General features: G+C 55.1%; 54 protein-coding genes and 1 pseudogene (1 of these 55 only partly in view). 39 read left to right on the top strand and 16 right to left on the bottom strand.

Annotated features, from left to right (window positions below):
- The 3 genes from C4S74_RS07770 to C4S74_RS26455 form a co-directional block, all read right to left on the bottom strand.
- A protein-coding gene (locus tag C4S74_RS07770; RefSeq protein ID WP_103994764.1) for a hypothetical protein crosses the window boundary here: on the bottom strand, positions 1–490 show its 5' portion. 341 nt of this gene lie to the left of the window's left edge; only the first 490 of its 831 coding nucleotides appear in the window; the start codon lies at positions 488–490; its stop codon lies beyond the left edge, outside the window.
- 11 nt (positions 491–501) lie between these two features.
- Positions 502–2,898 (bottom strand): hypothetical protein, encoded by a 2,397-nt coding sequence (locus tag C4S74_RS07775; RefSeq protein WP_181024340.1) that lies wholly within the window; start codon positions 2,896–2,898, stop codon positions 502–504.
- A 127-nt stretch (positions 2,899–3,025) separates the two neighbouring features.
- On the bottom strand, positions 3,026–3,193 hold the full coding sequence (locus C4S74_RS26455; RefSeq protein ID WP_181024341.1) for a hypothetical protein: 168 nt from the start codon (positions 3,191–3,193) through the stop codon (positions 3,026–3,028).
- A gap of 236 nt (positions 3,194–3,429) precedes the next feature.
- Here C4S74_RS26455 and C4S74_RS07780 point away from each other — a divergent pair, with 236 nt between their 5' ends.
- The 5 genes and pseudogenes from C4S74_RS07780 (at position 3,430) to C4S74_RS07800 (ending at position 7,236) form a co-directional block, all read left to right on the top strand.
- Entirely contained in the window at positions 3,430–4,542 is a 1,113-nt protein-coding gene (locus C4S74_RS07780) for a tyrosine-type recombinase/integrase (RefSeq protein WP_103994766.1), read from the top strand.
- A 59-nt stretch (positions 4,543–4,601) separates the two neighbouring features.
- Positions 4,602–4,808, top strand: a pseudogene (locus tag C4S74_RS07785) (YunC family protein); the annotation flags it as partial.
- 373 nt (positions 4,809–5,181) lie between these two features.
- The gene (locus tag C4S74_RS07790) at positions 5,182–6,483 is read left to right on the top strand and encodes a transcriptional regulator (protein WP_103994833.1); all 1,302 of its coding nucleotides are present in this window, start codon (positions 5,182–5,184) and stop codon (positions 6,481–6,483) included.
- Between the two features lie 336 nt (positions 6,484–6,819).
- Positions 6,820–7,044: an aspartyl-phosphate phosphatase Spo0E family protein gene (locus C4S74_RS07795; protein WP_103994768.1), complete on the top strand. Its 225-nt coding sequence runs from the start codon at positions 6,820–6,822 to the stop codon at positions 7,042–7,044.
- A gap of 12 nt (positions 7,045–7,056) precedes the next feature.
- Positions 7,057–7,236 carry a hypothetical protein gene (locus C4S74_RS07800; RefSeq protein ID WP_103994769.1) on the top strand — a complete coding sequence of 60 codons (180 nt, stop codon included), beginning with the start codon at positions 7,057–7,059 and terminating at the stop codon, positions 7,234–7,236.
- A 186-nt stretch (positions 7,237–7,422) separates the two neighbouring features.
- On the opposite strand, the gene C4S74_RS07805 is transcribed toward C4S74_RS07800, so the two are convergent.
- Positions 7,423–9,102 carry a fibronectin type III domain-containing protein gene (locus C4S74_RS07805; protein ID WP_103994770.1) on the bottom strand — a complete coding sequence of 560 codons (1,680 nt, stop codon included), beginning with the start codon at positions 9,100–9,102 and terminating at the stop codon, positions 7,423–7,425.
- Positions 9,103–9,441: 339 nt separating this feature from the next.
- Here C4S74_RS07805 and C4S74_RS07810 point away from each other — a divergent pair, with 339 nt between their 5' ends.
- Entirely contained in the window at positions 9,442–9,672 is a 231-nt protein-coding gene (locus C4S74_RS07810; protein WP_258042425.1) for a hypothetical protein, read from the top strand.
- Positions 9,673–9,797: 125 nt separating this feature from the next.
- Here the strand turns inward: C4S74_RS07810 and C4S74_RS07815 are convergent, their stop codons facing one another.
- Positions 9,798–10,775 carry an aldo/keto reductase family oxidoreductase gene (locus C4S74_RS07815; RefSeq protein WP_103994771.1) on the bottom strand — a complete coding sequence of 326 codons (978 nt, stop codon included), beginning with the start codon at positions 10,773–10,775 and terminating at the stop codon, positions 9,798–9,800.
- Positions 10,776–11,011: 236 nt separating this feature from the next.
- On the opposite strand from C4S74_RS07815, the gene C4S74_RS07820 reads away from it, so the two are divergent.
- From C4S74_RS07820 to ptsP, 15 genes are all read left to right on the top strand, one after another.
- Positions 11,012–11,500, top strand: a complete 489-nt coding sequence (locus tag C4S74_RS07820) for a DinB family protein (RefSeq protein WP_103994772.1) — start codon at positions 11,012–11,014, stop codon at positions 11,498–11,500.
- A 224-nt stretch (positions 11,501–11,724) separates the two neighbouring features.
- On the top strand, positions 11,725–12,030 hold the full coding sequence (locus C4S74_RS07825; RefSeq protein ID WP_103994773.1) for a hypothetical protein: 306 nt from the start codon (positions 11,725–11,727) through the stop codon (positions 12,028–12,030).
- A 394-nt stretch (positions 12,031–12,424) separates the two neighbouring features.
- Positions 12,425–12,739 (top strand): hypothetical protein, encoded by a 315-nt coding sequence (locus C4S74_RS07830; RefSeq protein ID WP_181024342.1) that lies wholly within the window; start codon positions 12,425–12,427, stop codon positions 12,737–12,739.
- Positions 12,740–12,745: 6 nt separating this feature from the next.
- Positions 12,746–13,282: a GNAT family N-acetyltransferase gene (locus tag C4S74_RS07835; protein ID WP_103994774.1), complete on the top strand. Its 537-nt coding sequence runs from the start codon at positions 12,746–12,748 to the stop codon at positions 13,280–13,282.
- 60 nt (positions 13,283–13,342) lie between these two features.
- Positions 13,343–14,140, top strand: coding sequence for an inositol monophosphatase (locus C4S74_RS07840; RefSeq protein WP_103994775.1), 798 nt, complete (start codon positions 13,343–13,345; stop codon positions 14,138–14,140).
- Positions 14,141–14,214: 74 nt separating this feature from the next.
- Positions 14,215–15,072 (top strand): SDR family oxidoreductase, encoded by an 858-nt coding sequence (locus tag C4S74_RS07845; RefSeq protein ID WP_103994776.1) that lies wholly within the window; start codon positions 14,215–14,217, stop codon positions 15,070–15,072.
- Positions 15,073–15,763: 691 nt separating this feature from the next.
- Positions 15,764–17,884, top strand: coding sequence for a BglG family transcription antiterminator (locus tag C4S74_RS07850; protein ID WP_258042433.1), 2,121 nt, complete (start codon positions 15,764–15,766; stop codon positions 17,882–17,884).
- Between the two features lie 26 nt (positions 17,885–17,910).
- The gene (locus tag C4S74_RS07855; protein ID WP_103994778.1) at positions 17,911–18,354 is read left to right on the top strand and encodes a PTS sugar transporter subunit IIA; all 444 of its coding nucleotides are present in this window, start codon (positions 17,911–17,913) and stop codon (positions 18,352–18,354) included.
- A complete protein-coding gene (locus C4S74_RS07860; protein WP_076321610.1) occupies positions 18,351–18,614 on the top strand; it encodes a PTS sugar transporter subunit IIB in 264 nt (87 codons plus the stop codon). The genes C4S74_RS07855 and C4S74_RS07860 overlap by 4 nt, the downstream gene beginning before the upstream one ends.
- A gap of 20 nt (positions 18,615–18,634) precedes the next feature.
- Positions 18,635–19,930 carry a PTS ascorbate transporter subunit IIC gene (locus tag C4S74_RS07865; protein WP_103994779.1) on the top strand — a complete coding sequence of 432 codons (1,296 nt, stop codon included), beginning with the start codon at positions 18,635–18,637 and terminating at the stop codon, positions 19,928–19,930.
- A gap of 99 nt (positions 19,931–20,029) precedes the next feature.
- Positions 20,030–21,022 (top strand): phosphotriesterase, encoded by a 993-nt coding sequence (locus tag C4S74_RS07870; protein WP_103994780.1) that lies wholly within the window; start codon positions 20,030–20,032, stop codon positions 21,020–21,022.
- Between the two features lie 13 nt (positions 21,023–21,035).
- On the top strand, positions 21,036–21,794 hold the full coding sequence (locus C4S74_RS07875; protein ID WP_103994781.1) for a creatininase family protein: 759 nt from the start codon (positions 21,036–21,038) through the stop codon (positions 21,792–21,794).
- A gap of 19 nt (positions 21,795–21,813) precedes the next feature.
- Positions 21,814–22,548 (top strand): SIS domain-containing protein, encoded by a 735-nt coding sequence (locus C4S74_RS07880; RefSeq protein WP_103994834.1) that lies wholly within the window; start codon positions 21,814–21,816, stop codon positions 22,546–22,548.
- A gap of 258 nt (positions 22,549–22,806) precedes the next feature.
- Complete coding sequence (locus tag C4S74_RS07885) at positions 22,807–23,076, top strand: HPr family phosphocarrier protein (protein WP_103994782.1); 270 nt, start codon at positions 22,807–22,809, stop codon at positions 23,074–23,076.
- Complete coding sequence (ptsP, locus tag C4S74_RS07890) at positions 23,076–24,833, top strand: phosphoenolpyruvate--protein phosphotransferase (RefSeq protein WP_103994783.1); 1,758 nt, start codon at positions 23,076–23,078, stop codon at positions 24,831–24,833. The genes C4S74_RS07885 and ptsP overlap by 1 nt, the downstream gene beginning before the upstream one ends.
- Positions 24,834–25,525: 692 nt before the next feature.
- Here ptsP and C4S74_RS07895 read toward each other — a convergent pair.
- Positions 25,526–26,146, bottom strand: a complete 621-nt coding sequence (locus C4S74_RS07895; protein WP_103994784.1) for a pyridoxamine 5'-phosphate oxidase family protein — start codon at positions 26,144–26,146, stop codon at positions 25,526–25,528.
- 274 nt (positions 26,147–26,420) lie between these two features.
- Between C4S74_RS07895 and C4S74_RS07900 the strand changes: the two genes are divergently transcribed.
- On the top strand, positions 26,421–27,416 hold the full coding sequence (locus C4S74_RS07900; RefSeq protein ID WP_103994785.1) for a Gfo/Idh/MocA family protein: 996 nt from the start codon (positions 26,421–26,423) through the stop codon (positions 27,414–27,416).
- 435 nt (positions 27,417–27,851) lie between these two features.
- Here the strand turns inward: C4S74_RS07900 and C4S74_RS07905 are convergent, their stop codons facing one another.
- Together C4S74_RS07905 and C4S74_RS07910 are read right to left on the bottom strand one after the other, a co-directional pair.
- Positions 27,852–28,322, bottom strand: coding sequence for an ester cyclase (locus tag C4S74_RS07905; protein WP_103994835.1), 471 nt, complete (start codon positions 28,320–28,322; stop codon positions 27,852–27,854).
- A gap of 81 nt (positions 28,323–28,403) precedes the next feature.
- A complete protein-coding gene (locus C4S74_RS07910; protein WP_181024344.1) occupies positions 28,404–28,769 on the bottom strand; it encodes a helix-turn-helix domain-containing protein in 366 nt (121 codons plus the stop codon).
- Between the two features lie 198 nt (positions 28,770–28,967).
- On the opposite strand from C4S74_RS07910, the gene C4S74_RS07915 reads away from it, so the two are divergent.
- Positions 28,968–29,927 carry an aldo/keto reductase family protein gene (locus C4S74_RS07915; RefSeq protein WP_103994786.1) on the top strand — a complete coding sequence of 320 codons (960 nt, stop codon included), beginning with the start codon at positions 28,968–28,970 and terminating at the stop codon, positions 29,925–29,927.
- Between the two features lie 104 nt (positions 29,928–30,031).
- Here the strand turns inward: C4S74_RS07915 and C4S74_RS07920 are convergent, their stop codons facing one another.
- On the bottom strand, positions 30,032–31,732 hold the full coding sequence (locus C4S74_RS07920) for an MFS transporter (protein ID WP_103994787.1): 1,701 nt from the start codon (positions 31,730–31,732) through the stop codon (positions 30,032–30,034).
- 179 nt (positions 31,733–31,911) lie between these two features.
- Here C4S74_RS07920 and C4S74_RS07925 point away from each other — a divergent pair, with 179 nt between their 5' ends.
- Positions 31,912–32,601 carry a TetR/AcrR family transcriptional regulator gene (locus tag C4S74_RS07925; protein ID WP_258042434.1) on the top strand — a complete coding sequence of 230 codons (690 nt, stop codon included), beginning with the start codon at positions 31,912–31,914 and terminating at the stop codon, positions 32,599–32,601.
- 110 nt (positions 32,602–32,711) lie between these two features.
- Here C4S74_RS07925 and mtnA read toward each other — a convergent pair whose 3' ends face one another.
- Entirely contained in the window at positions 32,712–33,821 is a 1,110-nt protein-coding gene (mtnA, locus tag C4S74_RS07930) for an S-methyl-5-thioribose-1-phosphate isomerase (RefSeq protein WP_103994789.1), read from the bottom strand.
- Positions 33,821–35,047 (bottom strand): S-methyl-5-thioribose kinase, encoded by a 1,227-nt coding sequence (mtnK, locus tag C4S74_RS07935; RefSeq protein ID WP_103994790.1) that lies wholly within the window; start codon positions 35,045–35,047, stop codon positions 33,821–33,823. Before mtnK ends, mtnA begins: the two co-directional genes overlap by 1 nt.
- Before the next feature lie 200 nt (positions 35,048–35,247).
- On the opposite strand from mtnK, the gene C4S74_RS07940 reads away from it, so the two are divergent.
- From C4S74_RS07940 to C4S74_RS07975, 8 genes are all read left to right on the top strand, one after another.
- Positions 35,248–35,697, top strand: coding sequence for a DNA starvation/stationary phase protection protein (locus C4S74_RS07940; RefSeq protein WP_103994791.1), 450 nt, complete (start codon positions 35,248–35,250; stop codon positions 35,695–35,697).
- Positions 35,698–35,940: 243 nt separating this feature from the next.
- On the top strand, positions 35,941–36,534 hold the full coding sequence (locus C4S74_RS07945) for a DUF1802 family protein (protein WP_103994792.1): 594 nt from the start codon (positions 35,941–35,943) through the stop codon (positions 36,532–36,534).
- Between the two features lie 337 nt (positions 36,535–36,871).
- Positions 36,872–37,708, top strand: coding sequence for a Fe-S cluster assembly ATPase SufC (gene sufC / locus C4S74_RS07950; protein ID WP_009671509.1), 837 nt, complete (start codon positions 36,872–36,874; stop codon positions 37,706–37,708).
- Positions 37,709–37,740: 32 nt separating this feature from the next.
- On the top strand, positions 37,741–39,036 hold the full coding sequence (gene sufD, locus C4S74_RS07955) for a Fe-S cluster assembly protein SufD (RefSeq protein ID WP_103994793.1): 1,296 nt from the start codon (positions 37,741–37,743) through the stop codon (positions 39,034–39,036).
- Positions 39,033–40,259, top strand: coding sequence for a cysteine desulfurase (locus C4S74_RS07960; protein ID WP_103994794.1), 1,227 nt, complete (start codon positions 39,033–39,035; stop codon positions 40,257–40,259). The genes sufD and C4S74_RS07960 overlap by 4 nt, the downstream gene beginning before the upstream one ends.
- Entirely contained in the window at positions 40,246–40,674 is a 429-nt protein-coding gene (gene sufU / locus C4S74_RS07965) for a Fe-S cluster assembly sulfur transfer protein SufU (RefSeq protein ID WP_103994795.1), read from the top strand. The genes C4S74_RS07960 and sufU overlap by 14 nt, the downstream gene beginning before the upstream one ends.
- A 26-nt stretch (positions 40,675–40,700) precedes the next feature.
- A complete protein-coding gene (gene sufB / locus C4S74_RS07970) occupies positions 40,701–42,098 on the top strand; it encodes a Fe-S cluster assembly protein SufB (RefSeq protein ID WP_103994796.1) in 1,398 nt (465 codons plus the stop codon).
- 188 nt (positions 42,099–42,286) lie between these two features.
- Positions 42,287–42,622, top strand: a complete 336-nt coding sequence (locus tag C4S74_RS07975; protein ID WP_103994797.1) for a DUF2512 family protein — start codon at positions 42,287–42,289, stop codon at positions 42,620–42,622.
- Between the two features lie 174 nt (positions 42,623–42,796).
- Here C4S74_RS07975 and C4S74_RS07980 read toward each other — a convergent pair whose 3' ends face one another.
- The 4 genes from C4S74_RS07980 to C4S74_RS07995 form a co-directional block, all read right to left on the bottom strand.
- Positions 42,797–43,222, bottom strand: a complete 426-nt coding sequence (locus C4S74_RS07980; RefSeq protein ID WP_103994798.1) for a DUF308 domain-containing protein — start codon at positions 43,220–43,222, stop codon at positions 42,797–42,799.
- A 196-nt stretch (positions 43,223–43,418) separates the two neighbouring features.
- Positions 43,419–44,477, bottom strand: coding sequence for an HD-GYP domain-containing protein (locus tag C4S74_RS07985; RefSeq protein ID WP_103994799.1), 1,059 nt, complete (start codon positions 44,475–44,477; stop codon positions 43,419–43,421).
- A gap of 365 nt (positions 44,478–44,842) precedes the next feature.
- Positions 44,843–45,871, bottom strand: a complete 1,029-nt coding sequence (locus C4S74_RS07990; RefSeq protein WP_181024359.1) for a ThiF family adenylyltransferase — start codon at positions 45,869–45,871, stop codon at positions 44,843–44,845.
- A gap of 533 nt (positions 45,872–46,404) precedes the next feature.
- Positions 46,405–47,172, bottom strand: a complete 768-nt coding sequence (locus C4S74_RS07995; RefSeq protein WP_103994801.1) for a molybdenum cofactor biosynthesis protein MoaE — start codon at positions 47,170–47,172, stop codon at positions 46,405–46,407.
- A 156-nt stretch (positions 47,173–47,328) separates the two neighbouring features.
- On the opposite strand from C4S74_RS07995, the gene C4S74_RS08000 reads away from it, so the two are divergent.
- The 7 genes from C4S74_RS08000 to ytvI all read left to right on the top strand — a co-directional run bounded on the left by C4S74_RS08000 (position 47,329) and on the right by ytvI (position 57,192).
- Entirely contained in the window at positions 47,329–48,780 is a 1,452-nt protein-coding gene (locus C4S74_RS08000; RefSeq protein WP_103994802.1) for a bifunctional UDP-sugar hydrolase/5'-nucleotidase, read from the top strand.
- 114 nt (positions 48,781–48,894) lie between these two features.
- Complete coding sequence (locus tag C4S74_RS08005) at positions 48,895–49,725, top strand: undecaprenyl-diphosphate phosphatase (RefSeq protein ID WP_103994803.1); 831 nt, start codon at positions 48,895–48,897, stop codon at positions 49,723–49,725.
- 190 nt (positions 49,726–49,915) lie between these two features.
- Positions 49,916–51,004 carry an HD-GYP domain-containing protein gene (locus C4S74_RS08010; RefSeq protein WP_181024345.1) on the top strand — a complete coding sequence of 363 codons (1,089 nt, stop codon included), beginning with the start codon at positions 49,916–49,918 and terminating at the stop codon, positions 51,002–51,004.
- A 222-nt stretch (positions 51,005–51,226) separates the two neighbouring features.
- Positions 51,227–53,497, top strand: a complete 2,271-nt coding sequence (locus C4S74_RS08015) for an MMPL family transporter (protein WP_258042426.1) — start codon at positions 51,227–51,229, stop codon at positions 53,495–53,497.
- Positions 53,498–53,620: 123 nt separating this feature from the next.
- Entirely contained in the window at positions 53,621–54,751 is a 1,131-nt protein-coding gene (gene yfkAB, locus C4S74_RS08020; RefSeq protein ID WP_258042427.1) for a radical SAM/CxCxxxxC motif protein YfkAB, read from the top strand.
- A gap of 63 nt (positions 54,752–54,814) precedes the next feature.
- Positions 54,815–56,128 (top strand): hemolysin family protein, encoded by a 1,314-nt coding sequence (locus C4S74_RS08025; protein WP_181024346.1) that lies wholly within the window; start codon positions 54,815–54,817, stop codon positions 56,126–56,128.
- Positions 56,129–56,145: 17 nt separating this feature from the next.
- A complete protein-coding gene (ytvI, locus tag C4S74_RS08030; RefSeq protein WP_103994806.1) occupies positions 56,146–57,192 on the top strand; it encodes a sporulation integral membrane protein YtvI in 1,047 nt (348 codons plus the stop codon).
- Between the two features lie 73 nt (positions 57,193–57,265).
- On the opposite strand, the gene C4S74_RS08035 is transcribed toward ytvI, so the two are convergent.
- A complete protein-coding gene (locus tag C4S74_RS08035) occupies positions 57,266–57,361 on the bottom strand; it encodes an IS3 family transposase (protein WP_374755398.1) in 96 nt (31 codons plus the stop codon).
- Positions 57,362–57,372: the final 11 nt, after the last annotated feature.

A 57,372-nucleotide genomic window follows, 5' to 3' on the forward strand; every position in this document is an offset into this window, starting at 1 on the left:
CCCAGGACAGCTCCAGTTTATTCTCCAGGCATTGCTTACGGATACGCTCAGCCGCCGCTAATTCCCTGCGTATATTATCCCGGATGGTTTCAGCGTCTACATTTTCATCGTCTTTCAGTTTCTGAACGGCTTTGTAATATTCTTTCTTGGGGGTCTGCAGACAGGCATAGTAGGTTTTATCATAATAAACATCGGGATCGCAGAGCCGCGCATATACATTATTCACATGGATGCGGATGTAATCGACAGGTTCCAGACTGCCTTTATAGTAGCTTTTGGCCACTGTATAAAGAGTCCGGTTGTATTCCGAGAACAAATCCGCCAGATCCGGACACTTCCCAAGCAGGGAAGCATCTACTTTAAAGGTGTAAAACCTGGAATAATTTTTTGAGGTGCAGCCGCTTTGCCACAGAAGGCGGATAAATTCACGGGCAAGCTCTTCCTTATGAGAGGAAGCGGCGTAATCTTCCAGAAGCTCGTTAAGAAACATCGGATCGTCCTCTATTCTTCTATCAATTTGTAATACTTGCCAAGGAACTCGTAGGCCCCTTCTTCGGTGGGATCGGCTTTAATAATCGTACTTCGCCTGCCATCCGGAGTGTTTCGTTTTAAATTTTCCAGCATGATATCACCGAAAACCGACCAGCATAAAATTTTGTCTTCCATCACCGTCCGATAGGAGACCTTGATAAAATAATTGGCAAGGAGCTGCTGCTCAACCGGGATGTTGCGAATCTCCTCGTGATAAGAATCCATTATCCGGCCCAAATCTTCTTCCTCGGCGATAGCGTTCCTGAGATCGGTCTTGAAGCGGTTTAACAGCCGCTTGATCTGTCTCATGAGTTCCTGGTCCGTCAGCGCCACTTCGTGATCGATCAGCAGATCGCCGTTGCTGCCGGCCGAGCGGTCCCAGATCAGATTTTTCCGCTCCCACTGCGCGGCGTAATCGCACAGTTCGTTTAAAGCGGAAGGAGACCTGAATGCGTTAAGCGGAATTTTATCGTTGTCGCCGGCCGTTTTGTTCGCTTCCCTTATTTTGTTGTAGACCTCCAATTTCTTGGGATAGTTATAGAGAAGGAAGTAGGGAATCTTCTTCATGTAAGTCCGGAGATGCTTGCTGAGCGTCCATCTGTACCCGGTTTTGATAAAATCGATTTCTTTGCCCTGATACAGACGGAGAAGAGAAATGTTGTCCTCGTTTCTTTTGCGCGAATTCTCATCTTCTGTTACCTGATTCAAAATGGCGGTCGCGATATTGGTAATCTCTCCGATGCGGTTGTCGCGGCTGTTGCATTCATAATGAAGAATGTTTTCCGCATTGTATTCGACCGGGGTGACCGCCTGCTTGTCATCCATATCGACCACGATGGGCTTGTCTATTTTGCTGCCGATAAGAATTTCATTCGTGGTGAGGAAGAAGCTGTCTCCGTCCTCATCGGCGCCACCCTGTTGGGGCAGCGTAAGATCGTGAATATTAATCATGCATAAATCTTGATCTTTAAAATATTTCAAGTATTTATTTGTTATCTCGTTACGGACCAAATGCACCTTATTCACTTCCGACGGATCTACAAGCGGACTTCTGAAAGAGAGACATTCACCGTCTCGAAGCGACGGAGCGTAGAACTGCCCCGCATCCAAGCAGCCTCTTACGTCAAGATCGGCGCAGTATTCGAGATAACCGATAATATCTCCGACGATGATATGATAGAAGCCTTCGGTGTAAATTTTTCCGTATTTCATTTGGGTAATGGCTTTGTTTAATTTTCTTTTTAATAGATTCCGGAAAGGAGGGTCCGTGAGCATCCGGTCGTTAATAAGAACGGCCTGGATGTATTTGCTGGTCAAAGAGTTGGTGTCTGTATCGTGAATGCCAAGAAACTTGAGGGTATAAAATTTGTCGCCCTTGATGATTTTTTCGAACAAATCGGTGGTGTATCTTGAAAGCTTGATAATTTTACCGTGGTTGTTCTCATCGAGAAGATCGTAATCCTTATCGGGTTGTTTAAATTGCTTGGAATAGGCGGGATTGTTCAGATCGAGACACTGCAAATATTGAAAGTTCAGCTTGGCATAGACGGGAATGTCTTTCGTGTGGTGAGTAAACTTGCTGAGGCCGATCTGGTACCCGTACGTTTGGAGCCGCTCCAGGTATGTGGTCCAGGCTTTGTCGCCAAACTCCTCTTTGAAGATTCCGTAGGCTTTCCACATGGAAACGTTCCAGATGCAGTCGATCTTCTCCACGGGATGCGACTTTCCGAAAATATCCTGCACATGGGTAATCCCCTGATCCCGGTAAAAGTCACGGATCGGCGCCTCTACACTCATGCCTTTCAAAAAAGGAAGACGGATTTGATAGCCGGCGGGGGTATAGTCCAAGCCTAGAGCCTGGCTGAAGGCTTCACTCATTTCTTTGGTATGAACGCCGAATCCGTCAAAAGGGGATAGAGCGACATCATGGCAGCCTTCCTCTATCAGCTTCTGATTTTTGTACACTTTTGTTTCACCGGTTGAAGCGTCCGTATACTCCTTATCCTGTATGGAGGCATAACGGACATGCCGGGCGGGCAAAATCTTCTTATATTCGTCCACCATTACGATGTAAGGGAGCTTATCTGTTTCAAAGAATTGGCAGGAGCTGAAGATCAGGCAGCGGTAGCTTTCATATTTGGGAATAACGCACTGTTTCACCGGTATCCCCAGTTGGCTGCGTTCCATGAGAGCGGCATAATAAGCTTGATCCACAAATACGGTCATTCCGTCCTTGGCCTGCGACGAACTTTTGCCGAACCGGACAAACCGCCGGCCGTTATAGCGGAAGCCTTCATTAATCAGAACCGCAAGAAGCTCCAGATTTTTCGGGGTATGTTTAGCTTCTACGATGATCAGTTCGTTCACCCGTTCCCGCTCGCAGCCCTTTATAATGTGTAACTGCCGAAGGAGGGGAGAGTCCTGCTGCTTGACTTGACAGCTTTTCTCTTCAAGGGCACTTAATTTTAAATCGTAGTTTGATTTGTGAATATCTTTAATATTTATTTTTAATAGTGTGTAAGTCTTTTTTATGTTCACCGTAAGCTCCCCTTTTTTTCGCTTTTCTGGCGATTGCATCTGTCTTCTTTACTGCCTGTTCCTCCAGGGTGCCGTCATAGTACTGGTCCTGCCAAGTACGGATAGAAAATCCGGTCATTTTCATGAGGTCCTCCTCCTTTCTTCCAAGATATAGTAAGGCGACATCCAAATCATAGCATATAAAGTAAAAAAATAAAATAAAAATCACGAATTATTTCTTTTGTTGACCGCCTTCGGAATGGGACAATTTATCACCATCATAAACATGAACCGGAAAAGAGTGATTCGTCGTAACAGGCGGAGACTTAAGGAATGGCGGAAGAATCGGCATTAAAGCTAAAAGACTGCGGGGAGGTTCGAATGGCCTCTATATTTAAAAACAGCAAAACGGAGAAGTGGGAGTTCGTATTTGACTACTACAAGGACGGAAAACGCAAACAAGTCAGGCGCAGGGGATTCAGGACGAAGCGGGAAGCCGGCGAGCACATGGTCGATTTACAGAAAGCGGTCCGGGATCAGGCATATATCGAGCCCTGCCGAATGACGATCGACGAATTTCTCGCTTACTGGCTTCAGCACATCAGAAAGTTTCAGTGCGAGGAGACGACTTATTACAACAACCGGTTGTATGTGAAAAATCATATCGGACCCAGAATCGGCCACGTCAAGCTCCAATGTTTGGATGATCATACTTGCCAGCAGTTCGTGAACGATATGCACAAAGACGGCTTTGCCCGGAATACGATCGACCGCGTCGTATCCGTACTCAAGCAGTCGCTCGATAAAGCCGTCGATCTGAAAATAATGAAGCAAAATCCGATGAGAAAAGTCGCTTTGCCCCGGGCAGTCAGAAAAGAAGCGGCTGTGTGGACCGTGGAGCAGGCAAATACGTTTTTGCGGAACACGAGAAACAGCCGTTATCACTGTGCATACTCTCTTGCGCTGCTTACCGGTATGAGACAGGGCGAGATTCTCGGCCTGAGATGGAAGGATATACATTTCGACAAGAAAATCCTGACCGTCAACCAGCGGCTGACCAACTACGGGAAAACGATTAAAAGCGGAGCCAAAACTTCGGCGGGCGTCAGAACGATTTCGCTGCCGGACCGGTTAATGGATGTGCTGAATAAGCAGCGGGATTATTACGAGAGCGTAAAAAAAGAACGGGGCATCCGGTTCATCGACATGGATCTCGTTATTTTTAATCTTACCAACGGAAAACCGGTCTACCCTTCCAACTTAACCAAACGTTATAAACAGGATGTAAGTCTAGCAGGACTTCCTCATATCCCTTTTCATTCCATGAGGCACACCCATGCGACCCTGTTGATTGAGCAGAATATTCACGTAAAATTGATATCGGAGCGTCTCGGCCATTCGAAAATAGGAGTAACCCTGGATATTTACAGCCATGTATCGCCAAGCATGCAGAGAGAGGTCGCAGACCGGATCGATACGATTCTAAGTCCGTGACCGGCTTGTGACCGGTCCGAATTTGGTAAAGACTTGAGAGGGTTGCAGCGCGGAGGAAGGGCGGCTATATCATGTGCGGAGCACTTGATGTCGCCCTGCTGAACGAACGGCTGAGCGACCGGCAGATTATCGCCGCCCGGGCCACAGGTGTGAAAACAATCGGCGAGCTGCTCGACGCTCCGCTGGAATCCGTTACGCATACGGCCGAGGAAATGGGGATCTACGCGGGCATGACCGGCCGTGACGCCATACTTAAAATGATGTAGGACACGGGAAAGTGTCGGGTGCGGGTACTGCCGCTGCGCAGGTGCCCGCATCCTTTTTTACGCGGAAAAATAGGTCTGCGAAACGGCTTCATCTAATTGTCCCCGCACAAGATTTGAGGTATAATTCCCATGTAATGGAAAAAATGAACAGTTTGTAAATGCGGTACGGGTATACATACCGGCTGCCTGTTTTGGCGGATAATTCTCTTGCCAGTTCTTCTATCGTTTTATTGACCTGTGTCTTAATTTTAATAGCTTCGATTCGTGAATGGGACAAGTACGGAATCTGTGGTTTTCGGGAAGCGGTGATGGTTTGGAGACAAAAACAATGTCGATTCGCAATCAATTGAAGAGCTATCTGGATCGCCGGCAGATGACCATTAACCAGTTTGCGGAAATATCCGGCATCAACTCCGGTACGTTAAGCATTATACTGCACGGGAACCGTCCGATCGCCATGCAGCAGCTGGACCGGATGACGGCCGGAATGGGGCTTGGCGAAGGCCATTTCTATGACTTATACATTGAAGAGTGTTTTTTTCATTCCAATCCGGATTGGCGCAGGTTGGGGCCGCTTATCCACCGCTGTGCGGAGCTCGGCAAACTAGACTGCCTTCTGCGGGTTGTACGGCTGATGCTGGAAAACCTCTCTTATCTTCCCTTGTTATTCGAGACAGCCGAGCAATTTCATTCGGAGGGCAGAAAAGAGGCGGCCGTGCTTTTGTACGAGTCTATCGCCGAAAGCGAGAAGTACCAGCATTCCGAAAGACTGGCGCTTTGTCAGTACCGGCTGTTTACCCTTGCGCTCGGAGACGATTTGCGGGCTAATTTACGGGCGGCGACTTTATTTGAAAACTACGTGTCGAGGCTGGACGTGGCGGATCAGCTGGATGCGCTTAATCAATTGGCCTATGTATTCGGGACGCTTTACGAATGGGAGAAGGTCGATGAGCTGGCTAAAGAAATGCACCGGATTGCGACCATTCAGTACCGGCTCGAACCGGCTTCGGAGCGCGGCGGGGAGAACACGAGACGGCCCAAGCGCCCGCTTTGCTATTACATTCTGCAGGCCCTCTTGATCCGTTCCGTGGTATGCGAGGAGCGGGGGAGGTTCGATCAGGCGCTGCATTACGTTTCGTTGTATGCGGCACCGGACTGGGTCCGGAATGAATCGGATGAGGAACAACGCATTGTCGAACAGTTCAGGGGATGGGCGGTAGCGAACACCTACTTGTATCGAATCATGTCGGGAGACCTCACGGTTCTGCCCGAATACATAAACTGTATCGCCTCCCGCGAGGACGATATTTTCACGGCACTGTGCAAAATCGTACAAACCGCCAATCGTTACGGGTATGAAATCGACGGCATTCTGCAGCGTTTTTCCTCGCATCTTCCTTATCAAACCTACCAATCCGAATTCGGCGAATATAACAAGCCCGTTATGAAAGAGCGGTACGCCCGGTTTTTGAGCGATTTGGCGGCTTATCATTTGACTAGAAATCGTAGAGAAGGTATAAAGTTTATACTGCACGGATTGGAATTTTCTGTTAGAATAAATAGTGAGAGAAATATTATTCAATCTATGGCGCTTTTTGAAAGATTTAGGCATTTGGCAAGTGTCGAAGAAAAGAACGAATTCAAACATTTAGTGAATGAGGTGCGATTAGGATGAAAAGAAAACTATCGGTTTTGCTCGTGCTGTCAAGTGTGGCAATCGCTGTTCTGGCTCCAAGTACGGGATTCTCAGCGCAACCGCAGACGCAAGTACATAAGATCGTACAATTGGGGCATGGCTGGGGAAATTAATCCGGCAGATGAAAAGAATAGCGGCAGTGAGACATTCCCGGTTTTCCGGGAGTGTCTTTTTTTTATGGGAGAAGGAACTGGCAAAGAAAAGAAAGAGTAATGTCATTCGGAAGAAATCCTATAATTTAACAGAAGGATGTAAAATATGACAAGAAGAGTGTTGGAGTCAGGTTTTACATATGACCAATAGGAGAGTATGAAGATGGATACCATTCATCAACATATTGAGGAAATTCGCAGAGAAATGATGCGGCTGGCCGGGGAGCACGGATTTTCCGATTCCAGGGTTTTACGAAAATCGCAGGAATTAGACCGGGTGTTGAATAACTATCAGCGGGAGAAACACAAAACCAAGGAGCAAAGTTATCCGGGTATGCTCCATCTGAAACTCTCTTCTGTAACGGGTTCCGCCGAATTTATGAATTAGGAGACTATCCGTATGCCTGCTTCGATCATGGAATTAATGCATTCCGAGCAGCTCATCATTGTGGTGTTTTTGATGTGGGTGCTCATAAGCGCCATGTTTATGGTCTTTCATCTGGACGGTAAAAAAAACAAACGTACGCGCGATGACGCCGATCGGAAGCAAGAAGAGCCGCCTGAGCATAGGCATCCTTGAAAGCAGCCAGGCGGCTTTTCTAACGCAAACCGCTCCCAAACATCTGCGGATATATAAGAGGCTCTCTCTGTGCGCTCCGATTTTCTTCGGGCGTTTATTTGTGTTGGACGCGAAAAAAAGCGGTTACCCTGCGCGAAAAGACGCAGAAGTAACCGCTGCCTGCAAGTTGCCGTTAGGCCGTTTCCGTTACGGAGTCAGCTTCGGCAGGGTAGGAATCGTCTGGTTGCAGTCGCCCGCCAGAGGCAGGTTGCGGCACACATACTGGCCTGCACTGTTCTCGGTGGCGCCGTCCGAAGGGGCCGGCTGATGAACGCGCTGCTTCCACAGCTGCCAGAGCATGAAGCCGTCGGTCGATTTGCCTTTGTTCTTGACGTATTTGACGAGCGTCTCCACATTGTAGTAAGCGGAAGCGACGTTGTTCTGGCCGTTCAGCATCTCGGCGTCATAAACGGTTCCCGGCGCCGCATTCAGCTTCAATACGGCTCCGCCGGAGCCTTCGGGCGCAATCTGCAGGCCCATGTTGATCGTCCCGCCGTAGATGGCGCGGTACGATTCGTAGCCTTCGCGAGGATCGTAATAGACGCCGCCGTCGTAGGACATGAGATTGATCATGTCGATTTTGCTGCCGTGATCTTTCACGATGCGGTACATCGTGCCGCCGAACGGCGAGCCGTACTGCACTTTGCCCTCTTCAAACGGCGTGCCTTTCACGTAGTAGGCTCCCGTGGACCAGCCGGCGATGGAGATTTTCAGCTTCGCGCCACGTGCCTTGATCTCGTTGTACAGGCTGTTGATGATGCCGGCGATTTCGGCGTCTTTGGAACAGCTGAACGATTCGGCCGCGGCTTTGTTGCAGTTGCTGCCGCTCGACTCCCAGTCGATATCGACGCCGGAAGCGCCGAGATCCAGCGCAAGGTCGACGACATGCGGCGCGTTGAAGTTCGCCCACTGGCTGCCTTGGCTGTAAGACCAGCCGCCGACGGAGAGCCACGTATCCGTTCCGCGCGCGTCGAGTGCGGCGATATTGCTGCGGAGATCCTGGGCCTGCTGCGGCGTGAACTTCAGCTGGCCGCGGCCCGTAGTGGCGCCTTCCACGAATTCAAAGCCCGCAACCTCCTGATCGAAGGCGTAGGACCCTTTCACATACTTCGTGTCGGGTCTGGCGAAAGACAGGTTGATATCCGTGATGTAATTCGGGATGTTTTCCAGCTTCAAATCGTAGACGCTGGTGTTCCATGTACTGGCATAGGCGACGTACCTGCGGTCCGGGGAAGGCGACGTTCCGCCTGCCGGCGTCGTAACGCTGACCGGAGCGCTCGCGGCCGAAACGTTGCCGGCCGCGTCCTTCGCCTTCACGGTGAAGCTGTAGGCCGTCGAGGCGGTCAGGCCGGTGACGAGGGCCGTCGTTCCCGTCACGCTGGCGGCAAGAGCCGTCCCCTGATACACGTCGTAGCCCGCCACGCCGACATTGTCCGTCGAAGCCGTCCATGACAGGGAGACGCTTGTGCTCGTGGAGGCGCTTGCCTTCAGCCCCGAAGGAACGGAAGGCGCCTGCGTGTCCGTCGTTCCGCCGCCTCCGCCGGAGCTGCAGTCGCTCACATATTTCCAGGCGCCCCAGGTGTTCGCCGCGTTGGGCTGTTCTCCCTGCGTCCACCATTTGGCTTCGAACGTTTTGCCCGAATAGGACACTCTTTTGCCGGCCGTGTAGGCGGTCGTAGAACTCCAGGCGGGATCCTGGCATACAGCCGCCGCCGTACCGGCCGCGCTGGCTTGACTGGAAGCCAGCGCAGGCACGACACCGAGGCCAAGCGTGAAGGCGAGGGCAAGGTGCATCATTTTTTTGCGGGGGATTGTGTAAGAAGTCATCAATAAGTACGCTCCTTTTTAATTGAAATAAGTGCGGGGTTCAGCGGATAAGTGGGTTGGTTATGCCTCCTTTCCAAACGGGCGAGGGCCTTGAAAAATCGTGTACAGACAAGAACCCTCTTAAAATGTAAACGGTTCCAATACGCAATTTTATTATCCCATGACGGCATGTCCCGATTAAGGATAAAAACCTATTATGGAGGGGGGAATTTCGACAAAGTCTTTTTAATGGTAAAATATACCTAACGTAGGGTGAGGATGAAGTTGCCGGTTAACTGTTAATGCGGTGAAGACAGGAGGGGGATTGCGCCGGAATCCGGAGAGAGAGGAGCGGGTAAAATGAGCGGAGGCAAGTGGCTGTACCGGGTGGTGGAGCTTCTCCTTATGGCGGGTTTGCTCTATTTGGTAAGAGTATATATGAGCGTTTATCTGGTGCGGTCCGTTGGCCTCTCGGATTGGCAGGCAGCGCAGGTTGTGTGGATTATTCTGATCGTATGTGTGCTCGTGTGCGCGGCGATAGGCATTCTTCAGGGATTGCAGACGTATCTTAAGAAAAGGGGCAAGTTTTAAACGATAAGCCTTCAGGGGGAAACGTGATTATTTATTTAACCTGAATGATACGCTCCGGGGCCCTTTTCTTGCTGCATAAAAAAACCTCCGGTCTGCCTGGGCAGCCCCGGAGGTTTTTGAAGTGCTTAAGGAAGGAAGCTTCCTCTTGCACTGACGTAAAGCGAATACCATTCTTCGCGGGTCATGAGCTCCGCTTGGCGCTCCGCGTCCCGGCAGGCGGCGATGCGGTCCGCGTTGGCCGTGCCGATCACCGGCTGGATCATAGCCGGATGCCGCATGAGCCAGCCGAGTACGATGGCCTCGCGCGTGGTCTCTTTCTCATCCGCAAGCCTGCCGACGAGCTCCGCCGTCTTGCGGATGTGCTCCGGCTCCGAGTCCCCGAGGTTGCCGGAGAATTTACCCTGGGCCAGCGGGCCCCACGCCTGGATCTGGATGTCCTCCATCCGGCAGTATTCCAGCAGCCCCTCGGAGAAGTTCACCGAAGTGCCGGCCTTCTGGTTCACATGAACCCCTTGGTCGAGCCAGTCGTGGCGCGCCAGACTCATCTCCAGCTGGTTGACGGCCAGCTGATCGGGCAATGCGCGCTGGAGGAAGCGGATCTGGGCGGCGTTCATGTTGGACACCCCGAAATAGCGGACTTTCCCGGCGGCTTTAAGACGCCCGAACGCTTCCGCGACCTCTTCCGGCTCCATCAGCGGATCGGGTCTGTGCAGCAGCAGGACGTCGAGATAGTCGGTGCCGAGACGGCGCAGAATGCCGTCGACGGCTTCTCCGATGTAGGCTTTGGAGAAGTCGTACCGGCCGGGAACGTCCCCGTCCGCGAAGCGGATGCCGCATTTGGACTGGATCACCATTTCCTCGCGCAGGCCCGGCTTGTTTTTGAGGATGCGGCCGAAGGTTTCTTCCGCCTTTCCCCTTGTGTAAATATCGGCGTGGTCGAACATGGTAATGCCGATGGAAAGAGCGGCTTCGACGGCTTTCTGCGCCTGCGCTTCGTCTTCTTTGGTGACCGGATCGGAATTCCAGCCTCCGCCGAAAGGCATGCAGCCCAGTACGAGACGGCTGGCGTCCAGGCCGCGTTTTTTTAAGGGCAGTAGGTTCATCATTATTCCTCCTGTTGTAGGCAATGTGCGGCAGATGTATGTACGTTGTACATTATACCGAATGCGGAGGAGAGTTCCAAAAAAGAAAGGGAAAGTTCCGGAAATTTACCGGAGGATTCTTTTTCCCTTCATGTCCCGCGCAGCTTACCATCGTATGGAGCGCCGTCGTTGGTGAAGGAGGACCTCTTTGTATTATACTGATAAAGAGATTAGTTCATTAAAGGAGGCTGACTAGTATGTTTACAAGTCTGGATGAATTTCAGCAGGAATGGAAGCATGAGGCAGCGTTGACCCGGAAAATTTTAAATACCTTAACGGACGATTCGCTCGACCAGAGCGTCGCTCTGGACCATTTCTCCCTCGGAGAGCTTGGATGGCATCTTTCTCAAGCTATGCACGGTGTTTTTACGGCGGCTGGCTTGAAGTTCGAGGGACCTGAGCGAAGCGCGGGAGTTCCCGAGTCCGCCAAAGAAATCGCCGATGTCTACGAGCAGACAAGCTCGAACCTGCTTCGGGCGGCGGGCGAACAGTGGACGGACGAGATGCTGAAGCAAAGCATTACCGTGTTCGGCCGGGAAATCACGATTCATGGCATCATGCGCTTCGTTATTCAGCACCAGGCTCATCACCGGGGTCAAATGACGGTTCTAATGCGCCAAGCGGGCTTGGTTGTTCCGGGCGTTTACGGCCCGAGCAAGGAAGAACGCGAGCAGATTGGCAAGTAATCGGCCGAAGCAAGCTTGAAGCAGGCGCGGAGTAATCCCGGAGTAACCCCGGAGTAACCCCGGAATAAGCCGTGAGCAAGCTATGAGGATCTACAAAACTTTGCCCGAGGCAGCGTACATAGTTTCTATTTGAGAACATCAAGTGATTACGCTTGGTGTTCTCTTTTTTAACCGGACAAAAAACTCATTCGGAATTTTCGGAACACCCGAATAAGGAGGAAATATTGACTTCTAAAAAGAGGACTTTCGGAGCGCTGTCGACGATTTTAAGTCTTGCAGGTGCAGGGATGCTTTTCATGAGTTACTCGGTTTCAACTACCCCTGATTCCGGTGAAGTGATGCTAATTAAATCTTTATTTTTTTCAGCACTGGGTTCTCTAGTTATCGGCATTCTTTTAGGTGTAGTAGGAATTGTAACAGGCGAAAGAGGATTCTTGAAATTCACCGGAATCTTAATCGTTTTACTAATGGTTGCAGGGTTCATAGCGGCTTTTTTGAGTATGGCTTTTTTAGGATTCAGAGAACCGTAAGTACTTATCCCGGTGAAGCAAGGCGTGCATACACAAACAAAAAGATATGGTCAGTAAGCTGCGGCCGTTTTCCGGTATTGTACCGGGAACGGTCGTCGATTTTCTTAACCATGGAACACTTTTAAGGGATTGCAGACCGCAAGCGGGTGAGGGACGGGTGTAAATGACACAACGTATGCATAACGTGCATGCGTTTTTTGCGTATTCACGGCGATTTGGTCTTTAGCAGACGTTCGAGGAGCCGTGAAATAGGAAGGGATTTGGCAAAGGGGTTTCTGCTGTTTACCTTCTTTTAACGGAACTTTTCTTTTCCGAAAAGCATTTTCAAATGAGACCAGGGATGCTACTCTAACAGAAGGATCAACTTACAAATGATGGGAGGTAGAGGCTTGTCATGCCAAGCGATAAGGTAACGGACTCCGCGAGCGGCGGGAACCGGCTGCTTTCGTGGCGCTATTACGCCTTATTTTTGCTGCTTACCGGCGGGCTTGAAATTACGGCTTTCCGCCTGGGGAGGTCCTTTGCGGATGAGCTCACGGGTTGCCTCGTCATGACGGGGCTGCTTGCTTTAAGCGTACTGCTGGCGATATTCACCTTCGTTTTCGGCCTGCTGACCTGCCTGCAGAACAGACAGCACCTGCTTATTGTGCCGTGCGCTCTTCTTACCGCCGGTTTATATATGGCTTTAATCAGAGGGGAAGGAATGTGATCTGACATGATTCGTTTTGAGTATTTCGGAAAAGAGGATTTCAACCAGCTTATCGAATGGAGCGGAGACGAGGCTTTTCTGCTTCAATGGGCGGGGCCCCAGTTTAATTACCCTCTAACCGCCTTGCAGCTGGAGGCTTATATGGAAGGGGCCAACGATCCCGAACAATCCGGCCGGCTTATTTATAAAGTCATCGATTCGGAAACGGACCTGCCGGTGGGACATATTTCGATCGGAAATATCGACCGCTATAACCGTTCCGCGAGAATCGGCAAGGTGCTGGTAGGCCATACGGCCCGCAGAGGCCGCGGCACCGGACAAGCGATGATCCGCGAGGCGCTGCGGATCGGCTTCGAAGAGCTCCGGCTTCATAAAATGACGCTCGGCGTTTTCGATTTTAACGAAGCGGCCATCCGCTGCTACGAGAAGGAAGGCTTCGTTAGAGAAGGTTTTATCCGGGACGCGAGAAGAATGGGAGACACGTACTGGAACTTGATCGAAATGGGCATTTTGGAGAACGAATGGCAGGGACGCGGCCGGTAAAAACATAGGTGAGAAGCCTGATCGGAAAGGCGGACAGATAGAGCGGAGGGGAAGAAGACTGTGGAAGACATTCTGCGCGCAGCGAAGAAGGTGGCGATCCAAGCCGCTTTGCAAGCCGGACAAGAAGCGAAAAACCGGTTTGAGAATATCAACAGCATTCTGGAAAAGGACGACTTCGGCGATGTCGTAACGGAGGTGGATCACCTCGCGGAAGAAATTATTTTGACCCATATCGCGAAAAGCTTTCCCGATCACTGCGTGGACAGCGAGGAAATCGGGCACAACGGCAGGCAGAGCGACTGGATGTGGATCGTGGACCCGCTCGACGGGACGAACAATTACGCGATCGGTCTTCCGCTCTTCGCTACGTCCATCACGCTCATGCATCAAGGCAGCCCCGTGCTGGGCGTCATTTACGAACCGATGGTGGACAGGCTGTTCCTCAGCGCGGCGGACAAAGGGGCCTTCTGCAACAATATCCGCATTCAGTCCAAACCGTGCTCGTCCATTCAGCGCGGCACGATCGGCTGGATACAGGGGCACAAGGTCCAGAACGAGGCGCGTGCCGTTAAGCTCCGCCACCATCTGGATGTCCGCTTCAAGCGGATGATGAGGGTATGGGCCCCGACTCTCCAGTGGTGCATGCTCGCCAAGGGAGACTTGGACGGCATCGTCCTGTACAATTCCGAGGGAACCGATCTGTATTCCGGCATTCTGATGGTGCAGGAGGCGGGCGGACTTGTTATGGATTTTGAGGGCAGGCCATTCCGCGGAATGAGCTCTGAGCCTTATCTCATCGCCTGCCATCCGGCGCATAAGGAGCATTTTTTGAAAACGGTGGCCGAAGGGCTGATCTGACCGGTTAACATCCGATGTCAGCCGTCCGGCTGCACACGGTTTTTTTCCCAAATCCAAACGAAGGCGGGCTGCAGATGAAGCAAAAAATCATGATGGTCACCGGAGCCAACTCCGGCATGGGCCTCGCCACGACGATCGCTCTGGCTCGGCAGGGGGCGAAAGTCATTATGGTCTGCCGCAGCGAAGAACGGGGGCGCAGCGCTCTTCGCGAAGCGATGGCGGCCAGCGGTTCCGCGGAGATCGAGCTCATGCAGTGCGACCTCGGTTCGCTCCGGAGCATCCGGACTTTTGCCGCGGAGTTCAAAAGCCGCTACGATCATCTGGACGTGCTGATCAACAATGCGGGCGTCGTATCGCTCAAGAGAGAGACCACTTCCGACGGATTCGAGATCATGATGGGCGTTAACCATCTGGGCCATTTTCTGCTGACGAACCTGCTTCTGGGAGCTCTGAAACGGGCGGAGCAGGGCCGTATCGTCGTCGTTTCCTCCGGCGCGCACAAAATCGGCAAGATCCGCTGGGAAGACCCGTATCTGACAAAGGGATACACGGTATGGACGGGGTACGCGCAGTCCAAGCTGGCGAACATTTTGTTCGCCAGGGAGCTCGCCGCCCGGCTGAAAGGGACCGCCGTCACGGTGAACGCCCTGCATCCCGGAGCCGTCGGCACCCAGATCGGCGTGGACCGGAACACGGGCTTCGGCAAATCGGTGCTTGCCATGCTGCGGCCTTATTTCCTGACGCCCGCACAGGGGGCGGAAACGGCGGTCTATCTGGCTACCAGCGATAATGTGGAGTGTGCAACCGGCGAATATTTTTACAGGAAGAAGATCGCTCCGGTATCCGCACGGGCCAAAGACAAGCAGCTCGCCGCGAAGTTCTGGGATTGGAGCGTGCGGGAAACGGGACTGCAGCCGGCGGAGACGGAGTGACACGTGCGAGGAAGAAGCAACGCCGGTAGAGCAGGCAAGATGCTGTTTGGGTACAAGCAAGTAGCGAGGCAGAAGCAAGTAAGAGGAAGCAAGAGGAAGCAAGAGGAAGCAAGAGGAAGCAAGAGGAAGCAAGCTCCTTCCAACAAAATGACGGCGATCCGGCAGACGGATTGACCGTCACGCAGGGCAAGAGCGTGCAAGACAGTGCCAAGACAGTGCCAAGACAGTGCCAAGACAGTGCCAGGACAGTGCCAGGACAGTGCACAACGGTGCAAGAACGTATAAGACAAGACTGTGCAAAACATACAAGAGTGTGTAAGTTTGCAGGAGCAAGCTGCACATAGCAACAACGTGTGCACATTACCACCGGTTGACATGACGGTAAAATGGAGATTACATAATCGTAGCACCGAGTACAGTGCATGGCAGTAAATTCAGTACATATTCGTGCAGGACATAGGCTGGTTAATCGAACCGGCTTCATAAAACGGCCAGGGGCGGATGCTTCCGGAGCCGTTTTTTTGCGTGGCGTGAAGCCGGAGGGGAAATCCGTTTTGGAAGTCATTCCGGTAGAATTCATTTTTGCACAAAAGAGCCTCCACGAATTGAACTGTCTTTCGATTCTTGTCCCTGGGTATAATCAAATCGAACAAAGAACCACACTAAACGGCAAAGGAGTTGATGCCGTATTCTGGACGAACGCAGTACCCGGATAATGACGCTGCTGCAGCAGGCAGCCGATTATGTATCTCTGGAAGAACTGATGCAGAAGCTCGGCATCTCCAGACGAACCGTTTATTACGATATGGAAAAAATCAACGACTGGCTGAAAACGATTCATCTTCCGCCGGTCGAATATGTCCGGGCAGCCGGTTACTATTTGCCGGATGAAAGCCGCAAGGGCATTCCGCAGCTGGCCGGACAGCTTCCGGTGCAGCAGTACTACTTGTCTCCGCGGGAGAGGCTGGCCTGGCTGGCCGTCCATCTGTTGTCCCCCGCGGCCGGATCGCTTTTCGTCCATCACTTGACGGATCTCCTGCAAGTCAGCCGGGGAACCGTGCTTAAGGACTTGAACATCATCCGGCCCGAACTGGAATCGCTGAAGCTTAAGGTCGCTTACGACCGCAAGCAGGGCTACCGGGTCCGGGGGGAAGAGAGCGACAAGCGGAAGGCGCTCACCTACTACTTCGGACAGATTTTCGGAAGCGTGGGCTGGGAGCAGGCGCTCAGCCGGAGTGAAGACCCCGGCAGTTTTGACCGGGTGCTGGACTTATTCCCGCCGATGAAGCCGGATTACCTGAAACGGGTTTACCGGCTCATCGCGGACAGTGAACGCACACTCGGCGTGGAACTGACGGACGAGATGGTGTTTAACCTGACCACCCGCTTCCTGCTCTATACACGCCGGATCCAGAACAGGCAGCTCATTGCGATCGACGAAGACGAGCGGAACGTGCTGGGGCGCATGCCGGAGTACGAGGCGGCGGCCCGCATAGCGGAAGGCCTCGGCGGTTTGTTCGACACCGCCATACCCGAGGAGGAAATCGCGTATTTTACGATGCACCTGCTCGGCGCGCGCGTCAACCGGATGGAACAGCTGACCGGTTCCGAGGAAGTGATCGACAAGCTCCGCGAAGCGGCCAGGGGAATGACCGACGCCTTCCAGCGTCACGCCTGCGTGTTTCTGCCGAACAGAGAAGCGATGGAAGAGAATCTGCTCGTCCATCTGAAGCCGGCGTATTACCGGATCCTGTACGGGCTGGAGCTCGATAACCCGCTTCTGGGCAACATCCGCTCCAAGTATGGCGAAGTGTTCGAACTGACGCGGCGCTCCGCGGCACCGTTCGAGCAGCTTGTCGGACGAAAGCTCGATGATAACGAGATCGGCTACCTCGCCATGCACTTCGGCGGCTGGCTGCGCAGGGAAAACACGCAGCCTGTAGAGAGGCGCCGGGCCGCCATCGTCTGCGTCAACGGCATTTCCGCTTCACGGATGCTGAAATCCCAGCTCGAGCATTTATTTTCGGCGGTGGACATTTCGGCGGTTCTCTCGCTGCGGGATTACGAAGCGTTTGAAGAGGAGAGCGTCGATTTTATTTTCTCGACGGTCCCGCTTCCGGACAGCGGCGTCCCCGTGTTCGTCGTAAATCCGATCCTCAGCGATAAGGACAAGGAGCATCTGCTGAACCAGATCAATACGGTCGTCGGCCGCAAGTCGCGGGCCCAGGCCAGCTCGGTTCAGGCCCTGCTCGACATTGTCCGCAAATACGCGAAGGTGACGGATGAAGCGGGGCTTGCGGAGGAACTGAACCGCTACATGTCCGTGGGGAAAACATGGCTGAGCGAAGCCCGCAAGCCGTCGCTGGCCGACCTGCTCACCGGACCGATGATCCGGGTGGAGGAAGAGGCCGCGGACTGGCGCTCCGCCATCCGCGAGGCGGCCCTGCCTCTTCTCGAGGACGGGCGTATCGAAGAGGCCTACATCGGGGCGATGATCGGCAAGGTGGAGGCGCTCGGCCCCTATATCGTCGTGGCGCCGGGCATCGCCATCGCGCACGGCAAGCCGCAGGACGGAGTGAAGCGGCTGGGAATCAGCCTGCTGCGGCTTGCGAAGCCCGTAGCCTTCTCCGAAGAAGCCCGCCACCAGGTACAGGTGATTCTGGTGCTGGCGGCGATCGACGGAGAATCGCATCTCAAAGCGTTGTCGGAGCTGACGCTCCTGCTCAGAGAACAAGACAGCCTGACCCGGCTGAAGGACGCCGGGACCAAAGAACAGATATTACAGCAGATAGAAGAAGGTCCCCGCAGTTAGACTACCGGATTTGGGAGAGATGAGAGATGAAATTTTTAGAACCGTCCTTGATTGCACTTGATGTCGAAGCCGAGACGGCGGAAGAAGCGATCCGCCTGGCGGGAGGACTTCTGGCCGACGCGGGAGCCGCGGAAGCGCGCTATGCCGAAGCCATGGTGGACTCCTACCGGGACAAAGGCCCGTACTTCGTACTGGCGCCGCATATCGCTCTGCCGCACGCCCGTGCGGAAGACGGAGTGAAAGAAGCGTCCGTCTCGCTGCTCCGGCTGAAGAAACCGGTCGTATTCGGCCACGCGGCCAACGATCCCGTCCAGCTCGTATTCGCACTGGGCGGGTCCACCAGCTCCGAGCATATCGCCATGCTGCGCAAGCTGACGATATTGCTGAGCAACCCGGACAACGTGGAAGCGTTCAAGCAGGCAGCCGATGTAGATACTATTCAACAACTTATTAGGGGGAACGAACAATGAAAATTTTATGCGTATGCGGTCTTGGACAAGGAACCAGCCTGATTTTGAGAATGAACGTGGAGAACGTGCTGAGCGGCATGGGCGTTAACGCCGATGTGGAGCATACCGACGTATCCACGGCATCCGGCACGGCGGCGGATTACATCATCACGAGCAATGAGCTGGCGCAAAGCCTTCAAGGCCATGCCGCCAAAATCGTAATCGTCAATAACTATTTTGACAATAACGAAATCAAACAAAAACTGGAAGAAGTGCTGTAACCCATTAAGGAGGGGTCTTTATGGACGTGCTTTTTTGGATCGCGACCAATATTTTCGGAACACCGGCCATTCTGCTCGGGTTCATCGTTCTGGTTGGCCTTCTGCTCCAGAAGAAATCGACGAGCCAGCTCGTCAGCGGTACCTTTAAAGCGATTATCGGTTTCCTCGTAATCGGCGCCGGTTCCGACGTTATCGTCAAAGCGCTGAACGTATTCGAACCGATGTGGAAAGAGGTCTTCGGACTGGAGGCCGGCTCGCTCGGTACGTTTATGGGTCAGGACGCGTTTAACGGCAAGTACGGAAGCGCCGTCACGCTGGCGATGCTCGTCGGCTTCCTGATCAACGTGGCGCTGGCCCGTTTCACCCGGTTTAAATTTATTTACCTGACCGGACATATGATGTTCTGGACTTCAACGATTTTCGCAGGTGTAATCGTGCATGCCGCAGGCGGTATCGCGATTTGGAAGCTCGTGCTGATGGTTGCCGTCGTGCTCGGTCTGTACTGGACCTTCCAGCCGGCTCTCGTTCAGCCGTTCCTGCGCAAAATAACGGGCAACGATAACATCGCCCTCGGTCACACGTCCGCTTCGGTTGCCCTGCTGGCAGCCCTGTTCGGTAAATTGTTCGGCAACAAAAACAACGATTCCGAGAAAATCAAAGTGCCGAAAGGCTTTGAGTTCCTGCGGGATTCCAACGTCATTACCGCACTCAGCATGGGAATTCTGTTCCTGATCGGAGCCGTTATCCTTTCGACGAAAGGAACGCCTGCGGCCGCCGAACTGATGGCGAAGTCGGGCGACCAGAACTTTATCATTTATTCGATTATCCAATCGTTTACGTTCGCGGGCGGTATCGCCATCGTTCTGATGGGGGTCCGGATGTTTGTCGGCGAACTGGTTCCGGCTTTCAACGGGATCGCTACAAAACTCGTACCCGGAGCCAAGCCTGCACTGGACGCGCCGGTTGTGTATCCGTACGCGCCGAACGCGGTCGTACTCGGCTTCCTGGGAGCCTTCGCGGGCGCCATTATCTGGCTGCTCGTGCTCGGTAACACCGTTTCCTACATCTTCGTTCCGACGATGATCGTTCTGTTCTTCCACGGGGCTACGGCCGGCGTGTTCGGGAACTCGACGGGCGGTGTCCGCGGGGCCGTGATCGGCGGATTCATCACATCCACGATCGTAGCCTGGGGACAATTCCTCATGGTCCGCTTCTTCATCAGCTCCACGGTGCCGGATACGGCCATGTGGGCGGCGGACTCCGATATGTTCATCATCGGTCCGATTTTGAACTTCCTGGCTAAATTGTTCTTTTAACTAAAGCAGTGCCGGGCCCCGGGCCCGCAACAACAAGACGGTGACAGCGCTAAGCTCCGCCGTCTTCTTTTCAGAAAAAAAGAGTGGAGGAGACACGTCATGAGCTATATCCGTACTTTACATGGAGACATCGCCAAAGAGGATCTGGGCTTTACGTATTCCCACGAACATATTGTATGCCGTCCGGCCTTCTGGCAGGAACGGGGAGAGGACGATCTGCTGCTGGACGACAAAGAGAAGTCCAAGCTGGACGTTCTGGATTTTAAAAAGCACGGCGGACACGCGATCGTGGACGCAACGGCGGTCGATTACGGACGTGACGTGCAGGCCGTTCAGGAAATTGCCCTGGAAACGGGCATTAAAATCGTGGGCACGGCCGGTTTTAACAAAAGCTTTCTGTGGGACGCCAAAATCAAGGAAGAGCTGAAGCCGCTCACGGGCGATTACGAAACGTATACCCAGTGGATCGAAGCGAAAAGCATTAACGAGCTGGCCGATTTCGTTATCCGCGAGGTAGAAGAGGGCCTTGAAGGCACTCCGTTCAAAGCGGGCCAAGTCAAATTCGGGACGGGCTACAACCGCATTACGCCCCTGGAAGAGAAAACGCTCCGCGCGGTAGCCCGAGCCCACCACGAAACGAAAGCGCCCGTGCACTCCCATACGGAAGTCGGCACCATGGCGCTGGAGCAGATCGAGCTTCTGAAAAGCGAGGGCGTGAACCTGTCGTATCTGAGCCTGGGCCATATGGACCGCAACCCGGACCCGTACTACCACGAGCAGATCGCGGCAACCGGCGCTTACATGAGCTTTGACGGCATCGGCAAAATCAAGTACGCCCCCGAAAGCACGCGGATCGCGCTCATTCTCAATCTCGTGAGCAAGGGCTACGAGGATCAGATTCTGATCAGCGGAGATACCGCCCGCAAAACATACTACAAGCATTACGACCAAGGTCTCGGACTGGAGTACATCATTGCGAAGTGGGTGCCGCGCTTTGTGGACGAAGCGAACCGCAACGGATTCGACGGGCAGAAGCTGATCGAGAAATTTTTCGTAAAGAACCCGGCCAACTGCTTCTCATTCAAAAAGTAAGGAGGCGCGCACGATGAAATTCGAGCACGAAAACTCGTACGAGGTGCAGGATAAAATCCGACAATTCCGGGCGGCGATCCTGCCTATCGGAGCCGTGGAAGCACACGGCCCCCACCTGCCGCTCGGTACCGATAATCTGCTTGCCGAACGGCTGGCGGACAAACTGGCGGCCCGGACGGACAGCTTCGTGCTTCCGGTCCTGCCTTACGGCCAGGTGTGGAGCCTGCGCAATTTCCCGGGCAGCATCAACGTCTCCAACGAGGCGCTGATCCGGCTGCTGGCCGATATCGGAGAGAGCCTGTACCAGCAGGGCTTCCGTATTTTCGCCATGGTCAACGGCCATCTGGGCAATGCGGTGGCGCTTAAGGAAGCCGCGCGGATTTTATACGAGCGGGTACCGGAGCTGAAAGTGTTCTACTTCTTTTATCCGGGCACGAAAGAAATTACGGCCCGGGTGAGGGAGTCCTCTGCGGCCCACGGCACCTATATGCATGCCGACGAAATCGAGACGTCTTACATGCTTTATCTCGCCGGCGAATATGTGGACATGAGCAAAGCCATAGATGGCGCCCCGCACATAAGCGCGGAAGCGGATTGTACGCCGACGCCGTGGGAGGAAATCACATCCTCCGCCGTTCTCGGGGACGCCACGCTGGCTACCCGGGAGAAGGGCGAGCAGATTATCGAACGAAGCCTGGACGTGATGGCCGAGATGCTATTGCGGGTCAAACGGGCCTTGCAAGACGGGGAACAGCAGGATTCAACAGACTGACAACGGGGTGAGAGCTATGATGATGAATACGTATTTTGATGTGATCGGCGAGCTGTTGAACAAAGTCCGGACCGAGCAGGCCGGACCCATCCGCGAAGCGGCCGAGAAAGTGGCGGCCTGCATTCAGGACGGCGGCATTATTCATTTGTTCGGCTGCGGTCATTCGCATATTTTGACGGAGGAAGTTTTTTACCGGGCCGGCGGGCTTGTTCCGATTCGTCCGATCTTCGTCGAGAAGCTGATGCTGCATGAAGGCGCCGTACGCTCTTCGGAGCTGGAGAGACAGAACGATCTGGCGGTCGATTTCATGAAGGAGCAGGATATCCGTCCCGGCGAAGTCGTGTTTGTCCTGTCCACTTCAGGCCGTAACCCGGTTCCCGTCGATGTCGCTCTGATGGCGAAGGAGAAGGGCGGCGTTACCGTCGGAATCACTTCTCTGGAGTATTCCATGAGCCAGCCGTCGCGGCATACAAGCGGCAAGCATCTGGCCGATGCGGTGGATCTCGTGATCGACAACTTCTCGGTCAAAGGAGACGCCGTGCTGAACCATCCGGGTATGCAGGTGCCTTTCACACCGAGTTCGACCGTGATCGGAGCCGCGATCCTGAACGCTGTTTTTGCCGAGTCCATTGAAATCATGATCGAAAACGGCTTTAACCCGCCGGTGTTCCTGAGCGGCAACATCGACGGTTCCGACGCGCACAACCAGGCGCTGATCCAGAAGTACAAGGAGCGGATCGCCCTGCTGGCGTAACCTTGCTTTATGAAGAAAAACAACCGTAAACCAAACCAGAAGGTTGTATCCGGCCAAGAGCCGGTAAACGTGTGGAGTTACAGAGAGATAGAAGCAGACCAGAGAGCGGAATTTTTTACTATTACTTAATAAATGAACCGGAAAAAACGCCGAAGACGCCTTGCAAAACAGAACCGGATAGCTGTCGGGAGAAACCATACAACCCTATCCTTATTTTGCGGTCTTGATCCGGCGGTACAACGGGTGAGGAGGAACGACATGTTCGCACAAACAGTAACGATTGGAAACGAGCAGGGCTTTCATGTCCGTCCGGCTCAGCTTTTTGCTGAAACGGCCGGCCAGTTTGGAGCAGAGGTGCACCTGAAGACCGGAGAAGGACGCACGGCGGATTGCAAAAGCATGCTGGAGCTGATGACGCTCGGGATTGAAAAAGGGGCAGTCGTGACGATCGAAGCCAGCGGCGACGGTGAGAAGGAAGTCGTTGAAGCGCTGACCAAGCTTGTCGAAAGCAAGTTCGGTGAAGCCTGATGAAGGGGCTGCATATTCAGGGAATCGGCGTTTCGGAAGGAATCCGTATCGCTCCGGCATTCGTTTACCGTCCGGCTCAGGAGAGCGCGGGCGGAGCTTCTGCCGGATGGAAGCCTATCGCGGACGATCCGGCGGCTGTGAAGGCCGAGCTTGCCGCGCTTAGAGACGCGAAGGCCCTCTGCGCGGGCGAGCTGGAGCAGCTGACGGAGAAGGCGAAAGAAACCGTCGGAGAAGAGCAGGCCGGTATTTTGGCGGGCCAGCGGAAGCTGCTGGACGATCCGGCCTTCTATCCGAAGATGGAAGCCCGTATCCGGGAAAAGCTGGAACCGGCTCCGCAGGCCGTATCCGAAATCGTAAGCCAGGTCGCTTCCTGGTTCGAGGGGATGACCAACGACTACATGAAAGAGCGCGCCGCCGATATCCGCGATATCGGAAGCCGCCTTATGGCCTGCCTGTCGCCGGAAGAGAGAGCCGGACTTAATGGAATCACCGGAGAGGTGATTCTCGTGGCCGACGATCTTACGCCGTCCGACACAGTGCAGCTCGATCCGTCCAAGGTCGTCGGCTTTATCACCCGCACGGGCGGGGCGACGTCCCACACCGCCATTCTGGCGCGGTCGCTCGGCATCGCAGCCATCGTCGGCGCGGGTGATGCCGTGGACGGCATTGACGACGGGGATACCCTCGTCGTCGACGGAGCCGCCGGGCTGTGCATCGCCCGGCCGGACGAAGACGAAGCGGAGCGGTACCGGCTCCGCATGGGGCAGGATCTCGAGCGCCGCAAATCGCTCGAGGCGTACGCGGCCCGTCCCGCTGTAACCGCGGACGGTACGCGCGTGGAGCTCGCGGCGAACATCGGGACCGCCGCGGAAGCCGGGGCCGCCGCCGAACAGGGAGCGGACGGCGTGGGGCTGTACCGCACGGAGTTCCTGTTCATGAATTCCCCGTCTATGCCGGGGGAGGAAGAACAGGTCCGTGCTTACGCGGAAGCGGCCCGGCTTATGGAGGGCCGCCCCGTAATCATCCGCACGATGGACATCGGCGGAGATAAAGAGCTTCCGTATCTGCAGCTGCCGAAGGAAGTGAACCCCTTCCTCGGCTACCGGGCGATACGGATCGGTCTCAGCCGCAAGGAGCTGCTGCTCACGCAGCTGCGGGCGGTTTTGCGGGCCAGCGCCTCCGGCAAGCTGAAGGTGATGTTCCCGATGATTTCCGGCCTGCAGGAATGGCGGCAGGCCAAAGAAATCCTGGCGCAAGCGCAGGCGGAGCTGAGAGGGGAAGGCGTCCCGTTCGACGAGAACATGGAAGTCGGCATCATGGTCGAGATTCCCTCTACGGCCGTAATGGCGGGCCAGTTTGCGCGGGAAGTGGACTTCTTCAGCATCGGGACGAACGACCTCGTCCAGTATACGCTGGCCGTAGACCGGATGAACGAACACGTTGCGTACTTGTACGACTATTTCCATCCGGCCGTCCTCCAGCTCATCCGCACCGTGATCGAAGCTTCGCACTCCGCCGGCAAATGGACGGGCATGTGCGGCGGCATGGCGGGCGATCCGCTGGCCGCGCCGCTTCTGCTCGGACTCGGACTGGACGAGTGGAGCATGGAGGCGGGCCGTCTCAGCCCGCTGAAGGAAGTGCTCGCCGGGCTGGACCGTCAGGAGTGCCGCGAGCTTGCGGAGCGGGTGCTGCTTCTGGATACGCCTCAGGCGGTCCGTCAGGCGCTTGAAGAGTTCCGCGCGGCTAAAGCAGGTTAAATCCCGCTAACGTAGTGACTGGAAAACTGACGTCAATGCGAAGGTTGAAGCCGATAGCGCGTTTAGCGGTTGAAGTGGAGCGGCTGCCTGCCCGCGTCTCCGTGAAGCGGCATTTCCGCTCCGGAGCTTTCAAATTAAGCCTCCGATCAAGATTCGGACGCAGACACTCCCCGACAGAGGTCGGCGCAAAATAAAACAACCCGGTTCCGTATAAAGCGGAACCGGGTTGTTTTATTTTGCCATCCGGCAAGGGAGGGCACCGTCTGCGTCAGACTCCCTGCCTGCCCGATGTCCGATAAGCGGGAAGGCAGGCGCCAAACGCCACGTGTTCTTGCAGCTCTCCGCGTTTGCGGCGGCATCGCATGGAGCCGGTCGCCGACAGCGGCTAAGCCCGCTGCGCGTCCTCTACAAGCGGACGAAATGGTAGCGGGAAGGCAGGCGCCAAGAGCTACCGCGAGTTCTCCGCGTGCGGGCGTTCGTCGCACGGAGCCGGTCGCAGACAGCCGCTAAACCCGCTGCGCGTCCTGTCCAAGCGGACGAAATGGCAGCGGGGAGACCGGCGCCAAGCGCTACCGCGAGTTCTCCGCGTGCGGGCGTTCGTCGCACGGAGCCGGTCACCGACAGCAGCTAAACCCGCATCGCGCCCAGTTCGCGCGGCCCTCTCCCCGCGCGATGCTCTCGTCCGCCGCCTGTCAGCCCTCCTTATGCGCCGGACAGTACAGCTTCATCAGACGAACGGTTTCCTCGTCCAGTTCTTTTCCGCGGTTTTCGAGTCCGCTCACCACGGCTTCGCGCTTGGCGCCCTTCATATTCTGGCCGAACTTGAATTTGGCCGACACGTCGTCCACGTCGATCCGGATTACGGCAACGCCGCGGATTTGGCTAACGTAGCCTGGATTTTCCAGGGAGAAGGGCTCGTAGCCTCCCTCAGGCTGAAGCTTTTCCATGAAGACGCCGAGCGCCTTCGCTTTTTCCTCCAAATCTTCCACGAGGACGGCCTTGCCTTTTATCACGACGGACTTGAAGAAGGCTGTCGCCGGACAGGCGTACACGGGCTCGGTAAAATACGATGGAATGAGCGCGTATTCCTTCGATATAGCGAAAGTAACCAAAGGATTCCGGCCCAGGTCCGAAATTTTTTCGCCGACTTTGCTGCCGTGGGCATAAATCGCACCGTCCCAGTATACAAAATTAAGAGCTTTTAAATTCGGATACCCGTCTTCACCCGTGGTCCCCAGAATTCCGAATGTCATTTCGCTCATAAACTGTTCGACTTCCTGCCAGTCTTCCATACCGAATTCTTTTCTTCTCAAAGTCTCCACCCCTGTAATTTGCCTGGTAACGGCTGTTTTTCTCATCTTAGCGGGACAGTTGACTTTTCTGAAGAGCCACTTTACGCTATTTTTAGTGGACCAGTTGCAGCCGGTCATGCTTTTTGCAGATCGATGTACGCGCGTTCAACATGTACATATTCTCTAAACCAGTTAACATCCACAAGCACTTCCGTACAAAAGGCATTCGCCGGGCAAAAGGTTTCGCCCTTCCGGCATGCTCACACCAACCAGACAAAATGGAGGTCGTTTTCCTATGTTAAAAGTCGCTCTGCTCAGTTTCTGGCACGTTCATGCCCTGGATTACGAGAAAGACGCCAACGAGCATCCCGGCACACAAGTGACCGCGATTTGGGATGAAGACACGGCCAGAGGCCGCAAAGAAGCGGAAACCCGCGGAATTACCTTCTATGAAAACCTGGATGAACTGCTTGCCGATGAGGAAATCGGGGGTATTATCGTGACGACCCCGACCCGTCTTCACCGGGACGTTATGGTAGCGGCGGCTAAAGCCGGCAAACATATTTTTACGGAAAAAGTCGTCGCCGCCACGAAGAAAGAATGCGGCGAGATTATGGACGCGGTGCGCGAGGCGGGCGTAGTGATGACGGTTTCGCTGCCGAGATTGAACGCCCCGTACACCCTGGGGATTCAGAACATTCTCGGACAGGGGGTTCTTGGAAAACTGACGCTGGTCCGCACAAGATTGTCCCATAACGGCGCAGTAAGCCGTGAAGAAGGGGGCGGCTGGCTTCCTGAGCGTTTCTTCGACCAATCCGCTGCGCAGGGCGGCGCCATGATCGATCTCGGCTGCCATCCGATGTACCTGACCCGCTTGTTTCTGGGCATGCCGGAAAGCCTGACGGCCAATTACGGCAGCGTCACGGGGCGCCCGGCTGAAGATAACGCGGTAAGCGTCTTGCGTTATCCGGACGGCGCTCTGGGAATCGTGGAAGCGGGCTTTGTGAACAGCCATTCCCCGTTCGTGATCGAGATTCACGGCACGCAGGGCACGCTGCTGTACTCCCAGCATGACGACAAGCTCCTGCTCCGTACGCGGTCTCAGGAAGGGGAAGAGTGGCAGACGGTCACGGATCTGCCTCAGGCGAAGCCTTCCGCCTTTGAGCAGTGGGTGGCCCATATCGAGTCCGGTACCCGGGCGGAGGAGAATCTGCTGCTCGCAGCGGACCTCACCCGCCTGATGGAAGCGTCCAACGCTTCGGCGGCGAGCGGCTGTGCCGTTAAGCTGTAAGCCGTAAGAGTAGGGGAAATGCGGGCCGCCGTCATGCGATGTCATATCCGCATCGGAAACTGGCGGAGAGGACATCTGCGTGCCGGGAACTGCCTGAGGTGCTGTAACCGGAGCGCAGCCTGCCGAAGAGCGCTTTGGCAGCGCCTGCGCATGCCATAAGCAGAACTTGCGGACATTTTCCGTACCCTTCTCGCTGCCTAGTCGTTTTCTTCAGGCATCGCGTCGTAGAAAGACAGAAAAGAAGCCGGATACCCGGCTTCTTTTTCTTGTCGCTTTTCGTGGAACTCCAGCTGTCATATGTATAGGCGTACCTCATATCTCGTTCCTTATGTTTCGTACCACATACCACGCCCGCGTTTGCTGCTTGTCCGTTAACCGAAAGCGCCGTTATCCCGGCCGCCCTGTATCCGCCGTCTCGGCGACTCAGACGGCCAGCTAGTCAGCCGCACCTTCCGCCTCGGCTGTTGCCACCCGGGCTTCCGCCGCATTTCGCTTCAACTGGCGCTCGATACCCGCCCGGTCGATCTGGATCCAGTACTCGGCGATTTTGCCGCTGTCGACCCGGTACACCGCGCTCGCCAGCTCGATTACGGGCAGGCCGGTCGGCGCATAGCCGTCCACTTCGCCGATGTGCGTTCCCGTCTGCTTCCAGCGTACGTACACCCGGTCGCCGGAGCCGAGCAGCTCCTGTACTTCCAGAGTGAAAGGGCCGTAGGCATCGAGCATTTCCCGCACGTGCTCCGCATAAACCTCGGGCGTGCGCTCTACCGTGACTTCCTGCTCCGACTGGACCTGGTGGGCGAATACTTTTCCGGCCATCAGATCGGGAGCCGCTTCCAAATTTTTTCCCGACCGCACTTCATCAAAAAAACGCTTTACTACTTCTTCCGGTCTTAAAGTCGTCATGATTTTTTTCCCCGCTCTCCCGGCTTCGTTCATGTTCCCAAGTCCTGGTCTTCGACGGCGATTGACCGTCTCAACCGGCAGTCAGGTCCATTTTGCCGCCCAAAGTTTCATTTCTTTTAAAATTTTGTGCAGATCCCGGCCTTTCGGCGTCAGGGTATATTCCACTGTTACCGGCACGGTCGCAAAAGCTTCCCGCTCCAGTACGCCCTGCTTCTCCAGATGGCGCAAAATATTCGTCAGTGCGGTAGGGCTGATTGAAACGATGCTGCGCTGAAGCTCCCCGAAGCGTCTCGTTCCGTCGAAAAGCTCCCGGATCACAAGAAACGCCCATTTTCCGCCGATGACATCAAGCGTCTTTTCAATGGAGCATTCGATAATGCCGGGCTCCTTCGGAATATAACTGCTTGCCGCAGGTTCAGCCGGTATTTTACCGGATTGAGCTGTCATGAAGGCGCTTCCTCCTTTTACGAAAATGAGTCGGCCGCAAGGGGCCGTAACCCTGCTAAACAAAAGTGTAGCAGCAACATTTTTATGGGTATGATCAAAAAAAGATCACTACTGTTCATCATATAGAAAGTATTTTATGATGGCAATGGGAGGCGGCTTGTCCGCTTCGTGAAAACAGATTGGGGAGGTTTATGGAACATGCACTATCGCAGACTCGGACGGTCGGGCTTGAAGGTCAGTGAGATTAGCCTCGGAAGCTGGCTTACTTATGGAGGCTACGTCGAACGTGACAATGCGGTTCAATCGATCCGTAAAGCTTACGATTTGGGCGTTAACTTTTTTGATACCGCAAACGTTTACAAGCAGGGAGAAGCCGAGAAGGTGGTCGGCGACACTTTGAAGGAATATCCGCGCGAATCGTACGTGCTGGCGACGAAAGCTTTCTGGCCCATGGGCGAAGGACCGAATGACAGGGGCCTTTCCCGCAAGCATATTATGGAGCAGGCGCATGCCAGTCTGAAAAGACTCGGAACCGACTACGTCGACATCTATTACTGCCACCGGTACGATCCCGAGACGCCTTTGGAGGAAACGCTCCGGGCGCTTGACGACCTCGTTACCCAGGGCAAAGTGCTGTACATAGGGGTAAGCGAATGGACAGCCGCTCAAATGGCGGATGCGCTCGGTCTGGCCGAGAGATACCTGCTGGATAAAATCGTCGTCAACCAGCCGGTCTACAACATGTTCAACCGCTATATCGAGAAAGACATCATTCCGCTGGGCGAGGAAAAAGGAATCGGTCAGGTCGTATTCTCGCCGCTGGCGCAAGGACTCCTGACCGGTAAATACAAGTCGGCGGACGACATTCCGGCCGACAGCCGCGCCGCCAAAGTGGAGACGATGCGCGGGGCCGTCACGGCGGAGAACATCGCGAAGGTGAAGCAGCTTGAAGGCATTGCCTCGGAGCTGGAGCTTACCGTGGGACAGCTGGCCCTCGCCTGGATTTTGCGCCAGCCGAACGTGGCGAGCGCCCTCGTAGGCGCAAGCCGTCCGGAGCAGGTGGAGCAGAACGTGAAGGCCAACGGCGTGAAGCTGGCGGCGGGCGTGCTGGAGCGGATCGAGGCCGTTCTCTCGGGGAACGCGGCAGCCGGGAAGTAACAGATGCGGGGAGTCCGCCTTCATGACGGGCGGCTCCATCACCAGACAAGCGAGCAAAAACACCGGTTTCCTTGGAACCGGTGTTTTTTGCCGTGCATTTCCGCCTACTGCGGGGAACGGACGGCGTTTCCCGTCCGCTCCGCTTCTCGTGCGGGTTCTTCCGCCTTCCGCCCGTTAACGAAGGCGCAGACGGCACCGAGAAGCAGAGCCAGGCAGCTGATTTTAAACACGAGGCCGAACGCGGCCGTCGTACGGGTATTTACCACCGCCTGAAGCCGGGGAAGAAGAACCTGCAGCTCCGCTTTGTCTTTGGCGAAAGCTTCCTTCACCCGCCCGGCCGCATCGGGAGAAGCGGCTTGAAGCTGCTCCCGCTCCTTGCGGTCCCACTTGTCAAGCAGGCCCTGCATTGCCCCTGAAGCGCCACCCGCAGCAGTTCCGCGGTTTCCGGCTGTACCCTGCAGGGCTTCGGCAAGTTCCGCCTTGCTCGCCGCAGAGAGAGAACTGCTTGCGACCCGCTCCGCCAGCTCTGTTTGGGCGGAAGCCATCTCGGCCCGCATGGAATGGGACAGCAGAGCGACGAGTACGGCGATGCCGAGCGCGCTTCCGATCGTTCTGGCCATGGTGCCGATGCCCATGGCGATAGTCGTTTTGTCCGGCGGGGGAAGCAGGACGGTGGTTGCCGTCAAATTCGCAATTGCCATGCCGGTTCCCATACCCGCAATGACCAGGCGCCAGATGTAATCGATCGTCGAGGATTCCGTCGTGAGGCCCGCCAGCAGGTAAGTTCCGAGGGCCAGCAGGATCATTCCGGTAACCGAGAATATCCGCGGACCCAGCTTGGCGGCGCCTTTGGCGGCAAGCACGGAGCAGATCATGGACGCGACGGCCAGGACGCTTATAATGAGTCCCGCGCGCAGCTCCGTCATGCCGATCACCTGCGTAAGGAAAAACGCGAGGATGAAGGTCGGGCCGGTCATGCCGATCCCGAGCAGGAACAGCCCGAGATTGCCGGACGGAAACCTTTTGATTCTGAAAAGAGACAGCGGAAGCATCGGTTCTTTTACACGGGATTCGATCAGCAGGAAGAGAAGAAGCGAGACGAGAGCCGCCGCGAAGAGCGACAAGATATAAGGGGAATCCCAGCCTTTGTCGTTCGCCTGCATAAAAGCGAGGGTCAAGGCCAGCGAGGCGGCCGATACCGTCAGCATGCCGCCCCAGTCGAGTTTTCGCGTGGCCGTCGGATCGTAAGATTCCGCCAGGGAAGAAGCGGCGAGAACGAGGGCCAGAACGCCGAACGGGATATTGATGTAGAAAATCCACTGCCAGTCGAGCTGGTACGAGAGCACGCCGCCCAGGGCGGGTCCGCTTGCGGCCGCAAGGCCGGCCAAAGCGCCGGTAATGCCCATCATGACGGCTTTCTTTTCGGGAGGGAACAGCGCCAGCATCAGGGGGGCGACGAGAGGGGTAATCAACGCCGCGCCGATTCCTTGAAAGACACGGAAAAGAATGAGGGACGTGATCGAGCCCGCCAGACCGCACAGCAGGGAGCTCAAGGTGAAGAGGAACAAGCCGGTCATAAACGCTTTTTTACGGCCGAACTGGTCGGCGAGGCGGGAAGCGGCGAGCAGAAAAACGGCGAACGACAGGCTGTAGCCGTTCACGACCCAGGAAATGCTTGCGGTGTCCGCGGCGTAAAATTCACTCATCCGGGGAAGCGCCACGTTGACGATGCTCGTGTCCAGAATCGCCATAAAGAAACCGAGCAGAAGGGTGATGATAGCGGGGATCTTGCGTGATTTTTGCATGAGTGGAATCCTCCAAAAATATAATTGACTGACTGTCAATCAGTCGATGAAAAGACTATATAACATTGACTGACTGACAGTCAATAGTTAAATTTAAAAGAAAGAGCCTCCTTCCGCGATTAAGTTTAGAACAGGAAATCGGACAGGCAGGCATAAAGGCGGTGGAGAAGTTGGCACGTGTGACGAAAAGTCCGGAAGAACGCAAACAGGAGCTCTTATCCGCTGCGGATTCGCTGTTCCGTATAAAAGGATACGAACGGACCGCGGTTAGCGATATCGTTAAACAGGTCGGGGTCGCCCAGGGGACCTTTTATTATTATTTCAAGTCGAAAGATGAGCTGGCGGACGCGATGATCCGGCGCATGCTGGACGACCATATGGGGCTTGTTTCAACGATTGCGGAAGATCCGGAGTTGTCCGGCCGGGAGAAAATTGTCAAGATCCTGAAGGAAGATTTCGTGAAGCGGGGAGAAAATCTGGACAATCTGGATTATATGCACCATGAGAGCAACGCGCTTCTTCATCAAAAAATGCTCGTGGAGTCCGTCAAGGCTTACACGCCTTTCATTACGGCCATTATCGAGCAGGGCATCCGGGAAGGGAGCTTCCATACGAGCCATCCCCGGGAAGTGGTCGAGTTTTTCATGGTCGGTCTGTTTTTTCTCTACGACCCCGGTATTTTCGCCTGGACGGTGGAAGAAGTGGTGACGAAGCTTCAAGCCATCGGTGAAATTTTGGAAAAACTGCTCGGAGCGGAGAAAGATTCGCTCGATATCTGGAAGGACCTGCCGGATATGCCGGCCATTATCCAGAAGGCGCTCGAAGCCGAGAAAACGTCGCGGGAAAGAAGTCCTCGGTCCCGGTCTTGAACAATAACCTGACCTGCCCGCCGTAAGCATTTCGATGCGATCCGCAGCACAAAAAAAGCCGGCCCGGCTATTTACCGGGCTGGCTTCTTGTTTGCCGGGACACCGGCGTATTATTCTTCGAACAATTTCGCGAGATTCTCCGCAAAAGGCGCGCGGACAATCCCTTTCTCCGTGATGATCGCGGTCACGTACTCGTTTGGCGTCACGTCGAAAGCGGGATTGTACACCTTGACGCCCTGCGGGGCCGTACGCTTGCCGAAGCCCTGCGTAATTTCTTCCTCTCCGCGCTCCTCGATCGGAATATCTTCCCCTGTCGGCGTGCTGAGGTCGATCGTGGACATCGGACACGCCACGTAGAACGGGATGCCGTGGGCTTTGGCCAGCACGGCCACGCTGTACGTGCCGATCTTGTTGGCCACGTCGCCGTTGGCGGCCACGCGGTCGGTGCCGACGATGACGGCCTGCACCCAGTCCTTCTTCATGACGGCGCCGGCCATGTTGTCGCAGATCAGTGTCACGTCGACGCCCGCCTGCTGAAGCTCGAACGCCGTCAGGCGCGCGCCCTGCAGGACAGGACGCGTCTCGTCGGCGTACACCTTCAGCGCGACGCCCTTCTCCTGCGCGAGGTAGAACGGCGCCAGCGCGGTGCCGTACTTCGCCGTCGCGAGTCCGCCGGCGTTGCAGTGCGTGAGGACGCCCATGCCGTCCTCGAACAGCTCCAGGGCGAACTCGCCGATGCGGCGGTTTGTTTCTTCGTCCTCGGCCTGGATCAGGATAGCCTCGGTAAGAACCGCCTGCTTCATTTCACCGTGGGAAATGTCCATCTCGACAAGCTTCTGCGTAAGCCGCTTGAGGCGGTCGAGCGCCCAGAACAGATTGACGGCGGTCGGGCGCGAGGTGGCGAGATAGTCCGCCTGCTTGGCGACTTCGCCCGCCAGCCGGCGCCGGTTCGCTTCGCGCGAGATCGCCTCGTCTTCTTCGGCGTCGCGGATGCCGAGGAAGACCCCGTAAGCCGCGGCGATGCCGATCGCGGGCGCTCCGCGGACCTTCAGGTGGCGGATGGCTTCCCACACCTCGTGGGGCGTTTCCAGCGGCAGGTAGACGATTTCCTCGGGAAGCAGCCGTTGATCCAGCAGATCAAGCCGCTCTCCGTTCCAGCGGACGGACTGGACCCAGCCGCGCTGGCCTTCGCTTTGTACGTCGGTTCCGTGTGCAGTCATTAGCGGATACCCTCCTTCACGGCGGTTGCCTCGCGGGCGGCCGCAATCAGTTCATCGATGGAGCTTGTCTGACGGCCCCGCTTAATCAGCGTCGTGCCGATCGCCAGCGCGAGTCTTTGCGCACGTTCGCGTGCCGCGGCGTCTTCGATCGTGTCGATGTCCGCCACGTGCGAGAGGCCGTAGATACGGCGGACCATTTTGCAGCCGGCGAAGCCGACGGTTTCCTGAAGAACACGGTTCAGGTACCAGTCCTGATAGGCAGGCGTTTCGGACATCGGATCGACCGTTTCGTTGTCCCACAGGGCGCGGAATTCACGCTCGAATACCGTCCACACTTCTTTGACGGTTTCCAGCAGATATTCCCGGTATTCCGACCGCTCGGCTTCATTCGCGCTCCAGCCTTCCTGGCCGGCGTAATTAAGCAGCAGGTTAGCCAGCACGGCACCTATGTCGAAGCCCATCGGACCGTAATAGGCGAATTCGGGATCGATGACTTTCGTGGAATCTTCTTTGATGAAAATACTGCCCGTATGCAGATCGCCGTGAAGCAGAGCTTCGGCCCGCGTCAGGAACGTATTGCGCAAAATGGCGACTTCCAGATGCAGCTCGCGGTCCTGCCAGATCGCCTGCACGGCATCTTTCAGATGATCTTCGATGCTGTTGTTTTCCGAATCGCGGTAGGGATCGTCGAAAATCAGATCCTCCGTGATTTTGCAAAGCTCGGGATTGATGAACCGGCCGACCCGCAGCTTCTTCTCCTGCTGGTTCATTCCGAGATCCGACGAGAAAAACAGCGTGCGGGCCATAAAGCGGCCGATATGCTGCGCGAAGAGCGGGTATTTGTTTTTCTCGATCAAGCCCCTGCGCATGATGACATGATCGCTCAAGTCTTCCATGACAGTCAGCGCAAGCTCTTTCTCATACGCGAAAACGTGAGGAACGAGATCCGGGCACAGGGAACCCTGTAGCTGCAGGGCTTCGCTTTCGATCCGTGCGCGGTCCAGCGTAAGCGGCCACGATTCTCCTACGACTTTCGCGTAAGGCAAGGCCTGCTTCAGAATCAGGCTGCGTCCGGATTTTTCATCCGAGATGTGAAAAACAAGATTAAGATTGCCGTCCCCGATTTCACGGCTTGTCAGCACCGCGTCGGGCGCGAAAATGTTCGGCAGTCCTTTGGCATATGCAATCGCTTCCGCTTCCGTCAGCGCGTGGTACGTCGTAGTCATTGGGCGTTCCTCCTGAGAAAGATTAATAAGTGGCGGCTTGTACCGGGTTGTCCGTTAATTCCGACTTAAATACTAGTATAAAGGAAAATACCCCTGCATGAAACACAATTTTTAGGGCTCCGGTCCCTGGACACGGCTTACATAAAACGGCTCCGTTCGGCCTACACTACCGGAAGATATCCCACATCAGGAGGTACGTCATGTCGATTGCGATCCGTTCCGCCCACAAAGTATTGAATAAACAGGTAGCCAACTGGACCGTGCTTTACGTCAAGCTTCACAATTATCATTGGTATGTAAAAGGAGATCAATTCTTCACCCTTCACGTGAAGTTCGAGGAATTGTACAACGAAGCGGCAGGCTATGTCGACGAGCTGGCGGAGCGTCTGCTCGCCATCGGCGGCAAGCCCGTCGCCACCCTCAAAGAGTGCCTGGAATTGAGCGATATCGGGGAAGCCTCGGGAAGCGAGAAGCCGGATGCCATGGTCCGCGCCCTGCTCGCCGATTTCGAAACCGTCATAAACGAATGCAAAACGGGCATGAAAGAAGCCGTGGAAGCCGGGGACGAAGGGACGTCCGATATGCTGCTCGGCATTACCCAGTCCCTGGAGAAGCACCGCTGGATGCTCGGTTCTTTCCTGAACGGCTGACACGCCTGCGGTTAACTTGACTTGCAGCCCCGAGCCGGCGGCAGGCCCTGCGGTGCGGAAATAACCCCGGTTACGGATGCCGACCGGCGGCCTCACAGGAGGTCCGCCGGTTTTTTGGCTGCCTTCACGAAAAATTTACCGTCGATTTTTCGCAATTTTTGCCGGGCGGGTTTGGCATTTTGGGAATGCGCCCACTATAATAAGAGGGAGTGAGCCGAATAACGGGCAAGAGAGGTGTAAACGGTGACACATTCCCAAATGGCGTTGAAAGAATGGGCTTCGGCCGTACAGGCTCTGGAGCAGGGCGAGCAGATTCTCATCATGCGAAAAGGCGGCATCCGCGAAGAAACGAGAGATTTCCGGGTCGTTTCCGATGCCTTTTACCTGTATCCGACCTACGAGCACCAGAAGCCGCATCTCATTAAAGATTCCGCTCAGCCGAGGCTTCAAGAGACGCTGGACGGCTGGAATCCGGACGACAGGCAGGTGACGATTTCCTCCTGGGCCGAACTGGTCCGCGACATTGAAGTCAGCGACGCGGAGACGCTGGAGAAGCTGCAGCCTTTTCATATCTGGACCGAGACCTTTGCGGAGGAAAGACTGAAGTGGAAGCGCAAGCAGCCTCTTCATGTCATGCTTCTGCGGGTGTATAAGCTGGACAAGCCGGTTACCCTGGACGTCGATCCTTCCTACGAAGGTTGCAGGTCCTGGATCGAGCTCCACGGAGAACTGCAATCGGCGGGCAGGACACCGGTGATTGGCGACGAAGCGTTTCAGGCGGCAGTGGACAGGATCGAGAAAGCACTGGCGGACGGAGTGCCGGTTAGCGGGTCCTAGTCAAGGCCTGGTGTAATAACCGCCGGCTGCCCGCTGATGCGGCTGAGCAGACTGGCGGCGGCGCGATCAAGAAGATCGGAACCGGAATGAACAGTCGCCGTTCAACCGGAATTCTTTCGGAGCAGGCCGGGCATTCTGGAAAGAATTACATAGTTTTATTCGCCGTACAATGAAAAAGCTCATATGACGGCGTTTAAACACGATAGACGGGGGAAAATGCCCTATCTTGATTTAAGCTGGCGGCATAGACTATGATGAAGCTATTGAGAATCATTGATAATCATATTAGAATGATTATAAAGTGAAATTCATTGAAAAGTTGGAGGGTTAAATCACTATGGCAAACGCACCCGTATTCACAATAGAGGGTCTTAAGGCACAAATCGAAGGCAAAGAGATCCTGAAAGGCTTAAGCCTTGAAGTTAAAGGCGGAGAAATCCACGCCATCATGGGACCTAACGGTACCGGTAAAAGTACGCTGGCTTCCACGATCATGGGCCATCCTAAATATGAAGTAACCGAAGGCTCCATCAGCCTGGACGGCGAAGACGTGCTGGAAATGGCCGTCGACGAGAGAGCGCGCGCAGGCCTGTTCCTGGCGATGCAGTACCCGAGTGAAATCGCCGGCGTAACGAATGCCGACTTCCTCCGCAGCGCGATCAACGCGCGCCGTGAAGAAGGCAGCGAAATTTCCCTGATCAAGTTTATCCGCCAGATGGAAAGCAAAATGAAGGAACTCGAAATGAATCCGGAATTTATGCACCGTTACCTCAATGAAGGTTTCTCCGGCGGCGAGAAGAAGCGGAATGAAATTCTGCAAATGCTGATGCTCGATCCGCGCATCGTCATTCTTGACGAGATCGACTCCGGTCTTGATATTGACGCCCTTCGCATCGTCGCAACAGGCGTTAACGCCATGCGCAGCGAAGACCGCGGCTTCCTGATCATTACCCACTACCAGCGCCTGCTGGATTATGTAACGCCTGACTTCGTACACGTGATGATGCAGGGCAGAATCGTCAAATCCGGCGGTCCCGAGCTGGCGCAGCGTCTGGAGAAAGACGGATACGACTGGATTAAAGAAGAGCTGGGCATCGTCGACGAGACGGTCGGCAATGACGACGAGCAAGAATTCCAAGTTCCTATGAACACAACCGCACCGAAATATAACTAATGGCCTGGGCTATATATTAGGAGGAAATAGATATGACGACACAAACCATTCTTCCCGTTGATTCCCAAGCCGTCGCCCAAGCGTCGAAAGCCAGACAGGAGCCGGAGTGGTTAACCGATCTGCGCGTGCAGGCGGCAAACCTGGCGGGATCTTTGGAACTGCCTAAATTGGAAAAAACGAGATTGGACCGTTGGGACCTGAGCTCTTTCGGTACGTACCGCGAGCCTCAAGCCCTTACTTCCGTCAGCGAGCTGCCGGAGCAGGTTAAAACACTCGTCGGAGATACGAATATTATCGTTCAACGGAACTCCGGAGCCGTATACCGCGCTCTGTCCGAAGAGCTTGCCTCCCGCGGCGTGATCTTTACGGATCTGGAAACCGCGGTACGCGAGCACGCCGATCTGGTCCGCCCTTACCTCGGCAAAGCGGTCGAAGCGGGCGAAAACCTGCTGACGGCCGTTCATGCGGCAACTTGGAGCGGCGGCGTATTCGTTTACGTTCCGAAGAACGTAAACGTGGAAATTCCGCTGCAGGCGCTGTTCCTGTCCGATGATTCGGCAGCGAGCTTCTCGCCGCACATCCTGATCGTAGCGGATACGAACAGCTCCGTCACGTACGTGGAGAATTTTACTTCGATCGGTACCGGCGCTTCGCTCGTACAAAACGGGATCACGGAAGTATTCGTGAAACCGGGCGCGAACGTTCAATTCGCTTCCGTTCACAACCTTACGGAAAGCGTTACGGATCTGACATACCGCCGTGCCGTCGTAGAGAACGACGGACGCGTGAACTGGGTCGTCGGTGAAATGAACCAGGGCAACTCCATGTCCGACACGACTTCGATCCTGAAGGGCAACGGCTCTTACTCGGATGCGAAAGTGATCTGCGTGGGAACGAACGATCAGAAGCTGAACCTGACGACTCGCGCGGTTCACTTCGGTCTGAGCTCCAACAGCGACATGATTACGCGTGCGGTTATGAGAGACCAGGCTACCGCCATCATCAACGGGATTACGAAGATCGAGAAAGGCGCGACGGGCGCCAACGGCCAGCAGACGGAGCGCGTGCTCATGCTCAGCCCGAAAGCCCGCGGAGACGCCAATCCGATCCTTCTGATCGACGAAGATGACGTTAAAGCCGGCCACGCGGCGAGCGTGGGTCAAGTAAACCAGGACCAGGTTTACTACATGATGTCCCGCGGGATTTCCCGTGAGGAAGCCACTCGTCTCCTGATTTACGGCTTCCTGGCTCCGGTCGTATCGGAGATTCCGATCGCCAAGCTGGAAGAGCAGCTGCAAACTATGGTAGAGAGGAAGCTGGGGCAATGAAACCTTCGGAGATACGCGAACTGTTTCCCATTTTGAATCAGGAAGTGAACGGGCATCCGCTCGTTTATCTGGATAGCTCCGCGACTTCCCAGAAGCCGGTCCAAGTCATCGAGGCCCTGAAAAAGTATTACGAATGGGACAATTCGAACGTACACCGAGGCGTCCACACCCTGGGGTCCCGTGCCACAGACGCTTACGAAGGAGCGCGTGCGAAGGTTGTCCGTTTTATCAACGCCCGCTCCGAGCAGGAAATCATTTTCACCCGGGGCACGACGACGGCGATCAATCTGGTTGCCAGCTCGTATGCCCGCTCCATCTGCGGGGAAGGCGACGAAATCGTCATCACCCCGATGGAACACCACAGCAATCTCATTCCATGGCAGCAGGTCGCGAAGGCGACCGGCGCCACGCTCAAATATATCCCGCTTCAACCGGACGGCTCCATCACCATTGAAGATGTGGAGAAAACGATTACGGACCGCACGAAATTCGTATCGGTCGTTCATCTTTCCAACGTTCTGGGCGTCCTGAACCCGGTGAAAGCCATCGCCGAGATCGCTCACCGCCACGGCGCCAAGATGATGTTGGACGGCGCGCAGAGCGCTCCTCACCTGAAAGTGGATGTGCAGGATCTGGATTGCGACTTCTTCGCCTTCTCCGGCCACAAAATGTGTGGACCGACCGGAATCGGGGTATTGTATGGGAAGAAGGAGCTACTTGAAGCGATGGAGCCGATCGAATTCGGCGGCGAAATGATCGACCATGTGGATCTGTACGATTCCACGTGGAAAGAGCTCCCCTGGAAATTCGAGGGGGGAACGCCGATCATCGCCGGTGCCGTCGGTCTTGGAGCGGCTATTGACTTCCTGGAGGAAATCGGTCTTGACGCCATCGCCGATCACGATGCCAGCTTGACTGCCTACGCACTGGAGCGTATGCTTGAGATCGAAGGTCTGAATGTTTACGGTCCGAAACACAACCGCGTCGGGCTTGTCACCTTTAACCTGGGTGACGTGCATCCGCATGACGTGGCCACGGTGCTGGACGCCGAAGGAATCGCCGTTCGTGCCGGTCACCACTGCTGCCAGCCGCTGATGCGCTGGCTGGAACAATCGGCTACGGCACGCGCCAGCTTTTATTTGTACAATACTGAAAATGACATCGACCGACTCGTCCAGGGCTTACTAAAAACAAAGGAGTATTTCGGTCATGCAATTGGATGATTTATACCGCAGAGTCATCATGGATCATTATAAAACGCCGAGAAACCGCGGGTCGTTCGACGAGAACGAAGCCGTTTCCGTCAACCTGAACAACCCTACGTGCGGGGACCGGATCACTTTGCAGATGCAGGTGGAAGACGGTAAAGTCAAAGCCGCCAAGTATGTCGGCGAGGGATGCTCGATTTCGATGTCCTCGGCTTCGATGATGACGGATGCCGTTAAAGGCAAAACGCTCGAAGAAGCGCTCGAGATGGCAGAGAATTTCTCCAAGCTGATGAAGGGCGAAGATGTTGAATTTGAATATGAAGATATAGAGGCTTTGTCCGGTGTGAACAAATTCCCGGCCCGTATCAAATGCGCCACACTCGCATGGAACGCGCTCCGCAAAGGGATTGAACAGACGAAGCAGCCGTAAAACAAGAATTAAAGGAGGTTGGTACGATGGCTAAGCAAATGCCAGAAATGGAAGAGTACAAATATGGCTTTCGGGACGAGCACAAGTCTATTTTCCAATCGGGAAAAGGCCTGAACGCCGAGATCGTTACCGAAATTTCCAGAATGAAAGGCGAGCCCGAGTGGATGCTCGAGTTCCGTCTGAAATCGCTGGAACAGTTCTTCAGCATGCCGATGCCGCGCTGGGGCGGTAACCTGGATGATCTTGATTTCAACGACATCCAGTATTATGTCAAGCCGTCCGAGAAGCAGGGCAAGACATGGGAAGAGGTTCCGACCGAAATTAAGGAAACGTTCGACAAGCTCGGTATTCCGGAAGCGGAGCAGAAGTTCCTTGCCGGCGTATCCGCTCAGTACGAATCCGAGGTTGTTTACCACAGCATGCAGAAAGAACTTGAAGATCAAGGCGTGATCTTCATGGACACCGACAGCGCGCTGCGTGAATACCCGGAACTGTTCCGCGAATATTTCGGAACCGTTATTCCTCCGACCGATAACAAGTTCGCCGCGCTGAACAGCGCCGTATGGTCCGGCGGAAGCTTCATTTACGTACCGAAAGGCGTAAAATGCGAAGTTCCGCTTCAAGCGTATTTCCGTATCAACTCGGAAAATATGGGTCAGTTCGAGCGTACCCTGATCATCACGGACGAAGACAGCTTCGTTCACTATGTAGAAGGCTGTACCGCTCCGGTATACAGCACGAACTCGCTTCACAGCGCGGTCGTTGAAATCGTATGCCGCAAAAACTCCCGTGCCCGTTACACCACCATCCAGAACTGGGCGCCGAACATCTACAACCTCGTTACCAAGCGTGCCGTCGCCGAAGAAGGCGCGAACATGGAATGGGTGGATGGCAACATCGGCTCCAAGCTGACGATGAAATATCCGGCTGTCGTGCTTAAAGGCCGCGGCGCCAAAGGCTCCGTTCTTTCCATTGCCGTTGCGGGCAAAGGCCAGCATCAGGATGCCGGTGCCAAAATGATCCACCTTGCTCCGGACACCACTTCGACGATCATTTCGAAGTCGATCTCCAAGCATGGCGGTAAAGTAACCTACCGCGGACTCGCTTCCTTCGGCCGCAACTCCGGAGGCGCGAAATCCAACATCAAGTGCGACACGCTGATTATGGATAAACAATCCACGTCCGACACGATTCCGTACAACGAAATCATGAACGACAACATCACGCTGGAGCACGAAGCGACCGTTTCGAAAGTATCCGAAGATCAGCTCTTCTACCTGATGAGCCGCGGTCTTTCGGAAGGCGAAGCGACGCAGATGATCGTAATGGGCTTTATCGAGCCGTTCACGAAAGAACTTCCGATGGAGTACGCGGTGGAAATGAACCGCCTCATCAAGTTCGAAATGGAAGGTTCCATCGGTTAATCCTCGTCACCCAAACAAACAGACGTGTCCGAATTTATTCGGGCACGTTTTTTTTGTATAAAAAAACAAATGCGGTTACAACCTAATGCTGCTTCCCGGAGTTTGTTCCGAACCTCAGGCCGAAGAAAAATGCTGGGGCGAGCTGCGGCAATACCGAAACAACTTAAGAACCTCAAGGAGGAAATCAAGTGGCGAGCAAATTGATTATCAAACTGATCCTCAACGGGATTATTGTGGTACCTTTGCTGATGACTTATACGGAAGCGGGTTTTACGTCGGCGCTTATTACAGCGGTTTTGTTCTCGCTCGTGGCTTTTGTAATCGGGGACCAGCTGATTTTGAGGGTTTCCAATAATACGATTGCGACGATTTGTGACGCCGCACTGGCTTTTGTGTTTTTAAGGCTGGCGGCTTATACGGCGGACTGGTCGCTTTCCACAGGCGAGCTTTTGACCATTGTTCTTGTGCTTGGCGTGGTCGAGGCAATGTATCACCGGATGCTCCGGGAACTGCCGGCCAGATAAGAAGAAATGCAGCCCTGGAAAAGACCGGCGATGCAATTTAAAATCCGACAAGGGCTTGTTTACGATTAACGATTCCAGAGGCTGATCTTTTAATTTTCTGCAGATGAAGTTGCAGCCAGACCGGCACGTCCTTTCCCGCGTAAAAAAGGTAAAGCCAAAAAGCCCGGACCGCCGTTAAGGCAGCCGCAGGCCGACTCTTATCGTAGGATCGACCGCAAGCGGGACCATGGCGCTGGCAAGCCAAACCCCTGCGATCAGAAACGAGAAAAGGGAGAGGACAAGCCCCGCGGAACGCCGGTGAGAGCGTCTGGCGACAAGGCCGGAGCCGAAGGCGGTAATTCCGAGGATAATGCCAAGGGGGAGCGTAACGACCAGCAGGTTAAAAAGGACCGCCAAAATGCCGCAGAGCACCGCCAGGAAGGCTGAAGTCTTTCTCTGTTTTACGGGAGGCGGAGTGTACTCGGAAGAAGAGGACGAGGGAAGCCCTGGATCGCGTAAGGGTTCGCTCTTTTCATTATGGGCGGACGTGCCTTCCCATTGCGAATCAGGCTGGCGATTTATCGATACAAATGGCTGTTCTTTGTCTTTGTCGTCAGTCAAGATGGATGCCTCCTTGAGGAAGGTTGGGTTACCGTATTCACCACTGGCAGATTTGGTACATCCCGTTAAGAGCGGATCGTCTAATCAACGGGGTATGCGGATCGTGTGCCGATACGGTCATTGTAGCACAAAACAGCCGCACAATCCCGAGGGAGAGGCGGCTTTTGCATACTGCTGAACGGAAGTGAAGCGCTTACTAGACTGTGATGGATTCAATGTCGAGATCGGTCCGCTGTGTAAGGTCGATGAACGTATCCCCAGCATCGTCGATCTGGATCAAGGGACGGAAATAATCGTTCGGGAAAGTCATGACGATGGTGCCGGACTGACCGTTCGATAAGGTGGCTTTTTTGCCGATAAAATTCGGGACCATGTTGGCGATAAAAACGTGAACCGCTTGGGGATCAAGCTCGCCGAAGCTCATTTTGTGAAGCTCTTTCAGGACGTACAGCAGGTCCCGCTTGGTCTGGTACGACCGGTTGTTGATCATGGCGCTGTATACGTCGGCTACGGCAACGATTTTGGCGGCGGGATGAATCGACTCGGAAGTTTTACCCAGCGGATACCCGGAACCGTTTAGCCGTTCGTGATGCTGCAGGGCGACGAGCGCGGCCAGGTCGTCATGAATCGAATTGCGGATAATTTCATAGCCGTAAACGGTATGCTTTCTCATCTCGGCATACTCTTCTTCCGTAAGCTTACCCGGTTTTTGCAGCACATCAAAGCTGATCCGGCATTTTCCGATATCGTGAAGATAACCGGCTTTGCCGATTTCCTTGGCTTCCTCTTCCGTTTTTCCCAGCCAGCTTGCAATAAAATAAGAAATAAGGCCGACCTGTACGCTGTGCTGGTATGTATAGTCGTCGCGGCTGTCCAGGCAGAGCAGCAGGTTCACGACGTCTTTTTCTTCCCGCACACTGGAGATGAGGGGACTGTAATACTGCTCGACGGTGGAGTCGGATAGCTTGCCGGTCCGTACCGCGCTTTCGAATAAGTCCTTGATGCCGCCGATAGCGGAGTGGAACGATTCCTCCTGACGCAAAAGCTCCGAGGATGCGGCGGTCTGCAAATGAGCTTCGCTGCCGGGCTGAGGACGGTCCTCGATGTCCACATATTCGATCTGATGTTTGTTCAGTTTCAAAATATCGAACTCGTCGACTTTCGTATCGGCCGATAAAATGTTCAATCCGATTGAATTGAACGTATCGCGGGTTAGACGGTCACCCACCTGCAAGTCTGTTATATGAATTCTCATTGAATTCATTCACCTTTTCCCATTCCCATTTTTTCTCAATCACCTTCATATTAGCAGGAGGATAAACAGAGTTGCAATGAAACATTTTCCATTTTCCGGAATGACGGTGTCGGATTTGATCAATTATTTATAAAGAAAATAAAGGGCCGGACAAGCTGTTAAAAGACAGGCAAAGTCAGGCGGGTAAAGGGAAGATTTTATGTCCGTAAAACGAAGGGAGAGAGGCGGTCCGATTAAAAAAAGCGAGAGGGCACGAAAGCCGTTCACGGCTCTCCGTTTCGAATAAGGCCCAATACCGGCAGCTCAGAATGGAACAAAAAACGGACCTTATCCGATGATAAGGCCCGCAGCGGTATCAGATGCGGTTACATGCCGATGTAACGGCTGTATAAAGTTTTGGCGGCAACGGGGTCGGTGACGCCCTGTACAAGTACGCGACCGTCGGGAAAGAGGACGAGTGTAAGGTCGTCCGAAGGACGGAAGCGGAGCAAAAATTTGTTGCGGCTTACGCGGCCGAGCGGGGCAAGACGACGTTCCCACTGCTCCAGAGATAGTTCGGCAGGCTGGACGGGGTGAATTTGTACGGAATCTCTTCCGCACAACGTCTGGATCGTTTCCCCTTCGATATCCGCATCAAGATATTCGAACGTCTGACGGGCGCAGGCGGGGCAGTCCGCCTTACGGGCTCCCGCGACATCCACGGACGTATAGTGGTTGTACCACAGATCCCACTGCTGCATCCGACGGTTGAGGTGCCGCGTATCCCCGATCAGGATTTTCATCGCCTCGGTTGCCTGATAGGAGGCGACCATATGAATGATCGGGCCGATGACGCCAGCGGTGTCGCACGTGTCGGCGGTGCCGTGCGCCGGCGCGGAGCCGAACAGACAGCGCAGACAAGGCGTCTCGCCGGGCACAATGGCGAGCGAGACGCCGCGCGAAGCGACGGCGCCGCCGTACAGCCACGGAATGCCGTGCTTGACGCTGACATCGTTGATCAGAAACCGGACGGAAAAGTTATCCGTTCCGTCCAGAATGAGATCAACGCCGGTCAGCAGCTCTTCGGCATTCAAGGGATTCAAGTCGGCGATATGGGCCTCGATGCCGACGAGGGAGTTCACCAGCCGCAGCTTCGCGGCAGCGGCTGAAGCTTTGGGCTGCGCCTGGCGGGCGTCTTCTTCGTCATAGAGCATCTGCCTCTGCAGATTGCTCTCTTCGACGAAGTCGCGGTCGATCAGGCGCACGAAGCCGACACCGGCGCGAACCATGTGGTTCGCGAGGACGGTGCCGAGCGCGCCGAGGCCGACGATGGCGACCCGCGCGCGGCCCAGCGCCCGCTGGCCGTTCTGGCCGACGGGCTTGAAAAGCACGTGCCGGGAATAGCGGCCCGGCACTTCGGCTTCGCCAGCGGCTGTGCTTGTCTGCGGCGCCCGATCGGCGGCAGACTGCGCGGCGGACTCGTCCGCGCCCGGCGCCGTTTGCGCGGCTGCGGGCTGCCGCACGGCCGGTTCGTCGGCGGCTTGCACGGGCGCTTCGCCGGAGGAATGTGCCGCTCCCGCTTGTGAAGCGCCGTTCGGCGCCGCGGCCGGAGCTGCTCCCGTTCGGGAGGAAGGGGAGGCAGCTGCGGACGGCAACTCGTCCGCTGGCGGATAAGGGTGGAGGCTGCTCATAGGTTTGCTCCTTCCGGGCTTGTTTTTGTAGAGTAACTTGCGGATATTAAGGTAATTCGGTGCATTTTTACGGTTATTGGATTAGTTAGGTACATACGGAAACCCAAACAACGAAGATCCGGCCTCCCGATTTCGGCGCCGCTTTGCGGCCGTGCCGCCCTTCCGCCCTAGAACTTGTGTGAGATCCAAATGGCCTCGTTCCTGTCCTTGAGGCTAGTCATGCCTGTTACGGTCTCGGTCGGGCCGCTGCTGTCTGCTTACCGCTTCCCGTCATCCGGGAGGTCAAGCGGATTCCACTCGCGCCCGCCGGACGGCGAAACGTAACCTTTCCATTCGGAGCCGTCTTCGCCGATTTCTTTTTTCCAGACGGGCAGGATCTGCTTCACGCGTTCAATGGCGTAGCGGCTGGCCTCGTAACAGTCTGCGCGGTGCGGCGTGGAAACGGCGATGACCAGACTGCTTTCGCCGATTTCGACGGGACCCAGCCGGTGCGTTATCGCGCAGCGGCATCCGGGCCAGCGGGCTTCCAGCTCGGCGCCGATGGATTCCATCACGGAGACGGCCATCGGCTCGTAGGCCTCGTACTCGAGCAGGACGGTACGCACCCCGTGCGTATGCTCACGGGTAGTACCGATAAACGCGAGTGTCGCTCCGCAGTCGGAATGGGTAACCTTATGTAGGACCTCGGCGGGCTCAATCGGATTCCGCGTGAGTACATAGCGGGAGATTCCCGGTACTTCGTCTTCCGGCTGCGGCTCTTCGCCGCTTCCTCCCGACACGGGAGGAATGAGAGCCAGCTCGTCGCTCTCGGTTACAAGCTCACCGGGATCGGCGTAAGCGTGATTTTTGGCCAGAAAGCAGTGGGCGAGAAGAGAACGGGCGCCGGGAAATCTTTTGCCTATTTCGTCCAAGAGATCCTGAACGGTTACGGATTTTTCACCGGGGTCACGGGTCAGTGTTATATCAATGGAAGGGCGGCCGAGCTCATCGGCCAAGCCCGCAAAAAGTCGGATATGAAACGTCATGGGGGCTTCTCTCCTGATAGTTGCGTTTTCAACTAGCATATCATATCCTAAAACGAAAATGATATAATGAGGCTGTCCGGGCAGCCGGGCTTCTTACATAATGAAGCAAAGTATGGCATACGTAATAGAGACAGGCTTTACAGCGGAGGTGAAATCATGCCCGAAAAGCAGCAGAAGCATCAGACGTTAGTGATTCTTCATACGAATGACCTGCACAGTCATTTCGAACAGATGCCCAAAATTGCGACCTGCTTCAAAGAGCTTAGACGCCGCCATGAAGGGGATGAGATCCTGACGCTGGATATCGGCGATCATCTGGACCGGATGAGGCTCGAAACCGAAGGGACGGGCGGGGCCGCCAATATCGAAATCATGAACGCCACGGGCTATGAGGCGATGGTGCCGGGAAATAACGAAGGCTTGACCTATGCTCCGGATGCGCTTCGGAGCCTTTTTGAAACGAAAGCGGACTTTCCCGTTATCGGAAGCAACATCCTCGATGCGGGCACGGGGAAGGTTCCCGCCTGGATGGTTCCGTATCATATCGTGCGCAAAGGAGACATCACCGTAGGTTTAATCGGCTTGACGGCGGCCTTTACGGACTATTACGAGCTGCTCGGCTGGGATGTCCTGGAGCCCGTTCAAGCTGCTGCCTACTGGGTGGAAAAGCTGCGGCCGCAGGTCGACATCGTGGTCGTCCTGTCCCACCTGGGGCTCCGTTACGATGAACGGATGGCCGCGGAGGTCGAAGGCATCGACGTCATCCTCGGCGCCCATACCCACCATCTGCTGGAAAAGCCGCTGCACATCCGGGATACGCTGGTCTGCGCAGCAGGCAAATACGGCCAGTATGCGGGAGAAGTAGAGATCGCCTATAACGTGCCGGAGCGGCGCATCGAGCGGCTCACAGGCCGCGTTCACGCCATGTCCGGCTGGGACGATGACGCCGGTATCGCGGACCTTATCGCCCGCAGCGCGGAGCTGGGACGGCGTGCCCTGGATATTCCGGTAGCGGATCTGGTGGCCCCTCTGGAGCTTGACTGGTATGGCGATTCCCCGCTGGGGAACCTGCTCGCCTCCGGTTTGCGCCGGTGGATGAAGGCGGAAATCGGGCTCGTCAACGCCGGCCAGCTGCTGCGCGGGCTTGCGAGAGGGCCCGTCACGCTGGGCCGCCTCCTGGCTATCTGTCCGGGCCCCATCAATCCCTGCCGGGTCAAGCTGACTGGCGGCCGCCTGCTTCAGGCGCTGGAGGAATCCCTCCTGCCGGAATTCCAGAGCAAGCCGATCCGGGGCTTTGGCTTCCGCGGGGAAGTGCTCGGCATCCTGTGCCTGGACGGACTGAGCGTCCGCTACGATCCGGAAGGGCAGCCGCTGCGCAAAATCCGCGAGGTGCTCGTTAACGGAGCGGCGCTGGAGAATGACCGGGCGTATACCGTCGGTATGATCGACATGTTTACGTTCGGAGTCGGCTACTTATCCCTGCGCGAAGGAACGGATGTGGAATACCTGCTTCCCGAGCTGCTGAGGGATATTCTGGGCGAAGAGCTTCAGCATCCCGAGCGTTTCCAAGAGGCTATGAAGCCCCGCTGGGAGCCTGCAGGCATTTGAACGACGCCCGGGGGTTAACTTGTCTTGACCCTTTGATCCGGGTAAAATGTATAGTTGCGGGGATCTGTCCATGCCCGGCACAGGTCCCCAGCTGTCATTATTAGGAGAGAGACCATGTACAGTTTGTGGATTGCCGTGATTATCGGGATTGTCGAAGGATTGACCGAGTTTCTGCCGGTTTCTTCAACCGGACATATGATTCTGACGCAGTCTCTGCTGGGAATCAGCGACGAAGAACCGCTCATGAAGACGTTCACGATCGTGATCCAGCTCGGCGCCATTCTTGCCGTCGTGATCGTGTATTGGAAACGGATCCTGCGTATTCTCGGAATCAACCGGGAGCCGGTAGCGGTTAAAGCGGGAGCATCCCGGTTAAATGTCCTTCACATTCTGCTGGGGATCGTCCCGGCGATGGGAATCGCTTTTCTGTTCGACGATTTGATTGAAACGTATTTGTTTTCCCCAAAAACCGTTGTCGTGTCCCTCATTCTGGGCGGTATTCTGATGATCGTCGCCGAGAAGAAAATGGACCGGACAAGAGGACCGGTCGTAGAAGACATGGACGGTATTTCGTACCGTCAGGCTTTTATCGTCGGCCTTTACCAGTGCTTATCCGTTCTGATCCCGGGATTCTCACGCTCCGGCGCGACGATGGCCGGCGGTATGCTTCACGGTGTGACCCGTAAAGCGGGTGCCGATTTTACGTTCATTATGGCGGTTCCGATCATGTTTGCCGCCAGCGGCTACTCCCTGCTCAAGAGCTATAAGAACTTCACATCGGACGACATCCTGTTTTTCGCAGTCGGTTTTATCGTTTCCTTTGTTGTCGCCCTGCTTGCGATTGTGACCTTTATCCGTTTCGTGCAGCGCATGAAACTGACTTATTTCTCTTATTACCGCTTTATACTGGCCGCTATTTTTATCGTTTATTTGTGGGTCGTTTAAGTTTTTCCGGGTTTTAGCGTGTCCCTTTGAACAACAGGAGAGATAGTTTTTACAAAAATGGATGGAACATGAAAAAGAACCTCCAAGAACCGCGTCGAAAAAACGCGGTTTTTGTATTGCTCTTTCCAAAAATATCTTATACAGTAAGGGTATAAAGAGAGGAATATACAGATCGCGGGGTTTGGAGAATATGCGGCTTTTACCCATCAGCCAATGCCAACCGGGCATGAGACTGGGCAGACATATTTACAACGAGCAGGGAGCGGTGCTGCTTGCGGAAAATGTCGAATTAACACAATCGCTGCTGGAGCGGTTGGAAAAATACGGAATAGACTATTTGTATATCCAGGATGCGCTGACGGATGATATCGTTCCGGACGATCTGGTCTCGGAGGAGACCAAGCGCAGGCTGTTCACGGAAATCCGCACCACCTTCCGCAAGCTGATGAACGAACCGGGACGGAAAACACTGGCTAATTACCAGCATTTCGGAAAATCGTTCAGACAGCAGATGGACCACGTGATCGATGATTTATCCCGTCATAAAGACGCCATGATTATGCTGGGCGATATTCAGATTAAAGACCACTACTTATATCAGCACTCGCTTAACGTCTGTCTGTATACCACCATGCTCGGGATGAGCCATGGATACGAAAGGGATGAGTTGATGACGCTGGGCCTCGGGGCTCTACTTCACGATATCGGCAAAACGCAAATCTCGGAAGAGATTCTCTCGAAACCCTCCAAGCTGTCCGAACCGGAATGGTCCGAAATGGAGAGGCATACGGTATACGGATATCAAATGCTCAAGAATGAAGCGAACATCCCTCTGCTCTCCGCCCACTGCGCGTTTCAGCATCATGAACGGATCAACGGCAGCGGGTATCCCAGAGGAATCAAAGACGAAGAGATTCATTCCTATGCGAAATGGATCGCGATGGTCGATTCCTATGACGCAATGACGACTCAGAGGGTTTACCGCAAGGCGATGCTTCCCCACGAGGCGCTGGAAGTCATTATGGGCGGAGCCGGTACCCTGTACGATACGGAGATGCTGAACCTGTTCCGGGATAAGGTGGCCATATACCCGCTCGGCGTCACCGTTGCGCTCAATACCGGCGAAATCGCCGTAGTGGTCGATCTCAACGCTTCGGCCCCCCAACGGCCCGTGGTCCGTGTGGTCAAGAACGAAGCGCGTGAATTGATAGCCGCCCCCTATGAGATTGATTTATCCAAAAAACTGACGATCATGATTACGGAAGTTCATCCCCTGTAAGCTGTGGCGCCAAGTAAGTACGATAGAGGGCCCTATTATTTCTGAAATAACTCGTTACAAGCCGAAAGCCGACGGAGGGCTCCGTTTGGCTTTTTTGTGTTTCTTTCGCCAGGGCAGATATAAAATGGAAATCCCGCAACCATACTAAAGGAAGCGATTACGGAAATCCCGCTTAGACGGGAGGCTTCCGGTAAGATGCAAGAGGGCCAGGGAGGAATCGGAATGAGCGGAATGAACGGTAGAAACAGGAATGGATTGAAGCCTGGCGAAAAGACGGGATTTTTCTTAAAGTGGGGCTCCGTCATGTACCGGTACCGCAAACGGGTATTGACGGTATGGGTCGTTTTGTTTGCCGGAGCCGCAATTTTAGCGGGGCAAGTGCCGGCGCTTTTGAAAGACGACGGGTTTACGCCGAAAGGCAGCGAATCCGATACCGGGTTTCACCTGATGCGGGAGAAGCTGGGGGTTCCGCCTTCCTCCCTGCAGCTCGTGTATGAGGGAAACGGCAAAGATTTGACGACGGACAAAGCGAAAGCGTCGATTGCCAAATCGCTGGAGCCTTTGAAGTCTCTGCCCTATGTGGATTCATGGGCGTTTGTCGAAAGCCCGAGAAAGGAATCGGACCGGGCGGCCGAGATTCAGGCGGTGAACGTAGCGCTTACGCTTGAAGTGGAGAAGGTGCTGGAAAAATACGGCGAGATCCAGACTCGTTTGATTCCGCCTCCGGGCACGAAAGTGTATGTGGGCGGAGCGCCGGCCCTGCTGGCCGATATGCAAAAAGCGAGCAAGAACGATATCGCCAAAGCGGAGATGATCGGCCTGCCGATCGCGCTGATCGTGCTCCTGATCATTTTCGGCACGCTGCCCGCGGCTCTGCTGCCTCTGATCGTCGGACTAGCCAGTCTGACCGCGACGCTGGGGATCACGTACTTTATCGCCCGCCATGCCGCCTTGTCCAATTTTCTACCGAACATGGTAACCATGCTTGGGCTTGCGGTCGGAATCGACTACGCCTTGTTCATGGTCAGCCGGTTCCGGGAGGAACTGAAGGCCGGCAGGGAGGTTCCGGATGCCGTTGCGGTGACCTGCGGGATGGCGGGACGGAGCATCTTCTTCTCCGGAATCGCCGTACTCATCGGGCTGTGCGGCATGCTGTTCGTGGATCTCTCTTTCTTCCGCTCGCTCTGTCTCGGAGGGATGCTCGTCGTAACGATCTCCGTTCTGGCCGCCAACACCCTTCTGCCGGCGCTGCTGGGGATGCTGGGCGGACACGTGAATTCCTTGCGCGTCCTGCCGAAAGCGTGGTCGGAGAGAGGCGCGACACGGCGCTTCTGGGAGAAGACGGCTTACTTCGTCATGCGCCACCCGGTCGTTCTGGCTCTCGTGCTGACGGCGGCGCTGTCGGCCATGATGCTGCCCATACGCGGCATACAGCTCAGCACGCCGAGCGGAGATGTCCTGCCGCCGCAGTACGGCGCCCGGCAAGCCGACGATCTGGCCGCCCGGGCTTTCGATCCGCGGGAGCTGAACCCGCTGCAAGTTCTGGTCACGGCTCCCGGGGGCAGGTGGGATGCGGCCGCCGCCGGCCGCCTGAGGGAGTATACCGCCTCGTTGAAGGCGGCTGCCGGAGTCAGGGCCGTGCGCAGCGTGCTGGACGGCTTCCCGGGCCTCAGCGACGGGCAGGCGGCCGCGCTGCTGAGCGAGCCTTCCCTTTCTTCTCCGGGTTCTGGGAAGAAAGGGGACGCACGCGACAGCACGCTGATCCGCGTCGTCCCGGAAAGCGATCCCGACGACCGGGCGACCGACGCTCTGGTGCGGAGTCTCCGCGGGCTCGACCGGCGGCAGCTGGACGTCCATATGACGGGCGGTCCCGCGTACCGTCTGGATATGCTGGACCGGATTCAAGACAAGCTGCCGGTGGTAATTATGTTTGTCCTGGGAGTGACGTTTATCGTCCTGCTGCTGGCGTTCCGCTCGCTGCTTCTCCCGCTTAAAGCGGTCCTGATGAACGTATTGAGCTTGGGGGCGAGTATCGGCGCGGTCGTGCTTGTTTTCCAGCACGGCTTCCTGGCCGACATGATGAGGGTAACCTCGACCGGTTATGTGAGCGCTACGGTGCCGATCGTTATTTTCTGCGTCGTCTTCGGCATTTCGATGGACTATGAGGTATTTCTCATTTCGCGGATAGCGGAAGAGTACGACCGCACCGGGGACAACGAGCGCAGTACGGCCGAGGGGCTGATGAAAACCGGCTCGCTAATCACGAGCGCGGCTTTTATCTTAATCGTCGTGGTCGGCACGTTTATTTTTACCGATATCGAGATTATGAAAGCGCTGGGCCTCGGCCTTGCGCTCGCCGTGCTCATCGATGCGACCGTTGTCCGCATTCTGCTCGTTCCCGCCTTGATGAAGCTGTTCGGCAGACTGAACTGGTGGGCGCCGGCCTGGCTGCGTCCCCACGGGCCGAGGAAGGAAGACGGCCCGGTACTGTAACGGAGTTTATTTCATTTTTCAGTGGCATCGGGTACAATAGAGGGCATACGTTTGCGTAAAGCGGCGTATATTCCAGGGGGATTCGGAAATCACCCCAATTTTGGTACCGGATGTGAAGAAGAAATGAATGAACGAACAGCTGTCCCGGCTTTAATGAAACTTTCGCCCTCCTACGATCCGTGGGATCCGATACGTTCGCTCCAGCAGTACGGCCGTCACACGTTAACCAGTGTGGAATTCACGGTTTCGAATTTGTGCAACATGCGCTGCGAGCATTGTGCGGTGGGCGATACGCTTGTCATGAAAGAAGGGCCGAAGCTTGCCCTGGATCATGCGCTCCGCAGGCTGGAAGAAATCCGGCACCTGGAAACGATCAGCATTACGGGCGGGGAGCCCATGTTCTCCGAGAAAACCGTAAAGGAATATATTGTCCCTCTGCTGCGGTACGCACGCGAGAGAGGAGTCCGCTCGCAGATCAACTCCAATCTCACCATGGAACTGGAAAGGTACGAGTGGATCGCTCCATATCTGGATGTGATGCACATTTCATTTAATTATACGTGCGCGGAAGATTTTCACGAGGTAGGTTTTGTCCGTTCGGGACGGCCTGTCGGAATGCAAGCCGCTTCCAAAATGTACGAACGCATGCTGGATAATTCCGTGGCACTTAGCAAGGGCGGGATGTTTATTTCGGCGGAATCCATGCTGAACACCCGCACGAGCGAGAAAATTGTTCCTATACATAAAATCATTGAAGAAATCGGATGCCAGAGGCATGAGGTTCATCCCATGTATCCGAGCTCTTTTGCATCCAATCTGCCGATTCTCACCCTGGATCAGCTGAGGGACACGATTCACCGTCTGCTGGACGGGCGCAATCCCGAGATGTGGATGCTGCTCGGAACGCTTCCTTTCTACGCGTGCAACGGCGCCGAGGAAGACCGGAAGCTCCTGAGCAGGCTGCGAAGCGAACCGAACCTGACGGTCCGCAACGATCCCGACGGGCGCAACCGTCTCAACGTCAACATGTTTACGGGTGACGTTTACGTGACCGATTTTGCCGACGTCCCGGCTCTGGGCAACCTGCGCGAGGATAAGCTGGAGACCGTATTCGAGCGGTGGCTGAACCATCCGCTGAGCCGAACGGTCGATTGCCATTGTCCGGCCGTTTCCTGCTGCGGTCCCAACCTGCTGGTGGCGAATTCTTATTACTCCGGCGAGGATTTCACACGGCGTCAGGCCATTCTGACGTAATTTAGCAGCAAAGGAGACTGAGAACCATTGGGGAGTTTTGAATGGGATAAAATTTTACTGAACATGGCACTGGTCTTATTACTGGTACTGCTCAACGGGTTCTTCGTCGCCGCCGAGTTCGCGCTCGTGAAGGTGCGTCAATCGAAACTTCAGCAGCTCGTGAATGAAGGGAACAAGAAAGCGAAATTCGCTTTTACCGTCACCAAGAAGCTGGACGCTTACCTGTCCGCCACCCAGCTCGGGATTACGCTTGCGTCTCTCGGACTCGGCTGGGTCGGGGAGAGCGCGATTGCGGAGCTCATTATCGAACCGCTTTTCCATGCGCTTAACTGGCATTCGACGTTCCTGTCCGGAACGATCTCGCTGGTCTTGTCCTTCTCTATTGTGACGTTTCTTCACATCGTGCTGGGGGAACTTGCGCCCAAATCGCTGGCGATTCAGAAACCCGATGCGGTTTCTTTGTGGACTTCGGCCCCGCTGATGTATTTCTATAAAATTTTTCTTCCCGCTATCTGGGTTCTCAACGGAGCGGCACGCCTGCTTCTTAAAATGTTCGGCGTTCAGCCGGCCAATGAACACGATGCCGCGCATACGGAGGAAGAAATCCGCATATTGATGAATCAGAGCGCCAGAAGCGGACACATCGACCGCGACGAAATGCTCCTGTTCGATAATATTTTCGAATTCTCCGACCGTATTGCCCGCGAGGTGATGCTGCCCCGCACGGACATGGACTGCTTGTTTATCGACCAGCCTTACGACGAAATTTTGCAGCATATTTACGAGACGAAGCATACGCGCTACCCTGTGGCTCTGGGGGACAAGGACCAGATTATCGGCTTTGTCCACATTACCGATCTGCTGACGGCGGATGCCACGGCCGGGGTCGAGCTGCAGCAGTTCGTGCGGCCGATTCTCAGCGTGCCGGAATCCATGGAGATCAGCCAAGTGCTCAAGCTTATGCAAAAAAAGCATTCCCAGCTTGCCATCGTCGTGGACGAGTATGGCGGCACGGCGGGGATGCTGGCGCTCGAAGACATCATGGAGGAAATCGTCGGCGAGCTTCATGACGAATTCGACGAGGATGAGAGACCGAGCATCGAAGTCAAAGGCAACATCACGTCCGTCGAGGGACGTACCCTGATCGAAGATTTGAACGTACTGCTTCATCTCGAAATCGAGGATGAGGAAGTCGATACGATCGGCGGCTGGGTGTTCAAGACGCTTGAAGGCTCCCCGATCAAGGGAAGGAAAGTCGTGTTCGGCGGACACACGTTTGAAGTCGCCGAGGTGGACCGGCTTCGTATCACCCGCGTCAATATCACGAAGAACGAAAGCGAAACGCCCAAAGATCCTGCAGCCGGACTGGAGGAATAAAGGGGGAGTTCTTTCACGTGTCGTGGAAAACCCTGCTTATACTGGCTTTCGGGCTTCTGCTGCTGTACGGCTTGTTCACGGTGGGAATGCCGTTCCTGCTGGCGATCGTGACCGCGATGCTGCTGGAGCCCGTGGTGACAATGGGAATGCGGCTGCTTAAACTGCGCAGGTTGGCAGCCGTTTCTCTTGTCAGCACGCTGTTTACGCTGCTTACCCTGGGACTTTTCTCCATGATCGGCGTCAAAGTCGTGACGGAATTCATGAACTTTTGGGGCAAAATCCCCGTTTATCTGGAGGAAACCGGCATTTATGTGGAGGATGCGGCCGCAAGGGCGAGATTCATGTATGAATCCCTTTTCCCGGGCGATAACTCTCAAATGCAAGTCTGGCTGCAAAACGGACTGGCTTCCGCCGCCCAGGCATTAGAGCGTTTTATCCTGCTTTTGTCCGACTCGTTTCTGGGAGCGGCCGCGGCCATCCCGAACCTTCTTATTTTGTTCATCGTCTACTTGTTCTCCCTCTATCTATTCTCCTACTCGCTGCCCGTATTGAAGCAATCCTTCCTGAATATGTTCGATGACCGTTCCCGTGAAAAAGTCGAAAGCTTGATCGTGTCCCTTCGTCAGGCGTTATTCGGATTTATGTACGCCCAAGTTATGATGTCGATGCTTACCTACGTGCTTACGTTGATCGGCCTTTTGTTTATCCGGACGGACTACCCGCTCGCGATTGCCCTGCTCGTCATGTTTATGGAATTCGTGCCGGTAATCGGAACGGGACTTGTTTTTCTCCCGTGGGCGGTTTACAGGATGCTGCTGGGCGACCCGGGCATGGCTATGCAGATTATGCTGCTGTTTATCGTGATTACGCTGGCCCGCCGGGTTATCGAACCGAAGATTTTAAGCAATTCGGTCGGAATCAGCGCGCTTGCGGCCATGATTTCCCTATACATCGGTTTCGAGCTGATGGGCGTGGCCGGCATGTTTTTGGGACCGCTGCTTGTCATTCTTTTTCAAACGATGCGGCAGGTCGGACTGCTGCAATTCAAGATTAACCTGGATTAGAAAGTCTGTTTCATATAAAAAGAGCCTGTCGCCCGAGTGGTCAAGCCCCCATTTAACGGACATTGAAAAAAGCCTAGGCTGCAAGCTGGCGTCGATACTCCATCGGCGTCAGCTTGTTTAGCTTTCGCTGTGGACGATGATGGTTGTAAAAATGGATGTAATCCGAAATTCTTTTTTGTG

Source organism: Paenibacillus sp. UNC499MF (assembly GCF_900107975.1).
Classification (GTDB): domain Bacteria; phylum Bacillota; class Bacilli; order Paenibacillales; family NBRC-103111; genus Paenibacillus_F.

What these genes read in the sequence shown, in the direction of transcription:
- C4S74_RS26455 (WP_181024341.1), bottom strand. Translation starts at nt 3,193, where the DNA reads ATGAAAATGACCGGATTTTCTATCCGTACTTGGCAGGACCAGTACTAT.
- C4S74_RS07780 (WP_103994766.1), top strand. Translation starts at nt 3,430, where the DNA reads ATGGCCTCTATATTTAAAAACAGCAAAACGGAGAAGTGGGAGTTCGTA.
- C4S74_RS07790 (WP_103994833.1), top strand. Translation starts at nt 5,182, where the DNA reads ATGACCATTAACCAGTTTGCGGAAATATCCGGCATCAACTCCGGTACG.
- C4S74_RS07795 (WP_103994768.1), top strand. Translation starts at nt 6,820, where the DNA reads ATGGATACCATTCATCAACATATTGAGGAAATTCGCAGAGAAATGATG.
- C4S74_RS07800 (WP_103994769.1), top strand. Translation starts at nt 7,057, where the DNA reads ATGCCTGCTTCGATCATGGAATTAATGCATTCCGAGCAGCTCATCATT.
- C4S74_RS07805 (WP_103994770.1), bottom strand. Translation starts at nt 9,102, where the DNA reads ATGACTTCTTACACAATCCCCCGCAAAAAAATGATGCACCTTGCCCTC.
- C4S74_RS07810 (WP_258042425.1), top strand. Translation starts at nt 9,442, where the DNA reads ATGAGCGGAGGCAAGTGGCTGTACCGGGTGGTGGAGCTTCTCCTTATG.
- C4S74_RS07815 (WP_103994771.1), bottom strand. Translation starts at nt 10,775, where the DNA reads ATGAACCTACTGCCCTTAAAAAAACGCGGCCTGGACGCCAGCCGTCTC.
- C4S74_RS07820 (WP_103994772.1), top strand. Translation starts at nt 11,012, where the DNA reads ATGTTTACAAGTCTGGATGAATTTCAGCAGGAATGGAAGCATGAGGCA.
- C4S74_RS07830 (WP_181024342.1), top strand. Translation starts at nt 12,425, where the DNA reads ATGCCAAGCGATAAGGTAACGGACTCCGCGAGCGGCGGGAACCGGCTG.
- C4S74_RS07835 (WP_103994774.1), top strand. Translation starts at nt 12,746, where the DNA reads ATGATTCGTTTTGAGTATTTCGGAAAAGAGGATTTCAACCAGCTTATC.
- C4S74_RS07845 (WP_103994776.1), top strand. Translation starts at nt 14,215, where the DNA reads ATGAAGCAAAAAATCATGATGGTCACCGGAGCCAACTCCGGCATGGGC.
- C4S74_RS07855 (WP_103994778.1), top strand. Translation starts at nt 17,911, where the DNA reads ATGAAATTTTTAGAACCGTCCTTGATTGCACTTGATGTCGAAGCCGAG.
- C4S74_RS07860 (WP_076321610.1), top strand. Translation starts at nt 18,351, where the DNA reads ATGAAAATTTTATGCGTATGCGGTCTTGGACAAGGAACCAGCCTGATT.
- C4S74_RS07865 (WP_103994779.1), top strand. Translation starts at nt 18,635, where the DNA reads ATGGACGTGCTTTTTTGGATCGCGACCAATATTTTCGGAACACCGGCC.
- C4S74_RS07870 (WP_103994780.1), top strand. Translation starts at nt 20,030, where the DNA reads ATGAGCTATATCCGTACTTTACATGGAGACATCGCCAAAGAGGATCTG.
- C4S74_RS07875 (WP_103994781.1), top strand. Translation starts at nt 21,036, where the DNA reads ATGAAATTCGAGCACGAAAACTCGTACGAGGTGCAGGATAAAATCCGA.
- C4S74_RS07880 (WP_103994834.1), top strand. Translation starts at nt 21,814, where the DNA reads ATGATGAATACGTATTTTGATGTGATCGGCGAGCTGTTGAACAAAGTC.
- C4S74_RS07885 (WP_103994782.1), top strand. Translation starts at nt 22,807, where the DNA reads ATGTTCGCACAAACAGTAACGATTGGAAACGAGCAGGGCTTTCATGTC.
- ptsP (WP_103994783.1), top strand. Translation starts at nt 23,076, where the DNA reads ATGAAGGGGCTGCATATTCAGGGAATCGGCGTTTCGGAAGGAATCCGT.
- C4S74_RS07900 (WP_103994785.1), top strand. Translation starts at nt 26,421, where the DNA reads ATGTTAAAAGTCGCTCTGCTCAGTTTCTGGCACGTTCATGCCCTGGAT.
- C4S74_RS07905 (WP_103994835.1), bottom strand. Translation starts at nt 28,322, where the DNA reads ATGACGACTTTAAGACCGGAAGAAGTAGTAAAGCGTTTTTTTGATGAA.
- C4S74_RS07910 (WP_181024344.1), bottom strand. Translation starts at nt 28,769, where the DNA reads ATGACAGCTCAATCCGGTAAAATACCGGCTGAACCTGCGGCAAGCAGT.
- C4S74_RS07915 (WP_103994786.1), top strand. Translation starts at nt 28,968, where the DNA reads ATGCACTATCGCAGACTCGGACGGTCGGGCTTGAAGGTCAGTGAGATT.
- C4S74_RS07920 (WP_103994787.1), bottom strand. Translation starts at nt 31,732, where the DNA reads ATGCAAAAATCACGCAAGATCCCCGCTATCATCACCCTTCTGCTCGGT.
- mtnA (WP_103994789.1), bottom strand. Translation starts at nt 33,821, where the DNA reads ATGACTGCACACGGAACCGACGTACAAAGCGAAGGCCAGCGCGGCTGG.
- mtnK (WP_103994790.1), bottom strand. Translation starts at nt 35,047, where the DNA reads ATGACTACGACGTACCACGCGCTGACGGAAGCGGAAGCGATTGCATAT.
- C4S74_RS07940 (WP_103994791.1), top strand. Translation starts at nt 35,248, where the DNA reads ATGTCGATTGCGATCCGTTCCGCCCACAAAGTATTGAATAAACAGGTA.
- sufC (WP_009671509.1), top strand. Translation starts at nt 36,872, where the DNA reads ATGGCAAACGCACCCGTATTCACAATAGAGGGTCTTAAGGCACAAATC.
- sufD (WP_103994793.1), top strand. Translation starts at nt 37,741, where the DNA reads ATGACGACACAAACCATTCTTCCCGTTGATTCCCAAGCCGTCGCCCAA.
- C4S74_RS07960 (WP_103994794.1), top strand. Translation starts at nt 39,033, where the DNA reads ATGAAACCTTCGGAGATACGCGAACTGTTTCCCATTTTGAATCAGGAA.
- sufU (WP_103994795.1), top strand. Translation starts at nt 40,246, where the DNA reads ATGCAATTGGATGATTTATACCGCAGAGTCATCATGGATCATTATAAA.
- sufB (WP_103994796.1), top strand. Translation starts at nt 40,701, where the DNA reads ATGGCTAAGCAAATGCCAGAAATGGAAGAGTACAAATATGGCTTTCGG.
- C4S74_RS07985 (WP_103994799.1), bottom strand. Translation starts at nt 44,477, where the DNA reads ATGAGAATTCATATAACAGACTTGCAGGTGGGTGACCGTCTAACCCGC.
- C4S74_RS07995 (WP_103994801.1), bottom strand. Translation starts at nt 47,172, where the DNA reads ATGACGTTTCATATCCGACTTTTTGCGGGCTTGGCCGATGAGCTCGGC.
- C4S74_RS08000 (WP_103994802.1), top strand. Translation starts at nt 47,329, where the DNA reads ATGCCCGAAAAGCAGCAGAAGCATCAGACGTTAGTGATTCTTCATACG.
- C4S74_RS08005 (WP_103994803.1), top strand. Translation starts at nt 48,895, where the DNA reads ATGTACAGTTTGTGGATTGCCGTGATTATCGGGATTGTCGAAGGATTG.
- C4S74_RS08010 (WP_181024345.1), top strand. Translation starts at nt 49,916, where the DNA reads ATGCGGCTTTTACCCATCAGCCAATGCCAACCGGGCATGAGACTGGGC.
- C4S74_RS08015 (WP_258042426.1), top strand. Translation starts at nt 51,227, where the DNA reads ATGAGCGGAATGAACGGTAGAAACAGGAATGGATTGAAGCCTGGCGAA.
- yfkAB (WP_258042427.1), top strand. Translation starts at nt 53,621, where the DNA reads ATGAATGAACGAACAGCTGTCCCGGCTTTAATGAAACTTTCGCCCTCC.
- C4S74_RS08025 (WP_181024346.1), top strand. Translation starts at nt 54,815, where the DNA reads ATGGCACTGGTCTTATTACTGGTACTGCTCAACGGGTTCTTCGTCGCC.